Source organism: Pedobacter nyackensis, from assembly GCF_900176505.1.
GTDB classification, from domain to species: domain Bacteria; phylum Bacteroidota; class Bacteroidia; order Sphingobacteriales; family Sphingobacteriaceae; genus Pedobacter; species Pedobacter nyackensis.
This window is the reverse complement of record NZ_FWYB01000010.1, coordinates 57,672-115,342: the sequence shown is the minus strand read 5'-3', so window position 1 is coordinate 115,342 and position 57,671 is coordinate 57,672. Positions and strand designations below refer to the sequence as shown.

At 40.5% G+C, this 57,671-nt stretch carries 44 protein-coding genes (2 of these 44 cut by a window edge); 3 read left to right on the top strand and 41 right to left on the bottom strand.

Annotation, left to right across the window (positions count from 1 at the left end; translation table 11 throughout):
* The 22 genes from B9A18_RS17305 to B9A18_RS17195 form a co-directional block, all read right to left on the bottom strand.
* Window positions 1–1,281 carry the 5' portion of a complex I subunit 4 family protein gene (locus B9A18_RS17305; RefSeq protein ID WP_084290804.1) on the bottom strand. Its footprint begins 186 nt before the window's first position, so only the first 1,281 of its 1,467 coding nucleotides appear in the window; it begins with the start codon at window positions 1,279–1,281; its stop codon lies off the left edge, out of view.
* A 21-nt stretch (window positions 1,282–1,302) separates the two neighbouring features.
* A complete protein-coding gene (gene nuoL / locus B9A18_RS17300; protein WP_084290803.1) occupies window positions 1,303–3,195 on the bottom strand; it encodes an NADH-quinone oxidoreductase subunit L in 1,893 nt (630 codons plus the stop codon).
* A gap of 21 nt (window positions 3,196–3,216) precedes the next feature.
* Window positions 3,217–3,546, bottom strand: a complete 330-nt coding sequence (nuoK, locus tag B9A18_RS17295) for an NADH-quinone oxidoreductase subunit NuoK (protein WP_084290802.1) — start codon at window positions 3,544–3,546, stop codon at window positions 3,217–3,219.
* Complete coding sequence (locus B9A18_RS17290) at window positions 3,546–4,043, bottom strand: NADH-quinone oxidoreductase subunit J family protein (RefSeq protein WP_084290801.1); 498 nt, start codon at window positions 4,041–4,043, stop codon at window positions 3,546–3,548. Before B9A18_RS17290 ends, nuoK begins: the two co-directional genes overlap by 1 nt.
* Before the next feature lie 53 nt (window positions 4,044–4,096).
* Window positions 4,097–4,597, bottom strand: coding sequence for a NuoI/complex I 23 kDa subunit family protein (locus B9A18_RS17285; RefSeq protein ID WP_084290800.1), 501 nt, complete (start codon window positions 4,595–4,597; stop codon window positions 4,097–4,099).
* Window positions 4,598–4,630: 33 nt separating this feature from the next.
* A complete protein-coding gene (gene nuoH, locus B9A18_RS17280) occupies window positions 4,631–5,668 on the bottom strand; it encodes an NADH-quinone oxidoreductase subunit NuoH (RefSeq protein ID WP_084290799.1) in 1,038 nt (345 codons plus the stop codon).
* Window positions 5,668–6,672, bottom strand: coding sequence for an NADH-quinone oxidoreductase subunit G (locus B9A18_RS17275; protein WP_084290798.1), 1,005 nt, complete (start codon window positions 6,670–6,672; stop codon window positions 5,668–5,670). The genes nuoH and B9A18_RS17275 overlap by 1 nt, the downstream gene beginning before the upstream one ends.
* Before the next feature lie 26 nt (window positions 6,673–6,698).
* The gene (gene nuoF, locus B9A18_RS17270) at window positions 6,699–8,063 is read right to left on the bottom strand and encodes an NADH-quinone oxidoreductase subunit NuoF (RefSeq protein ID WP_084290797.1); all 1,365 of its coding nucleotides are present in this window, start codon (window positions 8,061–8,063) and stop codon (window positions 6,699–6,701) included.
* A gap of 29 nt (window positions 8,064–8,092) precedes the next feature.
* Complete coding sequence (locus B9A18_RS17265; protein WP_084290796.1) at window positions 8,093–8,608, bottom strand: NADH-quinone oxidoreductase subunit NuoE family protein; 516 nt, start codon at window positions 8,606–8,608, stop codon at window positions 8,093–8,095.
* The gene (locus tag B9A18_RS17260; RefSeq protein ID WP_084290795.1) at window positions 8,601–9,815 is read right to left on the bottom strand and encodes an NADH-quinone oxidoreductase subunit D; all 1,215 of its coding nucleotides are present in this window, start codon (window positions 9,813–9,815) and stop codon (window positions 8,601–8,603) included. Before B9A18_RS17260 ends, B9A18_RS17265 begins: the two co-directional genes overlap by 8 nt.
* A gap of 6 nt (window positions 9,816–9,821) precedes the next feature.
* Window positions 9,822–10,325: an NADH-quinone oxidoreductase subunit C gene (locus B9A18_RS17255; protein WP_084290794.1), complete on the bottom strand. Its 504-nt coding sequence runs from the start codon at window positions 10,323–10,325 to the stop codon at window positions 9,822–9,824.
* A complete protein-coding gene (locus tag B9A18_RS17250; protein WP_084290793.1) occupies window positions 10,325–10,867 on the bottom strand; it encodes an NADH-quinone oxidoreductase subunit B in 543 nt (180 codons plus the stop codon). The genes B9A18_RS17255 and B9A18_RS17250 overlap by 1 nt, the downstream gene beginning before the upstream one ends.
* Before the next feature lie 106 nt (window positions 10,868–10,973).
* Window positions 10,974–11,345: an NADH-quinone oxidoreductase subunit A gene (locus B9A18_RS17245; RefSeq protein WP_084290792.1), complete on the bottom strand. Its 372-nt coding sequence runs from the start codon at window positions 11,343–11,345 to the stop codon at window positions 10,974–10,976.
* Between the two features lie 76 nt (window positions 11,346–11,421).
* Complete coding sequence (locus tag B9A18_RS17240; protein WP_235005360.1) at window positions 11,422–13,140, bottom strand: tetratricopeptide repeat protein; 1,719 nt, start codon at window positions 13,138–13,140, stop codon at window positions 11,422–11,424.
* Between the two features lie 118 nt (window positions 13,141–13,258).
* A complete protein-coding gene (locus B9A18_RS17235; protein WP_084290790.1) occupies window positions 13,259–14,167 on the bottom strand; it encodes a substrate-binding domain-containing protein in 909 nt (302 codons plus the stop codon).
* A gap of 219 nt (window positions 14,168–14,386) precedes the next feature.
* Window positions 14,387–15,208: an energy transducer TonB gene (locus B9A18_RS17225; RefSeq protein WP_084290788.1), complete on the bottom strand. Its 822-nt coding sequence runs from the start codon at window positions 15,206–15,208 to the stop codon at window positions 14,387–14,389.
* Window positions 15,209–15,241: 33 nt separating this feature from the next.
* On the bottom strand, window positions 15,242–15,784 hold the full coding sequence (locus tag B9A18_RS17220) for an ExbD/TolR family protein (RefSeq protein WP_084290787.1): 543 nt from the start codon (window positions 15,782–15,784) through the stop codon (window positions 15,242–15,244).
* A 12-nt stretch (window positions 15,785–15,796) separates the two neighbouring features.
* Window positions 15,797–16,414, bottom strand: coding sequence for an ExbD/TolR family protein (locus B9A18_RS17215; RefSeq protein WP_084290786.1), 618 nt, complete (start codon window positions 16,412–16,414; stop codon window positions 15,797–15,799).
* Window positions 16,415–16,499: 85 nt separating this feature from the next.
* Window positions 16,500–17,339: a MotA/TolQ/ExbB proton channel family protein gene (locus tag B9A18_RS17210; RefSeq protein ID WP_084290785.1), complete on the bottom strand. Its 840-nt coding sequence runs from the start codon at window positions 17,337–17,339 to the stop codon at window positions 16,500–16,502.
* Between the two features lie 277 nt (window positions 17,340–17,616).
* Window positions 17,617–19,221, bottom strand: coding sequence for a phosphoenolpyruvate carboxykinase (ATP) (gene pckA / locus B9A18_RS17205; protein WP_084290784.1), 1,605 nt, complete (start codon window positions 19,219–19,221; stop codon window positions 17,617–17,619).
* Window positions 19,222–19,365: 144 nt separating this feature from the next.
* Entirely contained in the window at window positions 19,366–19,719 is a 354-nt protein-coding gene (locus B9A18_RS17200) for a translation initiation factor (protein ID WP_084290783.1), read from the bottom strand.
* Complete coding sequence (locus B9A18_RS17195) at window positions 19,709–20,599, bottom strand: diacylglycerol/lipid kinase family protein (protein WP_084290782.1); 891 nt, start codon at window positions 20,597–20,599, stop codon at window positions 19,709–19,711. Before B9A18_RS17195 ends, B9A18_RS17200 begins: the two co-directional genes overlap by 11 nt.
* Before the next feature lie 232 nt (window positions 20,600–20,831).
* Between B9A18_RS17195 and metK the strand changes: the two genes are divergently transcribed.
* Both metK and B9A18_RS17185 read left to right on the top strand, forming a co-directional pair.
* Entirely contained in the window at window positions 20,832–22,082 is a 1,251-nt protein-coding gene (gene metK / locus B9A18_RS17190) for a methionine adenosyltransferase (protein WP_084290781.1), read from the top strand.
* 444 nt (window positions 22,083–22,526) lie between these two features.
* Window positions 22,527–22,874, top strand: a complete 348-nt coding sequence (locus tag B9A18_RS17185; protein ID WP_084290780.1) for a hypothetical protein — start codon at window positions 22,527–22,529, stop codon at window positions 22,872–22,874.
* A gap of 78 nt (window positions 22,875–22,952) precedes the next feature.
* Here B9A18_RS17185 and B9A18_RS17180 read toward each other — a convergent pair whose 3' ends face one another.
* The 19 genes from B9A18_RS17180 to B9A18_RS17095 form a co-directional block, all read right to left on the bottom strand.
* Entirely contained in the window at window positions 22,953–24,212 is a 1,260-nt protein-coding gene (locus B9A18_RS17180; RefSeq protein WP_084290779.1) for a DUF2264 domain-containing protein, read from the bottom strand.
* A gap of 9 nt (window positions 24,213–24,221) precedes the next feature.
* A complete protein-coding gene (locus B9A18_RS17175) occupies window positions 24,222–25,418 on the bottom strand; it encodes a glycoside hydrolase family 88 protein (RefSeq protein ID WP_084290778.1) in 1,197 nt (398 codons plus the stop codon).
* 57 nt (window positions 25,419–25,475) lie between these two features.
* The gene (locus B9A18_RS17170; protein ID WP_084290777.1) at window positions 25,476–26,978 is read right to left on the bottom strand and encodes an alpha-L-fucosidase; all 1,503 of its coding nucleotides are present in this window, start codon (window positions 26,976–26,978) and stop codon (window positions 25,476–25,478) included.
* A gap of 56 nt (window positions 26,979–27,034) precedes the next feature.
* The gene (locus tag B9A18_RS17165; protein WP_200816383.1) at window positions 27,035–28,801 is read right to left on the bottom strand and encodes a RagB/SusD family nutrient uptake outer membrane protein; all 1,767 of its coding nucleotides are present in this window, start codon (window positions 28,799–28,801) and stop codon (window positions 27,035–27,037) included.
* Between the two features lie 85 nt (window positions 28,802–28,886).
* The gene (locus B9A18_RS17160) at window positions 28,887–32,093 is read right to left on the bottom strand and encodes a SusC/RagA family TonB-linked outer membrane protein (RefSeq protein ID WP_084290869.1); all 3,207 of its coding nucleotides are present in this window, start codon (window positions 32,091–32,093) and stop codon (window positions 28,887–28,889) included.
* Between the two features lie 248 nt (window positions 32,094–32,341).
* The gene (locus tag B9A18_RS25550) at window positions 32,342–33,301 is read right to left on the bottom strand and encodes a family 20 glycosylhydrolase (RefSeq protein ID WP_262497671.1); all 960 of its coding nucleotides are present in this window, start codon (window positions 33,299–33,301) and stop codon (window positions 32,342–32,344) included.
* A gap of 4 nt (window positions 33,302–33,305) precedes the next feature.
* Window positions 33,306–33,971: a family 20 glycosylhydrolase gene (locus tag B9A18_RS25545; protein ID WP_262497670.1), complete on the bottom strand. Its 666-nt coding sequence runs from the start codon at window positions 33,969–33,971 to the stop codon at window positions 33,306–33,308.
* 128 nt (window positions 33,972–34,099) lie between these two features.
* A complete protein-coding gene (locus tag B9A18_RS17150; protein ID WP_084290775.1) occupies window positions 34,100–36,376 on the bottom strand; it encodes an NHL repeat-containing protein in 2,277 nt (758 codons plus the stop codon).
* A 66-nt stretch (window positions 36,377–36,442) separates the two neighbouring features.
* Window positions 36,443–38,197: an alkaline phosphatase family protein gene (locus B9A18_RS17145; RefSeq protein ID WP_084290774.1), complete on the bottom strand. Its 1,755-nt coding sequence runs from the start codon at window positions 38,195–38,197 to the stop codon at window positions 36,443–36,445.
* Between the two features lie 22 nt (window positions 38,198–38,219).
* On the bottom strand, window positions 38,220–39,674 hold the full coding sequence (locus tag B9A18_RS17140) for a M60 family metallopeptidase (protein ID WP_084290773.1): 1,455 nt from the start codon (window positions 39,672–39,674) through the stop codon (window positions 38,220–38,222).
* A 13-nt stretch (window positions 39,675–39,687) separates the two neighbouring features.
* On the bottom strand, window positions 39,688–41,478 hold the full coding sequence (locus tag B9A18_RS17135) for a DUF4983 domain-containing protein (protein WP_084290772.1): 1,791 nt from the start codon (window positions 41,476–41,478) through the stop codon (window positions 39,688–39,690).
* A complete protein-coding gene (locus B9A18_RS17130; protein ID WP_159452678.1) occupies window positions 41,468–43,069 on the bottom strand; it encodes a DUF5008 domain-containing protein in 1,602 nt (533 codons plus the stop codon). The genes B9A18_RS17135 and B9A18_RS17130 overlap by 11 nt, the downstream gene beginning before the upstream one ends.
* Window positions 43,070–43,117: 48 nt before the next feature.
* On the bottom strand, window positions 43,118–43,858 hold the full coding sequence (locus B9A18_RS17125) for a fasciclin domain-containing protein (protein WP_084290770.1): 741 nt from the start codon (window positions 43,856–43,858) through the stop codon (window positions 43,118–43,120).
* Window positions 43,859–43,882: 24 nt separating this feature from the next.
* Window positions 43,883–45,436, bottom strand: a complete 1,554-nt coding sequence (locus tag B9A18_RS17120) for a RagB/SusD family nutrient uptake outer membrane protein (protein ID WP_144009531.1) — start codon at window positions 45,434–45,436, stop codon at window positions 43,883–43,885.
* Window positions 45,437–45,448: 12 nt separating this feature from the next.
* A complete protein-coding gene (locus B9A18_RS17115; RefSeq protein ID WP_235005359.1) occupies window positions 45,449–48,685 on the bottom strand; it encodes a SusC/RagA family TonB-linked outer membrane protein in 3,237 nt (1,078 codons plus the stop codon).
* A complete protein-coding gene (locus B9A18_RS17110; protein ID WP_084290769.1) occupies window positions 48,682–49,713 on the bottom strand; it encodes a DUF5007 domain-containing protein in 1,032 nt (343 codons plus the stop codon). The genes B9A18_RS17115 and B9A18_RS17110 overlap by 4 nt, the downstream gene beginning before the upstream one ends.
* 24 nt (window positions 49,714–49,737) lie before the next feature.
* Window positions 49,738–50,409, bottom strand: a complete 672-nt coding sequence (locus tag B9A18_RS17105) for a fasciclin domain-containing protein (protein WP_159452677.1) — start codon at window positions 50,407–50,409, stop codon at window positions 49,738–49,740.
* A 7-nt stretch (window positions 50,410–50,416) separates the two neighbouring features.
* On the bottom strand, window positions 50,417–51,946 hold the full coding sequence (locus tag B9A18_RS17100) for a RagB/SusD family nutrient uptake outer membrane protein (RefSeq protein WP_235005358.1): 1,530 nt from the start codon (window positions 51,944–51,946) through the stop codon (window positions 50,417–50,419).
* A gap of 8 nt (window positions 51,947–51,954) precedes the next feature.
* Entirely contained in the window at window positions 51,955–54,948 is a 2,994-nt protein-coding gene (locus B9A18_RS17095) for a SusC/RagA family TonB-linked outer membrane protein (protein WP_084290766.1), read from the bottom strand.
* Between the two features lie 265 nt (window positions 54,949–55,213).
* Between B9A18_RS17095 and B9A18_RS17090 the strand changes: the two genes are divergently transcribed.
* On the top strand, window positions 55,214–57,671 hold the 5' portion of the coding sequence (locus B9A18_RS17090) for a hybrid sensor histidine kinase/response regulator transcription factor (protein ID WP_084290765.1). 1,643 nt of this gene lie beyond the right edge of the window; the window shows 2,458 of its 4,101 coding nt (coding positions 1–2,458); it begins with the start codon at window positions 55,214–55,216; its stop codon lies off the right edge, out of view.

The following is a 57,671-nucleotide window of genomic DNA, read 5'->3' as shown; positions in this document are numbered from 1 at the left end:
CAACATCACATTCTGATACATCCTGAGCATATAAACTGCACTAAAAATGATAGTCAGACCGGCAAATATTGCCGCCCATAAGCTATATTGATAGATACCAATCAACAAAAGAAATTCGCCAATGAAGCCATTCGTTCCTGGGAGAGCAACCGCTCCCAAAAGAATGATCAGGAATACGATAGCCAGTTTAGGTGCCTGTTTTGCAATACCACCCAGCTCAGCAATTTTATAAGTATGCATGCGACTGGCAATGATGTCCAGCACAAAGAACAAACCTACCACGTTAATACCATGACTCAGCATCTGAATCATTGCACCTTGCATACCCTGTACGTTCAAAGCAAAAATACCTGCTGATATTAAGCCCACATGACCGATAGAAGAATAAGCTACCAAACGTTTCGCATCTTTCTGGGTGAATGCAATCACTGAAGCGTAAACCACCCCGATGATAGACAAAATAATAGCGATATGTCCCCAATCCTGAACGCCGGCTGGAACAATAGGCAATAACCACCTGATTACCCCGTAAATACCCATTTTAAGCATGATACCCGAAAGTAGCATGGTTCCAGGAGCCGGAGCTTCCCTATAGGTATCCGGTTGCCAGGTATGGAAAGGAAATATTGGCATCTTAATCGCAAAGGCAACAAAGAAAGCCCAGAATATCCAAGCCTGTTGAGTTGAATCCAGGTTCAGACTATAAAATGCCTGTATATCGAAATTGTTCGAAGGGTTCTGTAAATAAAGATAAATGATGCCCAACAGCATGAATAATGAACCTGCAATCGTATAAACAAAAAACTTCATGTTTATCCTGATGCGGTCTTTACCACCCCAAATCGCACAAATAAAGTAGATCGGGATCAACGCTGCTTCCCATCCAATATAGAACAAGAAAGCATCCATAGCCGTAAACACGATCAATAAGCCACTTTGCATGAATAAAATCAAAGCAAAAAAGGCATTCGCGCTTTTATACTGATGCTGGTAAGCCGAAAGAATGATCAATGGAACCAATACGTTTGTTAGCAGTACCGTGATCATACTGATGCCGTCAACACCCGCATGGAAACTGATGCCAAGATCCTTTATCCACGGACAGTTTACAACGAACTGCGTACTTGCATCCGGAATAAAATTACATACCATAACCAAAGCCAGGGCTAAAGAAACAATTGCCGATACCAATGCAACATGTTTTGCGGCATTTCCGGTAAATGCGGTAACCAAGGCGCCAACCAATGGTAGAAATATAAGAAGTAGTAAAAGTTGTTCCATTATCTTTTCTTGAACGATCTTTTATAGTGATAAATAAGTATACAATAACATGGAGATGATTCCTATCACCATCATAAAAATATAAAAGCCAACGTTTCCTGTTTGCAGCAAACGTAAACCTTTACTGCCCTCTGAAGCAGTCCAGCCAAAACCATTTACAATGCCATCAACAATTTTATTGTCGACAATCTTATAAAAGAATCCTGAAAGTACATCTAAAGGCTTTTTGAATAAGGCATCATATATTTCATCAAAATAAAACTTGTTGTACGATAACCTGGCCAATGCAGGACGACTAGCCTCATCAGGTACAGGAATATGATTCTGTTTAACGTATTTGCTATAAGCAACACCGATTGAAATCAATACACCTAATACAGAAACAGCCATCAACATATATTCAGTAGCATGGTCAGGCGCTTCACCTACATGCTTAATAACAGGAGCCATCCAATGCGATAACCAGTGACTTCCACCCAGGGCTTCAGGAATACCAATCAAACCGCCGATAGCAGATAAAACTGCCAGAACGATTAATGGCACAGTCATCGACTTAGGCGACTCATGAATTTTCTCTTCAGCATGGTGTGTACCGCGGTACTTTCCGAAGAAAGTAAGGAACAACATCCTGAACATGTAAAATGCTGTTAAGAAAGCTGTAAACACTGCGAGTCCCCACATTACTTTATCATGCATATAAACATGGGCCAGAATCTCATCTTTAGAGAAGAAACCTGAGAATGGAGGTAAACCTGCAATTGCGATTGTACCAATTAACATGGTTAAAAAAGTAACCGGTAATTTCTTACGCAAACCACCCATATGGCGCATATCCTGCTCATGGTGTAAAGCGTGGATTACTGAACCAGCACATAAGAACAACAAAGCTTTAAAGAAAGCATGTGTAATCACGTGGAAGAAGGCACCATTGTAAGCACCAACACCTAAGCCCAGGAACATATAACCCAATTGAGATACGGTTGAATAAGCCAGTACCTTTTTAATATCATTTTGCGTTAAAGCAATAATTGCCCCCACAATTGCAGTAGCCAAACCAACGATAGCAATTACATGCTGTATCATTGGTGCCAGGTCAAATAACAGGTTCGATCTTGCGATCATATAAATACCTGCCGTAACCATCGTCGCCGCATGAATCAAAGCAGAAACCGGAGTCGGACCCGCCATCGCATCCGGCAACCAGGTGAACAAAGGCAACTGAGCAGATTTACCGCAGGCACCAATAAATAGGAATAAAGCAATTAAAGCGATTGTACCATTGCCCGGCAACATATTTGCCGCCTGAGGAAATATCTTAGTAAACTCTACACTACCAAAAGTGGTGAAGATTAAAAACACCCCCAACAAGAAACCAAGGTCACCAATACGGTTCATTACAAAAGCCTTCTTAGCGGCCGATGCATAACTGCTGTTGGTATACCAGAAACCGATCAGTAAGTAAGAGCATAGCCCCACACCTTCCCAACCGATAAACATCACAATGTAGTTTGATCCCAATACCAATAGCAACATGAAGAAGATAAACAGGTTCAGGTAGCTAAAAAACTTACCAAAGCCCTCATCACTGTGCATGTAGCCGATAGAGTAAATATGAATCAGGAATCCTACCCCTGTAATGATCAGGAGCATTAATGAACTCAATGGATCAACCAAAAAGGACAATGGAATGTGCAGGGAACCTGCGCTGATCCAATCAAAAAGAAATATCTCATGAGACTTATTCGCATCAGCACCCAGTTCAAAAAAGATTCCCAAACTGATGGCGAACGAAATGAATATTACACTGCTTCCAATAAAACCGATCAGGTTTTTGGATAATGAATTTCTGCCAAGGCCATTAATTACAAAGCCTAACAGAGGAATCAAGGGAACCAGCCAAACTAAATTTATCATCTTATAATTTCTTCTTAATAATTACCACTTAAGGCGATTCAACACATTAACATCTGTAGACTGGGTATTTCTGTAAACCATTACAATAATACTCAACCCTATGGCAACCTCGGCAGCGGCCAGGGTCATAATAAAGAACACGAATATCTGACCGGAAGGGTCATTGCTATGTACCGAAAAAGCAGTCAGCAATAAATTCACGGCATTCAGCATCAGCTCCACAGACATGAAAATAACAATAGCATTTCTGCGTGTTAAAACGCCAATAACACCAATAGTGAAAATGATTGTACTTAACCAGATGTAATGGTTTAGCGGTACCCCTTGTAATTGTTGAGTAATGTCGCCCATTATACTTTTTCTTTTTTAGTTAATAATATCGCACCTACCATTGCCGAAAGCAATAAGATAGAGCACAGTTCAAATGGCAGCATGAATGGTCCAAACAATTCCTTACCCAGGTTTTTAACCAGACCAAGATTTGGATTCCTCAATATAACCGGATCAGAAATGGCTGTTGCTTTTAATGTACCTACCAAAGTAACTACCAGGCAACATCCGGCGATTACACCAACCACCTTAACCAAGGTAGATTTCAGCGGCTCATTGTCCTTATTCAGGTTCAGCAACATCAGCACGAAGAGGAATAACACCATGATCGCTCCCATGTACACAATGAAGTTTACTACCGCCAAAAACTGCGCATTCAGCAGAATGTAATGCACGGTAAACGTAAAGAATGTAACAATCAGGTAAAGGACACTATGCACCGGGTTTTTCGAAAAAATAACCATCAGTGAAAAGATGACGCTTAGTGTGGCAACAAAATAGAATACCGATGTACCCATTTATTTATATATTAAACTGTTTATGTGAATAGCCCTAAAGCTATGTATGTTTATTATTTTTTATTTAAAGGCTGTTCAACCAACTTATCCTTACCGTAAATGAAATCTTTACGCAGATAATCTGAAGGAACAATAGGGCCATCCAGGTAAATTGCCTCTTTCGGACAAGCCTCTTCACACAAGCCGCAGAAAATGCAACGTAGCATGTTGATCTCGTATACCGAAGCATATTTCTCTTCGCGGTACAAATCTATCTCCTCAGGTTTACGCTCAGCAGCAATCATCGTGATCGCCTCCGCAGGGCATGATAAAGCGCATAAGCCACAAGCTGTACAACGCTCTTTACCTTCTTCATCTCTTTTTAAAGAGTGCATTCCTCTAAAATTGGTAGAGAACTCCCGCTGTACCTCAGGGTATCTGATCGTCGCCTCTTTCTTAAAGAAGTGACTGATCGTAATAGCCATCCCTTTAAAGATTGCAGGCAAATACATGCGCTCTGCAAACGATAGGGGCTTTTGTTCTAATACTTTCTTCTTACTGGTTAATGGTTCCATTAAACCTCCTTATTATTTCCACAAATGTGGATGTTAAAATCCTTCAATTACTGCGATCACCACACCGGTAACCACTATGTTCGCTATAGCTAAAGGAATCAATACCTTCCAGCCTAAATGCATCAACTGATCGTAGCGGAAACGTGGAATCGTCCACCTTACCCACATAAAGAAAAATATAAATGCAAATATCTTAATAAAGAATACGCCTGTTCCAATCAGCGGACCAATTACAGGGCCGGTATTGGCCAGTACCCAGTCCATACCAGGATAGTTATAACCACCAAAATATAAAGTAGCCATTACTGCCGCAGAAACAAACATATTGATGTATTCAGCAAACAAATAGAAACCCAGTTTCATAGATGAATACTCTGTATGGTATCCACCGATCAACTCCGTTTCACACTCAGGTAAATCGAAAGGTGCTCTGTTGGTTTCCGCAAAAGAGCAGATCATAAACAAAAGAAAACCCAGTGGCTGGTACAATACGTTCCAACGCCAGCCGTGCTGTCCGTCTACAATCTCCTTCAAACTCATGGTACCGGTAACCAGCAACAATGCGATAATCGATAAACCCATCGCTATCTCATAACTGATATTCTGAGAAGCAGCCCTGATGGCACTTAACAACGAATACTTGTTATTTGATGCCCAGCCACCAATCATTACCCCATAAACCCCCAGTGAAACCACACCAAAAATGTAGAGCAAACCCACATTGATGTCGGCCACCTGTAAAGGAATGATCCTGTCACCAATAGCGATCGGACTACCCCATGGAATAACTGCAGTACCAATACAAGCCGTAAGCATAGCCAAACCCGGCCCTACCATAAACAACCATTTACTCGCATTTGAAGGAACAATTTCTTCCTTCATGAACATCTTTACACCATCTGCCAAAGGCTGCAGAATACCAAAAGGGCCAGCTCTATCTGGTCCTAACCTGTCCTGTAAAAAAGCAGCCACTTTTCTTTCTGCATAAGTAGAATACATGGCGATCACTAAGCTGATACCAAAAATGATAGCTACAAGTACAAATTTTTCTATTACAAAAGCTATATCCATTAGAATTTAGTGGTTTTTTCTAGTTCAATCTTATTCGCCTCCTGTAACTTAGGATTAGGTTGAATTACCGGTAATGGCTTTAAAGTCTCATAATGATTAGAAGAGATAACTGAAGTATCGCTGATTTGTGTAGGCTGTTCAATTACCCAATCCGCAGTCTTTTTCTTATCAAACCTGCAGGTATTGCATATAAACTCTTCTACCTCACCGTAAATATCTTTACGCGCTGTTACCCTGATCACATCTTCGCCTTTGTACCATAAAGTCACCTTACCACTGCAGGTAGGGCAATCTCTGTGTGCATCAATAGGCTTGGTAAACCAAACCCTGTTTTTAAAGCGGAATGATTTATCTGTTAAGGCGCCAACCGGACAAACGTCGATCACATTTCCTGAGAAATCATTATCAACTGCCGTTTGAATATAGGTAGAGATCTCAGAATGATCCCCCCTGTTCAGGATGCCGTGTACCCTTTTATTCGTAATCTGATCAGCGGTAAACACACAACGGTAGCATAAAATACACCTGTTCATGTGTAACTGGATCTTATCGCCGATATCTATGCGGTCAAAAGTTCTGCGTTCAAACTCATACCTTGTTTTTTGCAAGCCATGCTCGTAACTCAGATTTTGAAGATCACACTCACCTGCCTGGTCGCAAACCGGACAATCCAGCGGATGGTTGATCAATAACATCTCTACCACACCACTACGTGCTTCAATTACTTCCGGAGAAGTAATGTTCATCACTTCCATACCATCCATTACAGTAGTACGGCATGATGCTACAAGTTTAGGCATCGGGCGAGGGTCTTTTTCGGAGCCCTTGCTTACCTTAACAATGCAGGTACGGCATTTTCCACCGCTGCCTTCTAATTTGGAATAATAGCACATTGCAGGCGGCACAATATCCCCACCTATTTGCCTTGCAGCATTCAGGATAGAGGTGCCGGGCGCTACTTCTACTGTTATTCCGTCTATGGTTACCTTAACTTTATCACTCATTGTTAAAGAAATTCTTTTGTCTGATGTTAATTTTCTGTCGTAACGGCTTTGGCAATCGGCTCTGCATAATTGGCTAAACCGTAATTCGTATTTAAGCTCTTTACAGGCTCTTTTACATGCCATTCAAATTCATCCCTGAAATGTCTGATTGCACTGGCTACAGGCCATGCAGCAGCGTCACCAAGTGGACAAATGGTATTTCCTTCTATCTTCTTAGACACATCAACCAGCAAATCAATATCGCTCATTTTACCATGTCCATATTCCAATCTGTGTAACACCTTTTCCATCCATCCTGTTCCCTCTCTGCAAGGTGAACATTGTCCGCAACTCTCGTGGTGATAGAAACGAGAAAAGTTCCAGGTATTTCTAACGATACACTGATCTTCATCAAAAGCGATAAAACCACCTGAACCCAGCATCGTACCGGTAGCAAAACCACCTTCTGATAAAGATTCATAGCTCATCAACCTTGGCTCGCCATTCGCCAGCTTTAAAGTTAAATTAGCAGGTAATATCGGTACCGAAGATCCGCCGGCAACTGTAGCTTTCAGGCGTTTGCCATTGGCAATACCACCACAGTACTCGTCTGAATAAATAAATTCTTCAACCGGTAAGCCCAGGTCGATCTCGTAAACGCCCGGTCTAACTAAGTTACCCGAAGCAGAGATCAGTTTTGTTCCAGTACTGCGCCCAATACCAATCTTCGCATACTCGTCGCCGCCATCATTGATGATCGGAACAACAGCAGCAATAGATTCAACATTGTTCACTACAGTTGGACAACCGTATAATCCTGCAATTGCAGGGAAAGGAGGTTTAATCCTGGGGTTTCCTCTTTTACCTTCCAGTGATTCCAGCAAAGCTGTTTCCTCACCGCAGATATAAGCACCACCACCCGGCTGCACATACAGCTCAAGATCATAACCAGAACCTAAAATATTTTTACCCAAAAATCCGGCATTCTTTGCTTCAGCAATTGCTCTTTCCAGAATACGGATCTGCGGCATCATCTCACCACGTACGTAGATGTATGAGGTATTTGCACCCAATGCAAAACTGGAGACAATCATGCCTTCAATCAATGCATGCGGGATATGCGTCATCAGATACCGGTCTTTAAAAGTACCCGGTTCAGACTCATCCGCATTACAAACCAGATAACGCGCTACGCCTTCCGGTTTAGCCAGAAAGCTCCATTTCATCCCCGTAGGGAATCCTGCACCACCGCGACCACGCAATCCAGACTTCTTAACCTCTTCCACTACTTCATCAGGAGTTAAGGTCTTCAAAGCTTTCTCTACAGCACGGTACCCACCTTTTTGGCGATAAACATCAAGCGTATTGATGCCAGGTACGTTTATATGTTCTAATAATAGTTTACGGGCCATCTTCTATAGATATGAGATTAAGCTATTCGCTAAACCTTATTCTTTAAATTGTCAATCAATTCGTCTACCTTCTGCTCATTCAGGTTTTCGTAAAATGTGTATTCAGGACCAATCTGTAAAACCGGACCATAACCACAGGCTGCCAGGCATTCCACACCTCTCCAGCTAAACAAGCCATCTGCGGTCACTTCATTTTCCTTTACACCAAGCTTATTTTCAATATGCCCCATCAGTTTTTCAGCGCCAACCAGGCAGCAAGGGCCCGTTCTGCAAACCTCCAGCATATACTTACCCTGCGGCTTTAAAAAGTACATACTGTAAAATGTAGCCACTTCATAAACTTCAATGTCCTGAATGTTTAAATATGCAGCCACTTTACTCATTGCAGCCGGACTTAACCAGCCGAGCTCTGCCTGTACTTCATGCAGGACAGGTAATAAAGCCGACTTCTGTTTACCTTCAGGATATCTTTTTACGATCTCTCCCAGCTTTTCAATTAAAGCCGGCGAAAATTCTACAGGTTGTTGTTCTTCTACTTTAAGCATCTAATTCTCCTGCAATAATATTCATGCTACTCATGTTGATAATGGCATCTGACAACAGCATACCTTTACTCATGGGTGCAAACATTTGATAATTTATAAAACTAGGCCTTCTAAAATGCAAACGATAAGGAGTCCTGCCGCCGTCATTAATCAGGTAAAAACCAAGCTCTCCGTTACCACCTTCAACAGCATGGTAAACTTCAGCTTTAGGAGCGTCAATCTCTCCCATCACAATTTTAAAGTGATAGATCAATGCTTCCATATTGTTGTATACTTCCTCTTTTGCCGGCAAATAGAATTCAGGAACATCAGCATGGAATATTCCAGCAGGTTCTTTCTTCAATTTTTCCAGGGCCTGCTCAATCAGACGTACACTTTGCCACATCTCTTCGTTACGAACCAGGAAACGGTCATAAATATCACCACGGGTACCTACCGGAACTTCAAAGTCAAATTCATCGTATGAAGAATAAGGCTCACTTACACGAACGTCATAATCTACACCTGTTGCACGCAATAAAGGACCAGTCCAGCTATAATCTAAAGCTTGCTCCGGAGTTACACATGCCACACCTGCAGTACGGTCGATAAATATTCTGTTGCGGTTTAGCAAGTTTTCAAATTCTCTTAATGCAACAGGGAACTCCTTTAAGAACTTATTGATTTTTGCAAAAGCGATATCATTAAAATTCCGCTCAAATCCACCGATACGACCAACGTTAGTCGTTAAACGTGCACCGCAAATCTCCTCGTAAATCTCATAAATATGCTCTCTGAACTGAAAAAGGTACAGGAAGGTTGTAGTTGCTCCTGTATCCTGACCAATAATGGTATTGCAAATGATATGGTCAGAAATACGTGCCAGCTCCATGATGATTACCCTTAGATAATCTACACGCTTAGGCATCTGAATATTCAACAATTTCTCTACTGTCATGTGCCAGCCCATATTGTTGATGGGTGACGAGCAATAGTTCAACCGGTCTGTAAGCGGAGTGATCTGATAAAACGGCCTGTGTTCAGCTATTTTCTCAAATGCACGGTGGATATACCCAATGGTAGAAACACCACTCACAATGCGCTCTCCATCCAGTTGCAAAACGTTCTGGAACACACCATGCGTTGCCGGGTGCGTTGGGCCCAGATTAAGGGTCACCAATTCGCTCTGCGGATCGTTATCTGTATATATTGGTTGATTGTGACTCATATAAACTTACCTACCAAAGTATTCGTCTTTTTTATCTACCCGATTTGGATCTTCCAAAGGGTATTGCTTCAACATCGGATGAACACCAAGTTCGTCCATGTTCAATATTCTTCTTAAATCGGGATGTCCTTCAAATTTTACTCCGAAGAAGTCATATGTTTCGCGTTCCATCCAGTTTGCGCCATTCCATACCGTAGTTGCGGTAGGAACAATAGGATGCTGCGCATCTACATAAACTTTTATCCTTACTCTGATGCGTTGCACCATGCTATGCAGGTGGTAAACTACCGCAAGGCCGTGTTTTTTCTCAGGATAATGAACCGCTGTAATATCTGTAAGGAAATTAAAGTTAGCTACGCTGTTTTCTTTTAAAAACTGAAGCACATTAATCAGCACATCTGTAGTGGTCTCAAAAGTAAGCAAACCATAAGGCTCATCCACATTCATCACCTTATCCCCAAACTTTTCGCCCAGCAATGCTATTATTGCTTGATTAGTTACCTCTGCCATTATAGTATACCGTATGAAGCCAACATTTCTTTATATTGATCTGAGTCCCTTCTTCTGCCAGATTCATTCTTTACCAGCTCCTGAATTTTACCAAAACCGTCCAGAATTGCTTCTGGTCTCGGCGGGCAACCCGGAACATACACATCAACAGGGATAATCTCATCTATACCCTGTAAAACAGAGTAGGTATCGAAAATACCACCACTTGATGCACAGGCACCAACTGCAATTACCCAGCGAGGCTCGGCCATCTGTAAATAAACCTGCTTTAAAACAGGACTCATTTTCTTAGCTATCGTACCCATTACCATTAATAAATCGGCCTGACGTGGAGAAAAGCTTAAGCGTTCTGAACCGAAACGGCCAAAATCATAATGAGAACCCATTGTTGCCATAAATTCGATACCACAACAAGAAGTTGCGAATGGCAAGGGCCATAATGAATGGGAGCGAGCCAAACCAATAACTTTATCTAAAGAAGTGGCGAAAAAACCAGATCCTTCAATGCCTGGGGGCGCGTCTACTATGTTGATGTCACTCATGATATAAAACGAAAAAGGTTCATTCCTTTAAAGAATGAACCACAAATTTACAATTTTTTGAGGCAAAAGACCTAAGGTCTCTGCATTTAGAACCGATCTAAATAGATTAATTCCAGTCCAGTGCTTTCTTCTTCAAAACGTATATAAAGCCTAATAGTAACGTTCCCATAAATACGAACATTTCTATCATTCCTGTCATTCCCAGTTCACGGAAATTAACCGCCCAGGGATACATAAAAATCACCTCTATATCGAAAAGCACGAAAAGGATCGCTACCAGGAAATACTTGATAGAGAATGGCTGACGTGCATTACCAATCGTTTTAATACCCGCTTCAAAAGTCTCCAGCTTGTCTTTGGTTTTTCTCCTTGGCCCTAAAAAGTGTGTTGCAACTAAAGTAACCACAACAAATCCTAAAGCAACAATAACTTGAAATATAATGGGTAGAAAATCTACAGGTACACTTTGCGTTTCCATTTGAAAATAATTTGGGACAAAAATAAAACAAAAAGGCAGGATAACAACCCTGCCTTTTCATTTATTACTTAATTTATTACTTTTTTCTAACCGGTGCCTTAGGAGCAGGCGCAGTAAGCGATTTTAAACCTTCTAATGCAGTTGCATTCTGAGGGTCTAAAGCCAATACTTTATCCCAGTATAATTTAGCTTTTGCTTTATCATTTTTGTAAGAAGCAAAACCTGCAATCTGGTTATAAGCCTCTATCATGCTTTTTACCGGAGGAGCTGGTTGAATATTTTTAGCTATCCTAACTTCAGCAGAATCTAAATACTGTTGATAAAAAGGCAATTTTAATCCTTTAGGATCTGTATCACTATCCATTAAGTTATTTGCCCTTGCTCTCCAAAGAAGTACATCAATGGTAGTCGGAGCATCTTTTAACACTGTCGCAAAAGCCGCATCTGCTTTTACCAAAAGGTCTTTTGACGGATTGGTATTCGCGCTATAGCCTTGTCCATAAAGCAAATATCCAGCAAGTCCACGGTAGTAAAAATTATATAGTGAACCTTTTCCATGTGGATTATACTTGTTCACAATATCATAAGTTTCAATAGCTTTAGGATAGTTTTTCGCGTCGTAAAATCTTTTAGCCACGTCCGCAAGCGCTTCTACATTGGTAGAATCCATTTCTACAGCCTTTATCAGGTTCATCAAAGCCAAACTATCTTGCTTGTTTTCTGCCAGAGCTTTTCCAAGGTATAAATAATCTGAAGCGATGATACGTTTTGGATCTTTTGCCTTCGCAAAGAAATCGTTCATGTATTCCAAGCTCTTAGGATAATTTTTGTTCTCAAAAGCTGAGTAACCACGCATTCTTGAAACAACAAGACTTTTTTCGTTGTTAGGATCTGATGTAGCCAATGCAGAAGTTACCTCTTCTAAAGTTTTAAAATCTTTAGCATAATACAAAAACTGAGCATAACGCAATTTCGATTCAAAAGAATTATCCGTTAAATCAATATATTTCTTATAATTCTCTAAAGCCTGAGCAGCTCTCGCTTTAAATTCAGCAGGGATTTGATTTGCCCATTGCATGTATAATTCAGCAATTTCGCGATAAGCAGGACCATAGTTCGGATCCTTAGCAATCACCTCTTTTAAAACCTCCTCTGATTCAGCAAACGCTCTTGATTCTGTGTACATACGTCCAATCTGAACCTTACCTCTTAAAAGAGATTCGTTGATATTTCCTGCACGCATATAATTTTGCAAAGCTTCAGAGTTTTTCTTTTGCAAAGCATAATAGTCACCCAATGCTAGAAAAGTTTCAGCATCCTTATCATTTACATCAAGCTCTTCGGCTTTCTGCAGGTAAGGTAAAGCTGATTCAAAATCAGGCTTATCAGTTGCTATATAAGCTTTTCCGATGTACAATTGTGGAATCCAATCTTTCTTAGAAGATACCTCTACCGCTTTAGCAAAGTTTGTCTTTGCTGATGCCGCATTATTAGAGATCAAATCCGCTTCTCCTAAACCGATATAATTCAACGAATTTTTAGGCTCAGCAGCAACGCCCTGAGTAAACACGGCACGTGCAGAATCTACGTAATCCATACGTAAATATACTTCACCTAAATTATAGTAATTTTCACCTTTACTAGCTTGTGTTTTTACAAGCGTTTTCAGCATTGAACTCGCCTTTTGATACTGTTCGGCATCTATGGCCTTTTTTGCATCACTTATGCTTTGAGCAAAAGAGGCGGAACCCATCACTACTAAACCTAAACTTAAGGTTATTCCTTTCTTTGTCATTTTCATGGTTCGGTTATCGTTTTAAATTGTTATGAAGCCCTTTCACAGGCCTCATGGTTTAAATTGTTTCTGATTTTTCGGAGCCCCTATAAAAAGCTTCAATCCTCAAATATAAAATTTAGTTTGTATTCTTAAAATTAAAATCGCGCGAAGTCAGCTTGTGCGGCCCCAGTCCGGATCTCAGTACGATCAATTGTCCCCTTTGACTTACTAACCAAGTCGCAAAACCCGTGCCTAAACCGTTTTTACCACCCGCATCGATGATATATATATTTCTTAAAAAAGGATATTTACCATTAATCAAGTTAGCCTGAACCGGCTGATAAAACTGATCATCACCTTTTTTCCCTTTTATGTTTTTCACCCCCAGCATCTTCACTTTGGCAAGATAACCTTCCATTTCTTTCTTGTTATCCACCAACCAATTCACTCCAACAACCCCAATAAAACCTTTATTTTCGGCGATGTATTTAATCACATCGTTATTGGTCTGCAAAGTATAAATTCCTTTTGCCGGCAAAGTCTTAATCCCTGCCAGATCTTTAAAATAGCGCAACGTACTCGAATACGCATTATCAAACACCAACTGTTTACCAGTTGTTGATGTTCCTTTCAGGATATCCACTACTTCATTAACGTTAATCGTGGTATCCAAATTATCACTATTGGTGATTAATGCAATCCCATCAATCCCAAACCGGGAAGTTTTTGGGACAATATCCCTATTCCTATACATTTTATCCTCTGCTGCGGTCAGCATTCTCGACAAAATGATCACCCGCACACTGTCATTCAGAAAAACAGGCATTATCTTCTGCTCATTGCCCTCAATAATTGTAAATTTAGTATCCGGATAATCTGTCCTGAATACTTCAATCTGATCAGCGAGTACCTCCGAAAAGGATTCATCAACCAGCATACTAACCGTACCTGAAGTACGCGTTTCTTCTACAACACCTGCCGGTTTTTCTTTCTGCTTACAAGCCGCAAAAACCATTAGGAAAAGGATAAAGCTAAGATTCTTCATGCTTCTGATTAATTAAACGTATAAACCGTATCACACCGTATACGATAAGCAAACATCCCAACATAATCCTGTACTTTTGCTGAATCTCAGCAAGCACGGTAGTTCCAAGGATTAACATACCTCCAAGAACCACATAAAAGAGGAACATGACCAGGCCTAAAATGAACAGAAATCGCTGTTGAGGCGATTTCTGTTTAAATGTTTCGAGATTAAACATTCTTAATTTGATAAGGTAAAGCTAATTGGAATATTGTATTTAACACGTACTGGCTTACCGTTTTGAATACCTGGTGTCCATTTCGGACTGTTCTTCAAAACTCTGATGGCTTCCTCATCGGTACCACCCCCCAGTTTTCTTTCCACTTTAATATCCGTCAGATCTCCGTTTTTCTCAACTACGAAAGATAAGAACACTTTACCCTGAATGTTGTTTTCTTGTGCCATTGCAGGATATCTTACAGCTTTCTTAAGATAAGCATAGAATTTATCCATACCACCTGGGAAACCTGGCTGAGTTTCGATACTTACGAAGTCATAAACTTTAGTATCTTCCACTACTGCTGCCTGTTTCGGACCATCTCCAACCGGACCAGCGATAACGATATCAGCTGTTGGGTCCCCTTCAATAGTTTTCTGACCAGGGTCAGCTTTTTTCAAATCCTCAATTTGAACAGGTTCTTTATCGATTACCTCAGCATCCGGTTTTACAATCGGAGGAGGGAATTTAATTTGATCCTGTTTCGGTGGCGGAGGCTCAACCGGTGGCGGCGGAGGTGTCTCCGGGTTTACCGGTGGAGGTGGTGCAACCACAACCTCAACCTGTTTTACTTCATTATCTTCCGGCAACTTCCCTTTGATTACGCTAAGGATTTTTGGTGTTATAAACAACAAAACAAATGCTGCAGAAGCTATTAATAAGGCTCTTGCTGTAATCGCCGAACTCGCTCTACGCAGCTCGTAAGCCCCGTATTTCTTATTCTTATTCGCGAAAACCACGTCAAGCCATTCTGTTTTTAATAAATCTATCTTAGAACCAAACATAGCTTACTATTTTTAATATCGTTAATTATTTTATTATAAAATTCCAGCCTGTTTCATGAAATCCTTTTCGGAGTCAAGAATGTTCTCGTCATCAATTGCCGGAGCGGTTTTGATCTTAGTGATCGCCAGCTCGTCCATAATATCAACAAAATTCTTATAAGTAGCCCCTGAAGTTGGTTTGATCACCATAATGATCTGCCTTCCGCCAGTAGCATCTGCTACTTTCTTTTTATTATTCAATATCGACTTTCTGATATCAGCAAAGCTCTCTACAGTGGGAGCGTTCGATGCACTGGGAATGCCCATATACCAGGCTACTTTATTGTTTTTACCCAATAAAATGGTCATGGTCTCTGACTCCCGTACTGCAAGTCTCTCTACAGAGTTGTCATCTTTATCAGGCTTTGCAATATCCATTGCAATTGGTTTAGACAGGGAGGTGGTTAGCATAAAGAATGTAATCAGCAAGAAAGCTAAATCCACCATCGCGGTTAAATCCACTTTGGTATTCGCTTTTTTACTTCTTACCTTTTTGCCTTTTTTGCCCCCCCCGCCGGAGGTATCTAATTCTGCCATAATATATAATTATTATTCCGCACCGCCTTCGGCAGATGTGATTAAACTGAATTTGTTAATTTTCTGCTTCTGAAGGATATCAACGATCTTTTTAACGGCCGGATATTCTTCGTTTGCGTCTCCTTTAATACTTACACGCATTTGTGTAGAATGAAGTTCGGCAACAGACGTACGAGATTGCAGTATCCACTCAGCAAGCTGATTGTTGGTTGAATCTGCAGGAATTCCTCCGGCTGTTTCCTGGAACTTAGTTCTTTTCTCACCATCCATCATGATAAACTGCTTCAAACTTCCAATCGGAACTCCGAAAGCTCCAATAACACCAAAACGTTCTCTCTCTTCCGGAGTAAACTTAATGCTGTATTTCTCGCCCATCTTGTCCAGCGTCGACATCTTAATGTCTTTTCCAACAATTTCATAGAACACCTGTCCTTTACCGATAGATAAAATACCCATGTCCAAATCAGGAACCTTAAGTTTATAGGTTGATGAAGGAATGGTAACATCCAAAGGGTCTGGCTGGCGTGCTGTTGCTGTTAATATAAAGAAAGTAAGTAACAGGAAGGATACATCGCACATGGCGGTCATATCGATCGAAGTACTCTTTCTTTGAACCTTTGCTCTTGGCATAATTTTAAAAATTACTAATGTTTTAACTAATGATGTTTATTCTCCAGGTTTTCCATAAAACCAGGTAAAAAAAAATCATTATTTATTATTTATGCGTACTAGCGTAAGTTTGGATGATGCTGAAACCTGCTTCATCAATTGCATAAGTTAACTTATCAATTTTAGAAGTAAGGATGTTGTACATGATAATTGCGAAAGTTGAAGTACCAATACCTGTAGCTGTGTTAATCAAAGCCTCAGAAATACCAGTTGCCAACGCAGCCTGATCCGGAGCACCAGAGTTAGCCAAACCACCGAAGGCCTTGATCATACCTGTTACTGTACCTAATAGACCTGTTAATGTACCTACAGAAACCAAAGTAGCAATTACAGTTAAGTTTTGCTCTAACATTGGCATCTCTAAAGTTGTAGCTTCTTCAATATCTTTCTGGATAGCTAAACATTTCTGATCTGTGTCCATGTTTGGCTCTACTTCCATTTCACGGTATTTTTTCAAACCAGATTTAATTACGTTAGCAACAGAACCTTGTTGTTTGTCACACTCAGCCATAGCAGCTTCGATGTTGTTTGAATTTAAAAGCGATTGAATTTTTTTCACGAATGAATCTAATCCAGCTTTACCAGTTGCTTTGCTGATTACGATAAAACGCTCAATTGAGAATACGATTACCATAAGAAACATACCCAACAGTACAGGCACGATAAATCCACCTTTATAAGCCATACCCATATAGTTACCTACTTTTGGCATAGTTTCGTGCAAATCCGGATCTCCTCCGTCCACGAAGTTACCTCTATCACCAAAGATAAATTTAAAAATACATATCCCGATAATGATACAAATAGGAATAGTTAAAGTTGCGAATAAATTTGAAGCTGTCGAGCTCTCTTTTTTTACTGTTGTTGGTTTTGGTGCGTTTGCCATTTTTTTTTAGTTTTTTAGTTTTTAGTACTTTGTTTTGTTTTTTAAAATTAGATAAATATTCTGTATTACACACAACGACCATTATAAACTATTGTTGTAACAACAAATTTATAATTTTCATTTTAATTCCAAATTAAATTATCGTTAGTCTTTCCCCGAGTATTTCCCTTCACCTAGTTAGTATAATTAAAAAAGATTGTCCCCTTGGATGAGACAATCTTTCGCAATTAAAACTAAAAAAAAATTGAAATGCAAATTTTTCGAGAAAAAAATGCTTTTAATGTGCGTTTTCGGCAACTTTAGGGAAGGCAGCAAGCATTTCTTCACTTGCATAGGCTTCAAATTGCTTAAAGTTGTTTACAAATGCGATCGCCAATTCGTTCGCTTTTTTATCATATTCCCTGGCATCTGCCCATGTATTTCTTGGATTCAAAATTTCAGCAGGAACATTCGGACAGCCTACCGGGATGTTTAATCCGAACACAGGATCTGTCTCAAATGAGATATTTTCAAAATCACCATGCAATGCAGCGGTAATCATGGCCCTGGTATAAGCCAGCTTCATGCGTTTTCCTACGCCATAAGCTCCCCCACTCCATCCTGTATTGATCAACCATACATTTACCTTATGCTTTTGCATTTTTTCACCCAGCAAGCTGGCATAACGTGTTGGATGCAATGGCAGGAAAGCCTTACCAAAACAGGCAGAGAAAGTTAACTGAGGCTCTATAACCCCTGCTTCCGTACCGGCAACCTTAGCAGTATAGCCCGATATAAAGTGGAACATAGCCTGTCCCGGAGTTAATTTAGAGATTGGTGGCAATACCCCAAACGCATCTGCCGTTAAAAAGAAGATGTTTTTAGGCATTCCCGCTATCGAAGGAATGATTGCATGATCAATATACTCGATTGGGTAAGCTACCCTGGTATTTTCTGTCTTATCTATATTAGAGAAATCGACTGTTCGCGTTTGCGGGAAGTAATTGGTATTTTCCAGCAATGACCCAAATTTGATGGCGTTAAAGATCTGTGGCTCTTTTTCTGCCGTCAGGTCTACGCATTTTGCATAACAGCCGCCTTCAAAGTTAAACACGGTGTCTTCACTCCAGCCATGCTCATCGTCACCGATTAAGCCCCTTTCAGGATCTGCCGAAAGTGTTGTTTTTCCCGTACCCGACAAACCAAAAAAGATTGCCGTATCACCATCCTTACCAACATTGGCCGAGCAATGCATCGACAAAGTCTCTCTTTGATGCGGTAAAATAAAATTAAGTACCGAGAATATTCCTTTTTTTATTTCGCCGGTATAACCTGATCCGCCTACTAAAATCATTTTTTTAGTAAAGTTCAGGATCGAAAAATTTGGCTGCCTTGTACCATCTACAGCCGGATCGGCTAAGCATGTTGGCGCTGCGATAATCGTCCATTCCGGCTGATCTATCATTTCATCTTCAGCAACCCTTAAAAACAGGTTGTTTGCAAAAAGATTCTGGTAAGCCGTTTCTGTAACCACCCTGATGGTAGTTTTGTACCGCTCATCTGCACAGGCATAAGCATCCCTTACATAAAAGTCTTTTTGATTCAGGTGCGCTGTGATTTTCTCAAATAGCGAATCAAAATAATGCGGCTCCAGCTTAAAATTGATGTCACCCCACCAAACAGTGTCGCGCGTGATATCATCACAAACTATAAATCTGTCTTTAGGAGAACGACCGGTAAATTTCCCGGTGTCAATTGCCAATGCCCCGCTGTCCGCCAATGTTCCTTCTCCATTCTTCAAGGCTTCTTCAACCAATTCTGCTACATTAAGCTGAAATAAAGCGTTATCCGAATCTAAATTCAGATACTTTAAATCAGGCTTAAGCATAAACGCTTTGCTCATAAATAATAAGTTAGTCCCACAAAGTTATGCAGATAAAAAGGGAAAAAACATGATTTGACCCGAAAATATTTACTTATTGTTGCGGGTACACTAACACATAACTATCTTATTATCAATAATTTAAAACGATTTCATACAGCCATTTTAACCACCCGATTTTTTGACTTTGTAACCTTCTTTTTGCAATAAAAGCAATACTTTATCTCTAAAATCCCCCTGTATCAGGATTTCGCCGTCTTTAGCAGCCCCTCCTACCCCACATTTGGTTTTCAGCATCTTAGACAATTTGTCTAATTCTTCTTCATTTCCAACAAAACCTGTAATCAATGTTACAGCCTTTCCGCCGCGATTCTTTTTATCCAGCATCACCCTTAAATTTTGCTGGTTATTGGCTAAAGCTTCAGCAGGCTCTTCATTTTCTACTTCATAAGAAAAGGAAGGATCTGTGGAGTACATGATCCCACCCAAATCACTCAATGTTTTCTTTTTAGGCTTCATAATCAGGCGTAATGATATTTAAAGATAACGGGTTAACGGACACAGATATTTCAGTTCCCATAAAATATGGCTCACCATCAATGTGGATCGCATCCTCTTTAACCCTGCTGATTTGTATATTTTTCCCTTTGATGATCTCCACCAGGTTAGAATGATCTGTTTTTGAACACAACATTTCATAAGCCAGTAAGGGCAGCTTATACATGGGGAATTCTTTCACTACACATACGTCGAGCAATCCATCCGTAACCGATGCCGTAGGTGCGATATGTGCATTGTTGCCATATTGCGATGAATTGGCGATGCTGATCACAAATGCGGTCCGCACATATTCCTTCCCATCGATCACAATGCGGTATTTCTGCGACTTATAACTCAGTACCTCCTTTAAGCCCAATTTGATATAACCGCTTAAGCCTCTTCCTTTATTACCGGCAAATACGGAGCTGATGTGTGCATCAAATCCCATTCCGGCCATGTTAAAAAAACATTTATCGTTAAATATAGCCGTATCAATAACCGATACTTTACAAGTATTAATCACCTTAATCGCCTTCACGGTATTCATCGGTATTTTTAAAAACCTTGCCAAACCATTTCCAGATCCAAATGGTATCACCCCCAGTATTTTCTGCTGTTGCATTACTTTAGCTGCAACTTCATTGATCGTACCATCACCACCAACGGCAACGATCACGTCAAAGTTTTTGTTCGCGGCTTCTTCAGCGATTTCGGAAGCATGGCCAACATATTCTGTAAAAGCAAAATTTGCATTAAACTTCGAACGGTCGAGGTGAGTATCTATCAACGCAGGAAGCTTTTGTTTGTTCTTCCCCCCTGATATTGGGTTTATGATAAATAGAATATTTAATTTTGACAAGATCTTGTGGCTTTATTTCCCACAAAATAATCGATATTTTTTGACTATTTAAATATATAGTGTAATTTTGCAGCATTAAAGTGGACTGATTTGCGATGCTATGTTAAAATAGCGGGATTGCAACCACGTAAAAAAAAGTGCTAACCTATTATACACTTCATTTTACCGCCTGTTTTTACAGGGTCATCTTCCATTTTACATAATTGTTTACTGTTTAAATTAATTATTTAAAATGTCGTATTTATTTACATCAGAATCTGTATCCGAAGGCCATCCTGATAAAATCGCAGATCAAATCTCAGACGCCCTAATTGATAACTTTTTAGCATTTGATCCTGATTCAAAGGTAGCCTGTGAGACATTGGTTACTACCGGTCAGGTTATGTTAGCCGGTGAGGTAAAATCAACAACTTACCTTGATGTGCAACAAATCGCCCGCGAAGTGATCAGAAAAATTGGTTACACCAAAAGCGAATATATGTTCGAGGCCAACTCTTGTGGTATCCTTTCTGCCATTCATGAGCAGTCGCAGGACATCAACCAGGGTGTTGACCGTTCCAGCAAAGAAGAGCAAGGTGCCGGTGATCAGGGCATGATGTTTGGTTATGCTACCAACGAAACTGAAGACTATATGCCTTTAGCGCTTGATCTTTCTCATAAATTATTGCAGGAGCTTGCCGCTTTAAGACGCGAAAACACAGCCATTACTTACTTACGTCCTGATGCAAAATCGCAGGTAACATTAGAATATGACGACAACAACAAGCCTGTACGTATTGATGCTATCGTAATCTCTACTCAACATGATGATTTTGATGAAGAGACCACGATGCTTGCAAAAATCAAAACTGATCTTGTTTCCATCTTGATTCCAAGGATCATTGCTAAATATCCTCAGTACGCACATTTGTTCAACGATAAAATTGAATACCACATCAACCCAACCGGTAAGTTTGTAATCGGTGGTCCACATGGTGATACCGGCTTAACCGGTCGTAAGATCATTGTAGATACTTATGGCGGTAAAGGTGCACATGGTGGTGGTGCTTTCTCTGGAAAAGATCCAAGCAAGGTAGATAGAAGTGCAGCTTATGCTACACGTCACATCGCTAAAAACCTTGTTGCAGCCGGTCTTGCTGATGAAATCCTGGTACAGGTAAGTTATGCTATTGGTGTAGCTAAACCAATGGGTATCTATATCAACACTTACGGAACAAGCAAAGTGAGTAAAACTGATGGTGAGGTTGCTAAGATTGTAGAAGGCTTATTTGATATGCGACCTTACTTTATCGAGCAACGCTTAAAATTAAGAAACCCTATTTACAGCGAAACTGCTGCTTACGGACACATGGGCCGCAAGCCGGAAACTGTAACCAAAACTTTCAGAACACCTAACGGTGAAGAGAAAGTAGTTACTGTTGAACTGTTCACCTGGGAGAAACTAGATTTCGTAGATCAGGTTAAAGCTGCTTTTGCTTTGTAAAACAGCAGAGCAATTATATTTAAAAGGGCTGTATCATTTCGCATGATACAGCCCTTTTGTTTGTTCTCCACGCCTAAACACCTGCTCCTATTGTCGAGGGTACAGTGTTACCTGGGCTTTGGTAGCGTCCGCAATAACTAAAGGAAATCTAGCGGTAAAAGAGCGGATAAGTAGCGGGTTGCTTTACCCTTGGCTTACCCTTCCTTTAGGGTTCCGTTACCCCTTAGGGGTAAACCAATGGTAAAGCAAGGGTAAAGCAGGGGTAAAGGAAGGGTAAAGCAACCCGCTCTTTTACTGCTAGTCTACCGCTAGTCACCCTCAATTTATTATACAGGCTGCTAAAGCGCGAGCAAGACGATAGCCAAACGGTTTTCAGTCTATTCAAACCATTTCTATCAGATGATGTTGTATAAGCAGTATTAGTATTCAATAAAATTTATAATTATGGAACATCCCGCAGATATGACGACCCTAAGTCAAATTCTAGAGAAATTAAGGCTTAAGGGCATGGACAACGAAATTACCATGACAGACCACGGAAAAATGCAAGGAAAAGAACCGAATAATATTTACAACCCGGAGGATTTGACAATTATTAAAACCTACCGTTTTGAAGGAGATTCTGATCCTGCGGACAATACAGTACTTTATATACTGGAGGACAAAGACGGGCAGATCGGCTATATTCTGGATGCTTATGGAATGTATAGCACACATGAAGGTGTAAATTTTTCTGACTTCCTGAAAAAGATACCGACTGCTGACAGAGATTTACAGGAACTGTTCAGTTAGTACTTGTCATACCACGATACCGATATCATAAAAACAAGCGAGGGTGCTTCTTAGACACCCTCACTTGCTTTTATGATTTTAGTAATCCACGTGGTAATCTTTGGCAAAGTCTGCACCACTCCAGGCAAGCTTGCTGGTCCAGGCGACAGGAGCTGCAGCCCAGAATTCGTGGCTCGCAGGGAGTCCCAATGGCAGGAATGATAAAGTTGCCATGTATAAACTTCCTGTAGAGGTATAATAATCTGCAACTTTTGGCTGATGTCCGCAGAAGCCTAACTGTAGCCAGTCATTTTTATCAAATGTACCTGGTGTACCATACATATTCTGTTTCACTTTAGTTAGCGCACAGCGCACTTGTGCTGGTTTAATCGATGTCGGCAGTTTCTCCATCAATGCAATCTGAGTTAATGCCTGAAATGCGCCTGTTCTGTAGGTAATCGAGCGACCTATCGGAGGGAAAGTCCCTTCAGGAGAAATCATACGCTCCTGCCCTACAGCAAAGCGCTGCATGCGCTTTAAAGCCTGGTCATATAGTTTCTGCTCCACTATCTTTTTATCGGCCATTACAGCCAGCGTATCCACCATCATCGGATGTATAACAAAGGAATTGTAGTAATCAAAAGCCAGATTAGGACCATCACCATACCAACCATCTCCCTTGTACCATTCTCTAAGTTGTCTTGGTCCCTCATTTAAGCGGTCGTTATCATATTGCTCATTTATATTCAGCAAAAATGCTTCGGTAATTGATCCGAACAGCAACCAGTTGCTTTTGAAAGGCTTTCTGTTTCTTAGCGATTTAAAGGCCGCAATGATCCTTTGTTTGGTTCCCTCTTCAAGTGGTTCCCATAAGGCCTTTGGTGCTCTTAAAAACGTTTGTGCCAGGTAAGCAGCATCCACGATAGGCTGATGGTCAGTAGCAAAGTTCAAGGCATCCGGACTGCCGGGTGTAAAACATTTATTTAAACCTTCTATAGCAGCTAGTCTCATTTTTTTTCTTGCCACTCCTTCTGCGGTCTTGTCATCTGGCAAGGCCAGCCATGGTGCAATACCAGCATAGGTACGGCCAACGGCCTCAAGGTAAGTTACGTGTAGGGAACGCGAATCAAAGGTCGGCGATTTTTCCAATGGCATATTTTTAACCAAAGTACCATTGGCCAGGTTGAACACTACAGGATTAGCAATTTTGTATAGCAGTTTCCACCAGTAGTCGCGGTCGTTGCCGGCTAAACCGGCTGTTACTTTTGCCTGATCAGTAGCGGCAAATATATTTTTCGGGCTCATTGTGCCAATAATTCCGGCCAATGAGAAAGCCCCTATAAATTTCCTTCTTTCCATATTATTGTTCTATAAATACCAGTTCTTGTAACGCATCAATGCCTCTAAATAATAATAATCTGCATAAGTTAAGGGTACATCAATTTCCGATCTTAGAGGCAATGCACCAGTGCTGTGCATCAGTAAAAAACCACCATTCTGACCCGGCTTAGCAAGATAAGCATCAGAAGCCAATGATCTGATCATTTTCTCGGCCGCTGCAACGTAAACCTTAGTATTTTTCTTTGAGGTGTATTGTCCAAGTTCCAATAAAGCGGATGCAATCACAGAAGCTGCTGAGGCATCCCTGTAGGTATTTGGAATACCCGGGGCATCAAAATCCCAGTAAGGAACCATATCAGCAGGCATATTGGGATGATTCAGTATAAAACCGGCAATATGGTTAGCCTGTTCTAAATAGCGTTCATCTTTTGTAAACCTGTACATCATAGTATAGCCATACAAAGCCCAACCCTGTCCACGGCTCCATGCCGAGGCATCAGAGGCCCCCTGTTGGGTTCCACGTTTCACAACTCCACCATTATTCATGTCATAATCTACTACATGGTATGAGCTGTAATCAGGTCTGAAATGATTTTTAAGCGAAGTGTCGGCATGATTGATAGCTATTTCTTTGTATTTAGGATTGCCCCCATTATCACTTACCCAGGCCAGCAACTCAAGATTCATCAGGTTATCAATGATCACAGGTCCTCTCCATTTCTTAGTAGCATTCCAGGATTGGATCACTTTTGCGTTAGGGCGGTAACGTGTCGTTAATGAAGCCGCAGCCGTATCTATTGTAGGCCTATATTTAGGATCCTTAGTAATCCTGTAAGCATTTCCGAAGCTGCAGTACATCATAAAGCCCAGATCGTGGTTTCCTGTATAATGCTTTTCCTTTTCCAATATGGCCAGGCGTTTCTCCGCTTCCCTAAGCGTCGCAGTATCCCGGGTATACTCGTAAATATACAAGAGCGATCCCGGATAAAAACCACTGCACCACCATTTGGTATCGCTTGTTTCTACTTTATTTGATTTAGCGTAATACGTTTTGGGCATTACCTGCGCAGGAACGTTTTTAGCCAGCACCTTATATTGCTGTGTGGCAAATTCAAATTGCTCATCAATCAGCTCTTTCATCTGCACCCTTTTCCAGTTCGCCTGCTGCGCGCTGGCCAAGCTTGTTGTAGCCAGAAAGCAGACAGTAAACAATAGTTTCTTCATAGATTTATTTGTGTGTGTGTATATTAGGCTGTTTTTTTGGATAAATGCTTTTTACAATTACATTTTAGCATCCATCAATTTTGTCGTTTTAGATTTAGGAGTGACCAGTTTCATCTTTATCACAAAAGCGCTTTCAGACTGGAATTTTGTTGGAAGTACCACATCATAGTAGGTATTCTTATCAAGGTCTAATCCGATCTCAGCATGTTTTAATTGCAATTGCTGATGGTTTACCAAAAGCACTGCTGTACCGGGAACCTCTTTAGCATTTTTCGGCACTGCTATGCGCACAATACCATTTACGGGTTTATTGAAAACCGTTAGATAAAGATTGGTGTCCTTTTGTGTGAAATATCCTAATTTGGAAGGTACTAATGAGGCGTGACGAACCCCATAAACCGCTTCGCCATTTACTTTTAACCATTCACCGATCTCCTTAGCTATTTTATCCTCTTCAGGATGCATTTTTCCGTTGCCATCGGGTCCAAAATTTAGTACAAAATTGCCGTTCATCGATACTGCTTGCATCAACAGATCCAACAAATCATCAGTAGTTTTGGTATAAATCCCTGACCAGTCTTTCATGTAACCCCAGCCGTTTGGCGGAATAGTCATTACCGCATCCCAGTCGTTGCCCTTAACCCATTCAAATTCCGCAGGTAGTTTACGTTCCCAACCCTGTTCATAATCTCCCAAAATATTTCCGTTCGAATCAAAATGCCGGGAGCCGTGCTCGTCGTTACGAAAACGAGAACCAATAATTAACCCGGGATGTTTCTCACGAAGTTCTTTCTCCAGCTTATAGGTAAACTCGTAAGCGCTTTTCCATGAAGCATCCCAGGTTCCGTCAAACCAAAAACCTTTCATTTTCGGGTAGTTTGCTAGCAGTTCCAACAACTGGTTTCTGGTGTATTGCAAAAACTTATCGAAATTTTTCTTTTCTTCATCTGTTTTTGGAGCCTTACCCATATAATTTGGGTTGTTCCATTCCAAGACAGAAAAATATAAGTAAACATCTATTCCTTCAGCGGTGTAAGCGTCTACTATTTCCTTTACGATATCCTTTTTATAAGGTGCATTAGAGATGTTATAATCTGAATATTTTGTCGGCCAAAGTGCGAATCCATCATGGTGCTTTGTGGTAAATATCATGTACTTTGCCCCCATATCCTTAGCTTGTTTAGCCCAGCGTTTAGCATCAAAGTCTTTTGGATTAAACTGCTTATACAAGTTGTCATAAGTGTTTTTCCAATCTTTAGGTGCAGTCGGTCCGCCCCATGAACGAATCCATTCAGATGCAGCAGCCCCACCTCTTGCACTTACTCCATTCCATTCGTTTCCGACGATGGAATAAATCCCCCAATGGATAAATTGCCCTAAGCCATATTTACGAAAAGACGCCATATCAGCATCCGTTCGATTAGGAGGAGTTAAAGATCCATATTTGACTTCAACTTGTTTGGACGGTTTGACTTTTGGTCCCGTCCATTGACCATTCGCATTATTAGTAGCAACTATAATTGAAATTGCAATAATCACGCATTTTAATTTTTGTCTCATAATTAAATTTTATGCCTGCTTTGTCTTTTAAGTAAAACAAGAATGTTATATTAAAATTAATTCGTTTTCCAGTTTGGATTTTGTTTAAGGTTTGTATTTAGCAATAAATCCTGTATTGGAATAGGAAATAAATAAGCCTTACTTTCATCAAACTTGCGTCCATTAGGTAATGTTTTAAAATAAGGTATAATATAGCCGTCAGCGCTTAGATATACATCTTTATTGATTACAACTTTAGGGAATCGAGATTGAACAAATTTGATCCCTTCGATAGGTACATCGATTAACTTTCCTGCCTTCCATCTCATTAAATCATCCCAACGCGTGTTTTCGAAGGCCATCTCAATGCGTCTTTCTCTACGAATTTCTCTTAACAAAGGATTAATTGTACCTCCAACATAAGTCCGATAGATTGCATCAAGACGTGGATCTGCAGGTTCACTTCCAACAATTAAGTGAGCCATCCCTACACGGTCACGTAACTTGTTGATTGTTTTATCGATTACAGATTGATCAGCTTGTCCCAGTTCATATTTGGCTTCAGCATAATTTAACAGTATTTCGGCAAAGCGGAATACCGGAGCAGCTTGTTGCCCGTTGGTAACACGATTCCAATCGGCCGGGTTATTATAAAACCATTTTGCTACACGATATCCTGTAGGGCATTTATTCCCATTCATTCCGGGAAGATTTGGTGTAGGTGCGTTCTCAGATCCCATTATGGTTGAACTGGACAATTGGTATGTTCCAAAATTGGCAATGGTTTGTGTTAAACGTGGGTCGCGGTTTTGCATTTCAGATTGAATTGATCCTTTGCCCTGAAATAAAGGACTTGTTGAAATGCTTAATCCATCTGAGCATAAATAGTCATCCACCAAACTACGGGTAGCGCCAAATTGATGTCTCTGATTTTGAGTGAAATACCGACTAAATGCGGCGCCATAATTCAGACTTCCATCATACTGTCTCCACAAAATAATCTCAGTATTCGCATTATACGTTTCCGTAGCAAAAAGGCTGTTATAAACGGTATTACGATCACCTTGTACAAGCTGATACTTACTCAACAAAGCTTCCGAAGCCTGAACCGCATAGTTTAAGAATTTGCTACCGTCTAATCCTAACGCTGTGTGATACTTTCTGTAAGTTCCTTCATACAATCCAATTCTGGATTTCAAGAACAAGGCCATATCCTTATTTAGACGATTATTTGCTTCAGTTCCTTTTGCGGGTAAATATTCGATAGCCCGGTCAAGAATCATGATTACAGAATCCAGTACCTGCGCCCTGGGCGTTCTAGGCGCATACAGTTCAGGCGAGTTGGTTTGCAGACTATGTTCTAACCAGGGTACATCTCCAAATAATTTCACTTTATCGAAGTAATCCCATGCTTTGAAGAAGTACACTTCGCCGAGATAAGGTTTTACGATATCATTTGAAAGGTTTCCTCTTTTATAATTATCTAAAAAATAATTCAGACTTCTTATTCCTTCAAATTTCCATCCTCCTAAGTCATTTGCGCCAGAAAGATAAGCGATGTACTCATCGGTACCAACTTTAGAATAGCCGTTTGGTGCAGCATTGTCTGTGATCAGATCACCATAAACCAGTGTACTCACATTTACGCCATAAGGTTGCATAGTTCCATCGGCATTTCCGCTGCCGAAACCAACAACATAAGTAGGATAAAAACTATTGACATATAGTTTTAAGTCATTTTCTGTTTTCCAGAAATTTAAATCGGTAATCTTATCCAGCGGGAAGCGATCCAGTCCATCCTTTTTACAACCAAAGAAGGCTAAACAAGATGTTACTGCTAGCATAAAAAATTTTATATTCCTTTTCATCTTTATATAATTTGATTTTAATTGCTGCAATAGCGATTAAAAGATTTATCAATAATTTGCCTTAAAATGTAGCCTGTATACCGAATGCAAATGATCTGATAATAGGGTAATTCATACCCACCAATTCAGGGTCAAATGTTTTCGGTACACTTTTAACCTCAAATAGATTATAAGCCGAGGCCGAAATTCTTATTTTCTGAAGCTTAACCTTATCGGTTAGTGTTTTGGGTAGACTATAACCAATAGCCAGGTTCTTCATACGTAAATAAGCCCCATTTGCCAGATATCTGCTTTGTGTTACCCTATTTCTGGCCGCATTTTTATAGGCCGGATAAAAGGCATCCCTACGCTCTGGTGTCCATGAGTTGTTATAGGTTTCCCAGGTACCCGTTGAACCGGCTCCCCAATACAAGTTATTGTTTATCCATAAATCGCGTTTCCCAACACCCTGCATAAAAATATTCAGATCGAAGTTCTTAAAGCTGAAGTTTGAATTTAAACCAAATTGATATCTAGGCGTATTGTTTCCAATGATTTTTCTATCGCCTGAATTCCCCACAGTACTGTTACCGGGAGTAATCTCATTGTTGCCATCAAGGTCTTTATACCTAACATCTCCCGGAAACCAAAGACCAGACGATATCAGCTTTTGAGTTGGTGCGCTGTTGATTTCATCCTGTGACTGGAAAATACCAAAAGTTTCATATCCCCATATCTCCCCCATCTTTTGACCTTCATACAATAGTGCATCACTAATTATTTTAGTCGGATTATTGGCAAATTTCACAACTTCAGATTGGGCATCACTAAGTGTAGCTGCAAAATCGTAATTCAATCCATAGCTTGTGTTGTTTTTATATTTCACACCCAATTCCCAGCCTTTAGTATCCATAGTCCCGGAATTAACCTGAGGAGAAGCTGCCCCAAGTACAGAAGGATATTTCAATCCATCAATTAATATATCACTGGTTCTTCTTCTATACCAGTCAAAATTAATTTCAAAGTGATTAAAAGCAGTTAAATCAAATCCAAAATCAATCGTTGTTGCCGTTTCCCAGGTGAAGTTAGGATCTACCAATCCTGGAGGAGTAATCCCTACAGGTCGTATTCCGCTCATCAAATAACTAATTTGAGCACTTGTACCATATTGTAAGATATATGGATAATATCCGCTTACATTCTGATTACCCAAACTTCCATAAGATGCTCTTAATTTGAAATCGTTGATATAAGGTTTTATACTTTTTGCAAAAGACTCTTCCGTTACGCGCCATCCCGCTGACACAGATGGGAAGAACTTAAATCTCCGGTCGGCCTGGAATCTGGAAGTACCATCCGATCGGCCATTGGATTCAAGTAAATACTTACCCTCATAATTGTAGGTAAAACGATAAAACAGCCCCTGAACTGCCCAATGATTTTCATTATCACCCACTGTCATAACTCCTTGAGCTTGCCCCAATGTAGGCACATTCGGATTCATAGCAGTACGTGTAGCTGTTGCATCCTGTTCGGTATACCACTCTTTATTGAAACCAACCAAACCGTGGAAGTTGTGCTTTCCGGCAACTGTTTTGGCATAATCGGTGTACACATTTATGGTGTATTTATTGGAGTTGAAGTTATACCTTTCGACATACCCCGGATCAGTTTGTGTTGAAGTAGCAGAACCAACAACCGTCTCCATCCGCTGCATGTAGGGTAAAATCGTTTTTTTAATACTACCATTTGACAAGTACGAGATATCTCCTTTTAAAGCCCATTCTTTTGTGAAATTAACGGTGGGCGACGCCGCTAACAAAATATTTGAATTGTTTTCATCAACAGACGACCCGTAATCCATAAAAGAAAGGATGTTATCTGTATATTTTTGTGGAACATGTAAAGATGCAGGAACCAGCATGGGCATATTCACATTCCGTCCGGGTTCCTGAGACATGGCTACCCACCAACCTCCTTTACCCGCAGGACTAACTGGCTCGATATAAGTAGAATTGTTATAAGCCGTTTTAAAATCCATTTTAAACCAATCATTAACTTTGGACGATACATTTAACAATGCATTATATCGCTTCAGATTATCGGTATTGATTTTATACAATCCATCCTGATCCTGGTAACCAAATGAACCATAAAAGGATGTATTTTCACTTCCACCGGATAAGGATAGGTTATGTTTTTGCATTGGTGAAGATTGGAGTAAAGCCTCTTTATATGGATTTACATTTCCTCTCCAAATGATATTTTTTTGAGTGGCATCGGTAAAATAATAAGGTTCATTATTTATCGGATCATCCATGTATTCCTTGATCTTTTCAAGCTTCGCTATCTCGTTTGATACAGAACCATTCTCCATTTGTAAGCCTTTAACAATTGCATCCTGAATGGTATAAGCGTCCAATATATCCGGAATAGCCGTTGGCGAACTCAACTGAAAAGAATTGGAATAGGTAACTTTTGTCCTTCCGCCTTTGCCTGACTTAGTTTTAATCAAAACTACCCCAAAGGCTCCCCGCGCACCATAGATAGCAGCAGAAGCAGCATCCTTCAATACAGTTACGGATTCAATGTCATCAGGATTAAGCATATTAGGGTCCATTTCAACTCCATCTACCAATAAAAAAGGAGATCCATTTGAAAATTTGATTTTATTCCCATCATTTGCATCCTTACTAAAAGAAGTTGCACCCCTTAAGTTATAAGTAGCACCAGTTTTTGGATTTCCATTGGCAATATTTACATTGAAATTGGGTATTAGTCCCTGCAAAGCTTGTCCAAGATTTGTAGTTGGCCTATTTTCCAGCATTTTTGAATCAATCTGACTAACGGCACCGGTTAAATTTGCTTTCTTTTGTGTACCATATCCCACAACGACCACCTCTTCCAGCGCTTTTTTATCACTCTCTAATATAATAATCAGGTTATTTCCTTTTAATGCTACCTCTTTCTGTAGATAGCCTATGCTACTTACAACTAGTATAGCGTCAGGACTTTTAACGGTAATAGAAAATTGTCCCATAGCGTTGGTGCTGGTTCCATTTTTAGTACCTTTTTCTAGAATGCTAACTCCGGGAAGCGGGAGTCCGTCAGCATCTCTAACAATGCCTTTTACAGTTTCCTGTAATACTGAATTTAATTCTCCGGTTGTTTTTAATAAAACAGCGTTCGCTAAAACCTTACCCGGTAAAAGGCCAAGCAACGGAATCAAAATCAACAATTTGAGAGGCGATTTTAAACGACACAGCTTTTCAGGCACTTTTTGTTTCATATAATTCAGGTTTAGTTTTAAATTTTGGGTTACAGCAGATGCTGTACTGTTTTTGCAATAATAAAATTGGCGGTTACCCCTATTGCTCAAACTTCTCAAATGCGTGTCACTAAAAATGACATGCATTTGTTTTTCAAAACTGAATCATTATTTGATTAAAAAAGATGAAAATTCTAAAGAAAAGGGTAGAAAAATCATAAAAAAGCCCCATTTAAGGAGCTAAAAAAGCATATCAATGAAAGCTGAGTTTATAGCCCGGTATCAAAACGTTTAATTCCGGCACCTATTTTTACTGGCTCGGGGCTTCTGGCAGGGTAAAATGGATTGTAATAATACAATCCCGCTTCCTGAAATAGCTTTAAATGCCCCTTTAGTCGCTCCATATAGCCTTGGTAATCCCGGTCTTCTTTCGCTGTCCAGCCCACTTCGGCAAGTGCAGTGATTCTTGGGAACAATAAAAAATCCAGTCGCTGTTCATTTTGTACGGTTTCTGTCCACAAATCAGCTTGCACTCCCAAGATCAAATCCTTTTGAGCAGACACGTTCATATACTGATCCACAGAAAAATTATATACATTTTGCAGGGAGTTGTACAATTTATTCCATTTACGGCCATTGGTATGTGTGCTGTCCTGAACAAAGTCAAAGTAAAACGGAAGACGCGGACATAAAACCGTTTTAAACCCTTTTTTTAAGGCCAGCTCTAACACGTCCGGCCTATCCTGCCGCCACCAATAAATAATGGTCTTATCAACCGGCAAATCGACCTCTGCCATTTCATCCCACAACAGCAACTTCGCGTTCCTCATATAGACAGAATCGGCCATGCGCTTCATAAAATACCTTTCAACGGTCTTCACATCTTTCAGACCATGGCTTGCCATCAGGCGTTGTATGTCAGGATTAGTAGGCCATTTTTGATTGCCATAGCTCACTTCATCTCCACCAAGGTGAATCATTTGGGCTGGGAATAGGGCATTTGTTTCGCGAAGAATATTAGAAAGATAGGTATAGGTTTCTTCCTTTCCGGGATTAAAGGTAAACTCGGGATGTCCCGGCGCACCACCACCTGAAAACTCAGGATAGGCTTTGTTCGCGGCAGTTGCATGTCCCGGCATATCTATTTCCGGAATTACGGTAATAAATCTTTGTGCTGCGTAACTTACAATTTCTTTGATCTGTTCCTGCGTATAATATTGGGCTGGCAATGTTTCATTGAGGTAATCTCCAATCCCACCTACTAATGCTAGTTTGGGGTATTTTTTTAATCTCTATACGCCATGCAGGTTCATCGGTAAGGTGCCAGTGAAAGCGGTTTAACTTATAAAAAGCCATCCAGTCTAACACCGACTTTACCTTTTCTACACAAAAAAAATGTCGGGACTCATCCAACATGATACCCCGCCATTCATATAAAGGTTTATCTGCTACGTTCCAGCCTGGAAGTTTAAGAATACCCAGGACGCTCTTGCTTTGTCTTACAATTTGCAATAAAGATACTGCTCCATAAAATGCCCCGGCTTCGTCACCTGCTGTAATGACCACTCCTTTAGCACTGATATCTAAAACATATCCAGATGGCATTTTCTTTGAAGAAAGCTTCAACTCAATACCGGGTATTTTGGTCGTCGTTTGTTGCAAACTCAAGGGAAGTCCCCTAGTCTTTAGTACTTCCTGTATTAAATAATGAGCTATTGGCTTCAGTACTTCTGCTCTGGGAATTACCGGAGTATTTGCATTTAGATTAAACTGTTCATTTAATTTTTTTACTTGTGCCGGCCTCGGAATTATCGGGCAGACTTCCTGTGCAAATGCGTACTGAAATCCACCGATTAACAAAAAGCATGCTGCGCTTAGGACGTATTTTATTCTATTCATGTAGTTCTTTAATGGACTATAGTTTCTTTTTCACCCTCTGCAACTTATCCAACATCATTAGTCCAAGTATTAGCAGTCCATCGAGGACTGCTAATACGAGGATATACCATTGATAAGGTTCCATAGGTTTATTGTATATCTGAAGATTTCATGGTTCTAATCTTGTTATTAGCGGACGCCCCACCATCACCATCAGCGATGTAGAAAATGCCGCTATATGAATCGTATGCGATACCAACAATACCAGAAAATCTTGCTGTGCTGGCTGCACCATCAATGTACCCCCGAGTTGTACTGGTGGTAAGTTTGGTAAAACTTGAAGCATTTCCGGGAAGCTCAGTTTGCATCTTTGATATGTAAAAACCTGCGGTATTAGAGATAAAAATTTGATTGGCAGGGCTCACATACAAACCTCTCGGCTGTGACGTGTTGGCTTTTGCACTTCCTAAAACAACTACAGAATTGTCAGACAACTGAACTTTACTGATCCCTGTCCCTGTCCAACTTGAAACATATACGGAATTCCCATCAGCACTTAACTTTACTCCCCAGGGGAAATTAAACCTTGCAGCATCCCCAACGCCTGCAGTAATACCCGCTACAGGAGTTGTTGCTGTAGAACCAGCAATTAGTGTGACTTCATTGTTTACTAAATTTATTTTTCTTACACGATGTCCAGCCCATTCTGCTACGTACAAACAGTTGCGAGCCTCATCATAACACAGTCCTGACGGTCGACTAAATTGAGCCTGCGTCCCAATGGCATCTTTATAACCAGCAGTTCCACTACCTGCAATAGTGCTCACAGTGGCTTTATATAATGCATCAATCGTGATCTTACGAACTTTGTGTGACCCTGTTGCAGCAGTATTATCAACAGTATAAAGGTTTCCTTCTTTATCAATGGTAAGCCCCCATGGGCCATAAAACTGTGCAACAGCTCCATCACCATTTGTAGAACCAGCAGTTCCTGTTCCGGCAAGTACAGTTGTATTTCCGAATCTATCTACACGAAGAATCCTGTTACCGCTTCCTTCACTGATGTAACGATTCCCTAATTTATCAATTACAACATCCTGTGGCGCATTTACATTTAAATTATTATTTAAAGCCAATGTACCTACCTGAAGATTGGTTAGCACCGGTTCCGGATACTTAGCAGGGCGCAAGTCAAGGGCAAAATCTATCGCTTTCAGTGTAAACCCAACGTTGGCAAATGTGATCGTTTTATCCATAAACCGATCATCTCCTGTTACAACAAACTTAAACTCATCTCCTAACGGGATACTCATCGTTAATTTACCATTCGCGGCTATAGCGCTTGTTAGAAAATCAGTAAATGTAGTCTGACCTTTTTTCCTGAAACTTACTTTAACATTGGTGCCAAAAGCAGCTCTTTTATTGTTTATACCATAAACGTCATTAAATACACTCAATTCAACCGGAACAAGCGGATTTAGAAGTTTAGACGATAAAGTTATTTTCCTGTTTTTCTCATAAGCCAAACGGGTAATGTAAGAATCCGGCAGATAATACAAATCATCATTTGTTTTCACCATCACCTCACCAGAATAAGGAGCATTCAGGACAACCTTGCCATCGTTATCGGTAGATCCTACCAGGTTAATATCTTTAAAATCAGCCTCGCCAGTCAACTTTAATAGTACTACGATCTCCGCATTTGCCAATGGATTCTGATTATCTTTATCTAATAATGTTACCTCCAGTGGAACAGTTAATGGTTTCAGTTCAGTTTTTAAGGCAACGGCCTCTCCCCTTACATTTTTCAGATTAGTTACTACGGTGTCCGGGAAATACCTGATCGTATCGGCAACTGCTACCCTCACCTCGTTTGGATAAGGTAATGAAACCATCAGCTTGCCTGCTGCGTCTGCATTTTCCGGTCCTGTAGAAAGCCATTCTGTCGTTTTCGGTGCGCGACTACTGATTGAAAGTTCTAAACCAGGAATTGACAAATCTGTCGTGCTATTATTCACAGAAATACTTAAAGGAGCCATCCCATACTTTGGCGTAGTGTGCAGCATAACATTACCACCATTTTCAGTCGCAAACTCAAGCATTTGCTCTCCTTTATGATAGTACGTAGTATCTACTTCTATTTTTAGATAATTTGGATAAGGAAGCATATATCCGTTGATCTGTCCTTTTTCATTAGTACGGATGGTATCAACTTGTACATAATCATCCTTTGGAGAGGTTTTCCGACTAATGATCACCTTCACTCCTACAACAGGCAACTGATCATCGTCATTAACCACAGTTATGTTTAGAGGTGCTTTTAGCACCGGCTGTTCCTGAAAGGCATCCGTAGTTAGCTTTTTGCAGGCCATAAATGCGACCAACAAAATGACCACCTGAACCCCATAGTAAATATATCTTTTCATACTGGTTTGTTTTGGTTTATAATGGCTGCAAACGTTTTGCATTTGCAGCCAGCGGTTATTTTTTTGCTATTTGATGAATTCAGATTCGAAGCTGGAAAGGAAAACCTTACCATCAAGCTTCCAGCGATCTTCAATAGTCACACCATACCAATAATACAGCTGTGCGGCTATATCGGTATTTCTTAATGCGAATTGTCCGGGAAGAATAGGCACAGCTGTACCACAAGTTGGTTTTTCAAGAAAATCCCAAATGTAATTACCGGTTAATTCCATGTCTTTACCTTCGGCCAGGGGACTATAATTTTTAAAATGAGATAACCCATCATTACATGGCCAGTAACCAATTAAATTTGTATAGTAGGGATCAGAAGGATTTACCCCGTCAGCACATGCATCTTCCAGAATTTTGCTTTCCGGCAAAGCGGTATTCCAGATACGGATGTTTGAAACGGTTTGGTTGCTGTTATTACCAAAGCCACTTTTCCAGCCTGCAAATAGATCAGCAGGAGTAGTAATATCCTCACCTGTAATCTCCAATGGGGCAGAAGCTTTTACACCGTCCTGAAATATCACCATGAAACGTTTGCTTCCTTCCATGTAAACCCTTGCCGCTAATGTATACCATTTGTTCACCACCATTGCAGGAACAGCTCTGAGGTCGGCCGAGTTTACCGTCTTTGCTGAGCCTCCTGTAGCTCTTCTAATTGCAAATCTCCAGGTACCATTAGAACCATTGTGTATAAACCACCATCCCGGGTTAGTGTTGGCAGGGCTATTGGATTTAAAGAAAATAGTAGAATTTTGGGTTCCAAAAGCCTGAATTCTCAACCTAAATTCCAAAGTATATCCTCCGGTCAATCCGAGATCATAAATAGATGCATTCGATCCCGCAAGTTTAGCTGTTATTGCGCCCTCAGTAAACTTCACACCATCCAAAGCTACCGGGGGGATGATTTCGTTCGTCTTAAAGCTTGGATTATAATACAAAGTCAATACATTTCTTTCCCGTTCACGGTTAGCGATTTCGCCAAAGCTTTTACCCGTTCCACCATGTGTAGAAGTTACTATAACAAGCCATTCTTCGTCGTTATATGTTTTTCTGCCCTTGATGACATCAAGTAATTCGCCAATGTATCCGTCTGTTTTTAATATAGCATCTTTATATTCAGGAACATTTGCCGAAAAGCCGAAGCTTTGGCCGACTTTGTTTACTTCATTGAAGTTAACAATTACAAGGTCGTCGCTTATCGACTTCAGCTTAACGATTGCAGTATCTTTTGCGGCAAGATCATTTGTTACAGCAATAGACTGGTCTGCATAGATCAACAGTTTGTCATCCAACTGGGGCCACGGTGTAATGGCGGAAGTACGACGGATTTTCCCTGAAGCCTGTAACCTTTCAATGAGGGTTGGCCAGGCCGTGGCGGCATCGTGTTCATGACCATCATCACCAGGCGGCACATCAAATGAATCGTCAACGATTCCATGCTTACCTACGCCAACTCCTGTCATGATGTTTTTCCAGTTTCCGGCATCACTAGGAATAAAATCGGCAAGGGCATTCCAGCTGTACTTGCTGTTGGCTAACATCGCTGTCAGTTTTGGCGGAGCAACTGTTTTAACCTCAACACCTGTAGCACCATCAATTACTACTAGCAAGACTTTTCTCCTCTTTTTCGAAGCGTCCTGCTGTTCTTCATTTACGTAAGGTGGGTCGAAATACCTTTTACAACCTTGCAGACAGAACAAGACTACTACCATAGCAATGGTAGCCGCAGCTAATGTGTTAAATCTATTGGTAGAATTCTTTATATGTTTCATCACTATGAATTTATATATACGTTTATTTACTTGGATCGAACAACCATACCTGCTCAGTTAATAATGGGAATTGTGCAGCAATCTTATTCTTTGAAACACTACTTACATACAAGCCCCACTGCTTCATAAAAGGTTCCATGTCCTTTTTAGTCCATTCGGAAAGTCGCTCGTAGAAGAAATCCTTTTTGTCCTGATCGTTACCTGCCCCAAATCTTGCCATACGAGCTTCGGTACAGAGATAAGTCATAAAATCGTATCCGTATTTTTCAAAAACCTGGATAAACAATCCCATACGGGCGTCATTACTCGCACTACTGAACAACTTTGTATTTCCGGTATTCGCTGTTGAGGCAAAAGCGATTGCTGCAGGCATAGCACGATAAAGGTTACTGTGCTTATATCCATGTCGGTTCGTAATCTTTAAAGAGAATAAGTTATTCGAAACTTCTCCTAAATCCGACCAACTCCAGGTTGAGCCCATTTGCATATTATGCCCGATTTCGTGATAAGTACCCCAGTTAGAGCCAACCACAAGGCTCTGTGTAACGGCTTGGTTAAAGTAATTTTCGTTCGCTGTGGCGACTACAGGATAGCCGGAATGCTGTGCTCCAACACTTGGTTGAATATCATGAACAATCCTCCAGGGAAGTGTAGGATTTCTGTTTCGTACATCCGTAGTTGTTTCAGACAGTCCATACCATTCCCAGTAACTGTGTAGAATTTCTTCATCCCAGGCCGTCATTAAAGCTGTTGGACTTTCTATTGGGTATTTAGCCAATTTACTTGTAGGAAGGGTAAAGATCATTCGTTTGCTTCGCAGTTCAAACCAGGGAACTTTTGTTTTCGCAATCATCTCCTTCCATTCTGCATCAGTCGTTTCACCCAATACAAAATCAGGTGATTTAACTGCGCCACTAAAAAACAAATCAACCTTACGCCCAAGAGATCTGTCGGGAATAATAAAAATTGTGCCTCCAAACAAGTTCCGGACATAATTTGTGCCGGGGAACAACTGAACTCTTGTAAAGATTATAGGTGCACGCTGTAAAGGTGACATGCCTGTAAGATTATCATCCTGCGCGCCTACCTGTACAGAAAGGCCATAAGTATCTGCTGGTACTTTTATGGTGATCAGTTCTCCGGGAGCCGCATACAGTCCAGTGCTAAACCAACCTCCTGGTGCAACACTGATTCTGAGGTTACTGGATCTTACCTGTACATAATCAAGATCTAATGTTACTTTATAATCCTTAAGTCTGGGTTCTTCAATGCCCACCATGCCGGGAAAAACCCTGGCTGCATTAAACTGTGACTTATCAACTTTAGACAAAGAGGTGTCTAGTACCAGATCAAAGGTATCTTTAGGATGGTTTCCGTCGGTGGTTCCATCGGGATACATTACACCGTAATTTTTTGTGCAGCCCATTACCAGGGCAATCATGGCTAAAGCAATTGTGCTGTTAACTATCTTTTTCATTGTTGCTCAGGTTTTAAGGATTAATATTTCTATAGGTTGGCACCCAGGTTTTACCGTCAAGGTTCAAGCCCAGAGATTGTATACCCATCCATCCAAATATGAAATTGGGAATGTCAACTCCATTTGGCATCCGCGTATAAATATCATCCGGAAGATCTGAGCAAAGGTTTTCACTCAGTTCATTAAAGGCTGTCCATGAGTAAGCTCCGTTAAGTATAAAATTTCTTTTACTCGGACTACGGTCCATCAACTGGTTCCCTATCCCATCCATAGATGGCCAATAGCCAATCAGATTTTTATAATAAATATCATCTGGTTTTACATCTGTTTTACAATAGTTGCTAGCGATATAACTATCAGCCAGCGCCGTATTATAAATCCTGATATCAGTAATGGTAGTTTGTGCCGTTCCACCCCCGAAAGAGGATTTAGAAGTCCCCACATTCAATGCCGCCGTTGCGGAAGTGCCATTGGCAGTCATTGCATTTTGGTTGTTTAAAACACCATTCGTAAATACCTTCATTCTCCTGGAGCCGCCCTCCATATAAAGCTTACCAGTTAAAGTATACCAGGTATCCAGGTCGAGAGCGGTACCCGTAACACTTGAACCGGCCAACTGGAAACGCCAGGAACTATTTGCCGCAGTTAACAAAAAGGACCATCCTGCTGAAGAATTACCCGTATCATCTGCCTTTGCAATGATTGGCGGGTTATTTGTTCCCCTGCTTTTAATTTTAACTTTTACCTGTACCGTATATTCACCGGTAGTACCGAAGTTATAAATGCTGGAGTTTGCAGCATCGATACTACCAAAAATGGTATTGGCATCATAGCTCACTGCCTTCCCTTCATAAGGAACCGCAGCAGCATTTGGCCGGGAGAAAAACTGATAATTAAACCTGGAATTGTATAAAATGGTAAAACTGTTTAGTAAGGGATTGCTAAATAAAGAACCATCATTTTGCGTTGGTGGAATAACAAAATCTCCCCCTTGATTGGAAGCAACTACGATCAGCCAGTTCTCAGCCTCGTAGTTCTTTCTTTGTTTCAACGCTGTTACCATTTCATTGATATAATCAAAAGTCAGATAAATGGCATCACTGTATCCTTTGATCCCCGCGTCGTAACCATACTGCTTACCTGCACGGTCTACGCCGTTAAACTCAGCAAGTACCACACTTGCTTTCTCCTCCTTCAGTTCACTAACAACCGCATTTTTGACTGCTGCATCATCGTTATTAAAACTTAGGTTTACATCCGCATGGCTTACTAGGTTTGTGCTAAATGCAGGAGTTGATGCAAAAGCCGCTGTACGCAGGCTGGCATTTTTCGCTTTAATATATTTAAAGAACATTGGATAATTGGCCAGGTTATTTCCGGAGAAATCGGCCTTGGTTACCTTATGTTTAGCTTTTTTCACACCGGTTAACATATCGGCCCATGTGGTTGCAGGTAATCCGCTTTCATCACTTACCGAACTATAACTCTGAAGCGAATTATCAGTCAGGTCAGGCACTCTGGCAGCACGGGTAGTATTTACACTCGCACCCCTGGCGCCATCTACGATGATATACAGCACTTTTGGCACCCGATATCCGGTCAGACTATCTGGCTTAGCAGAGAGGTCAATTTTATTTTCAAAATCTTTATTGCAAGACACGAAGGTTGTCAGCAGGCATAGTACCAATAAGGGCAAACCCGATACCTGAGTTCTTTTCTTATAAAGCCAATATTTTGTCATTTCGTTATAGGTTAATGTTAACAGATCTTTTGCTACGTTTTGCGATTGGAGTTTAAGGCGCATACACGACTTTTATGATGTTTGGCACCGCACGGTTATCGAACTTAAGGATAAAACCAGCCATGATGAAAGCCGGGAAGCCCTGTGGTGATGTGGTTTCATAGATATCATTTACTATCCCCTGAAAGACACCTGTGGTATTGTAACCGTCGGCAAGCGTTCCGTTAGGATTAAGTACCATAAAGCCCTGTCTGATGACCCCATTGTATTTATTAAAAGAACCCGTAACGATAACCAGTCCGTTAGAAAGCTGTGCAGAGAAACTTATACTCCCGCCTTCCATTGTTCCCATATTAAATGATTCATCAACTGATCCGTCCTTTTTCAACATGACCATGCCGTTCGCAGCCTTACCGTTGAAAGTTTTGAAAGCTCCAGACACCATGTATTTCTGGGTAGTCACATTGAAACGAATAGTTCCAATTGGCCCATCTGCCCCTGACCCCACCTGGAAGGTAGGATCAATCATCCCATTGTTATCTACTCGGGTTATCCGGTTAACGCCAGTTCCCTGAAAACGGGTAAAGCTCCCTACCAGAATTACCTTCCCATCAGGCTCCATAAAAGCATCGTTGATGCTGCCGTTTGGTTTCTCATAGCTGGTTTTGGTTGCAGCGTTGAAGTTATAACTTTCGTCCAGTTTACCATTCGATTCAAGTCGCATCAGCATATCCATTGGGGTATAACCAATAACTTTTCTGTCACGTGTAGAACGCTCGTAGAAGTACTCGCCATAATTGGTAAAGTTGCCGATAAGGATACTTTTGTTATTGTAAACAAATAATTTTCGTACAGACCCTATAACCCTTCCGTTAAATGCAGCTACAGTATCAAAGCTGTTTTTAGGCAGCAATGGGGTAAGATTAACGACTTCTACGATGGTAGTATCTAAAGATCCATTCGAATTTAAGCGAGTGAGCCCTCCGATACTTTTCCTGTTGTTGTAACTCGATAATGACCCTCCGATCATGTACTGACCATTAGTTAAACGGGCAATGGTATTCAAAGAACCATCAGATCCCAGTCCCGAAGCAAATGAAGGCAAATAATCTCCATCAGAGTTGATCAGTACAATGTTATTAATTGGCCTTTTTAAGGAAGCTTTCTTTTCGTAATCATTGAAACTACCCACAAGTATCATATTTCCATTTGCTAAAGGCATAATCTGGCTTATATTCCCATTAGGTCCGATTGCGGGTTTAAACGTTCCATCGTAACCGATTTTGCCGGAAACGGTAAACTGAGGGCCGAAGAAAATCTGTCCATCGACAACAATTGTAAATCCACCTGAGCTTGATCCCTCTGGCAATTTGATTTTGATGGTTTTCCCTGTTACCTCTACCACTTCCGCTTCGGTTTCATTCATATAGCATTTCAGCTTGTCTTTGTAAGGAAGTAACCCCGAGACAGCAAATGTCATTTCTGAGCCTATTGATCCACTTGTAGGTTTAGGTAATTCGTTTAAGAATCTGATGCCAAGTGCCTCTTTTCCTCCAGCATAAGGATCTTCAGCCAGTTGCTCGGACTTTTTGCAGGATGAATAAGCCATGATAAACAGGAGCAATCCTATGAAATACGCTATGTTACTTTTCATCGTTTGATTGTTTTGAGTTTTATTGAACATATTATGATCTCCTGTTAGTTATTTTCCAATACCATTTTCTATAGCCACCGTAATAAAATTATAAGGGTAAAAGCCAAAGAAATGATTGCTGAATCTAATGGAGTGAACAATTCCGTTATTTGGGTTAATATCTGATGAAGATACCTTCGCATTAATCCAGAAAGCCTTTGGAAATGCCAGATCAGGAATATAAGATAACATCAGCTGACGATACCCTCCATACTTAATGGTAGTTCTATTATCAACAGGTCCGTTGACAGCATCATTAAATACTACGCCTATGTTCATTGATTTGCCATTATAAGCCAGATAACCTTGTCCGGAATAGGTATCAAGCGCAGCCGTATCTACCTGATGGTAGTCCTTAAGCCGATTGGTGCCTTTAAAAACATACATAGACAGCATTTCACGCCAGGCTTTAGGCTTAATGTCAGATAAGGTCCTTACTGAATCTCTTCCGGTAAGGTTTAGATAAGTATTTAAGCGATTGATTACCGCTCCAATAGAAGGATCCTGTGGTGCAAAAAAAGTAATCTCTTCCTTGCTGAACACATCTTCCATTCCTGCAAGCCTGATCACCTGGCTTAACGTATCGAATTGAAAGGGTTTTGAATCGAGGTATTGCATTACGGTACCATCAAATTTTGCATTGGTGATACCCGTATCCTCATAATGTTCAAATTTTTTACATCCTATAAGAATGAAGGCAATACATGCGATTAATGTCAGCCCTTTTATAATCATTTTATATTTATACATCTTCTGTGTTTTAAAGGATGAGATCTACTGCCAGTAACTATTTAATGTCATGTAAGGGTTGTTAGTAAGTGCAGAACTACTAATCGGCCAGGTCCATGCTTTGGAAATAAATGCAGAGAATGAAAGTGGACTATAACAATACGTTGGGTTCATAATCTTACGCGTACGGACCAAATCGTAGAAATAGTGTCCTTCGCCCAATAATTCTTTACAACGTTCGTAATAGATAGCATCTTTGATTTTACCTTCCCCTGGGTTTGCAGGGAATGGATCTGCACCTGCACGGTTCCTGATGCGGTTCAATAAAATTTCCGCAGGGCCGTCTTCTCCCAATTCCGCTAAGGCTTCAGCGTGAAGAAGTAATACATCTGCGTAACGAAAGATAATCGGGTTGTCATCATCACCTTGTGTTGGCGCAGCGCGGTTAAAGAACTTATAAATTATTGCTTTTCCCGTCTCATCATAGATATCCGCTACATCAAACCAAACGGTCTTTCTTTTGTCTGCTACGGTTTCCGGAAAAATCCTTTTCATGTAGTCAGATTTGAAAGTAAACTCACTTTGTAAACGATCTGTGGAAGTCAGGAATGGCAAATGCGCAACCCCATTAGAAAATTTGTAGCGGCGATCACCACTTACCTCCCCTGAGTTGTTGTTCAGCTGAATTTCAAAAAGCCCCTCCTGTGAGCGTCCGAACATTACCAGATAGGTTTGTTCGATTGGCAATAAAGTATAAGCACCTTGTTCTGCTTCACCGATATTCTCTATTTCTTTACCCAGGTCATCAACTGCACGGTAATAACTGTTGGTATTTGCCTGATCAAAGCCTGCACACCACATGTTCATATGCATCATCAATGCGATGGCACTACCACGCATTGCTCTTACCGCACGATTTGCAGGATCTTTGTAGGTCCATGGTAAATCATTTTTTACTTTATCCAGATCGGCAATACAATTTTTTAAGACAATAACCATATCAGTTCTTGGAAGTGGATCCTGATTGTAGGCATTGGTAAAATAAGGCACATCGCTGAATAACCTTACCAGGAAAAAATAGGATAGGCAGCGCATAAATACAGCTTCACCTTTATACTGTTTGCGGTTCGCTTCTGAAAACGCAGGATCCTGGATGCGATCTACTTCTTTATACAGAATATTAGCGGCTTGTATCGTTTTATAAAATGGCTTCCAATCAGGAATCAGATCATAACGTGCTCTTGCCTGGTACCATTCCAGACTGGCATTATAATCTGGCCGCGTACGCGTGGCATCTGCAGCAAGCAGCTTTTTCATGTTATTTACAGCCAGATAATCCAAATCATGACGTTTTGGATTTACTGAAGTTGCCTTTCCCGGGCCATTGCGATAATCCCCCATTGCCAGCATAATACTGGACATGGTTGATGCTCTGAATAAGCGGTACACATCTTTTGTGAAATCCTCTGCATCTTTTGATGTTTTCCAGAAGTTATTGCCTGATAAGCTGGTAACCGGCTCCACATTAAGGAACTTTTTACAGCCAGGGTTAGCGGTCAGGATTATTAATAAGGGTAAAATGTATAAGATCTTTCTCATAATATTTTCATTTTAAAACTGAACATTAAGACCAATAGAATAACTGCGTCGGCTTGGATATCCTGCAGAATTGTCCCTGCCCAGATCGGTTACGTTTTCAGGATCCGGGCCAGAATAATTGGTAAAAGTGTAAAGGTTATTTCCAGTGCAGTACACACGCATAGAGGTTACACCAAGACGCGATGCTAGTTTTTTATCAAAAGTATAGGCCAGGGTAAGGGTATTGATCTTTAAGTAAGATCCATCTTCCTGAAACATGGTCTGGTCGTATCTGTATGGTAAAAACAGGGATCCTCCATTAACAAATTCCGAATAGGCCCCATAGCGGAGAAAGCTGTATGGATAAGGATAAGTAGCAACATCACCTGGTTGCTTCCAGTAATTGTACTGCTCTATTGGCACCAGATTATTCTGTGCCGCAGGATTCGCAAAATTCTGGAACCGCTGTGCCAGGGCATTATTTAAAATATCTCTTTTTAAGGTATAGGAAAGATTGATGTTTGCTGAATATGGTCCCCAGGAGAAGAATGAAGAAATACCCCCTGTAATTTGCGGAAATGAGTTACCAGCAATAACAAGATCTCTTTCATCCAGTTTATAATCACCATTTATATCGGCCCAGTAAGGATCACCTCCCTGAAAGAAAACAGTAGTATTACCATTCTTTGTGCTATATCTTTTTCCTGTCGCAGGATCTACAGCCACATCATCTGTGGTGCTGTATACACCCTTTGTATTGTAAAGGACATTGGATAAACTATTACGTCCCAAACGATAAAGAATGGACTGGCCTGTTTCCTTGTCTTTCTGCAAAATCTGACGGACACCATCTGGCAACCCTGTCAGCACGTCTTTATTAATAGCACCATTAAATGAAACCGTCCAGTTATAATTGCTGTTTTTTGCCAATGGTCTTACGGTTAAGCTGAACTCGTAACCATAGTTTACCAGACTCACTTCGTTTGTTTTTATCTTATCAAAACCATTGTGATCGGCCAGTGCTTTTTGTCTGAGCTGATTATCGACCATTTTATAATAGGTATCGAAAGTGATCTGGTATTTACCTTCAAACAAGCCGATATCTAGTCCTGTATTAAATTGAGTTGTTACGGTTGGCGTAAGCGATGTATTCGGAAGATTTTCGAAATTTACACCTATCGCTTGCGAACCATTATAGACTCCGCTAAAGTTATAAGAGCCGAATGCATCAAATACAGTTCCGTTCGGTACGATATTCTTTCCCCAGCTAGTGCGTATGGACCCATAATCCAGCCACTTTGAAGTTACCAGCAGATTTTCCTTATTAAAGTTCCATCTTAAGCCGACAGAGGGATTTTTAGACCATGGTACATCGGGGCCGCTATTAGACACGCCATCCCAACGATAAGAAAAGTCAATTACATATTTTTTATCATAGTTATAAGATACCGAGGTTGCCAATGCGGCAGAACGTGATGCAGAATAATTATCGAGAATACCGCCCCTTGACAGGCTTGGATTAAAACCTAAAGGTCCCTGATACTGATCATTAGGCGTCTGAAGCTGATTGATTGCCCCTGCCTGATAATTACGGATGTACATCTCGTTGAAGGCGAAAACACTCAGGTTATGCTTCTCTTTAAATGTTTCCGTAAAATTGATCATATTACGGTTGTACAATACGCTTCTACGTTCATTAAAATTATAAACAATTGCGGTATTGTTATTCAGAACAGCTGGTTTATAAATATCTGCAGTACCATTGTTATAGTCATAATTAACCACACTAGTCATAGAGAGCGATTTTAGAAACTGGTAGCGTCCCTCAAGATTGGTTTTGATATTTCCTGTTTTGTTATTGTTATCTGTAAGAAATACACCAGTTGCGTCACCCGAACTACTGAATAATGATGGCGGCGGTAATAGCGATGAAGCCGAACTTCCTGAGGCTACCCCCGTTTGCTGCACACCATTCCCACTACCTTTTTTACTGATACCCATGGCACTGGAGACGTTTGCGAACAAACGAAACTTCTCGCTGGGCTGATACAATACGTTCATACCAAGTGAGTATCTTTTTAGTCCCGTATTTTCAATAATCCCCTTTTCATCATAATAACCAACGTTCACTTTGTAGTTAAAATTCTGATCACCTCCGGAAGCGTTGATATTGTGTGTCTGATTTATCGTTGTACGGAAAAACACACGCTGCCAATCGGTTGAGTTATTAAAGAAAGCATTTAAACTGTCTGAAAGGAATGGGTTGTCATCAATTCGCTCTCTTCCCGTAAAAATGGTAGAGTCATTATTCATGATTTGCCATAACCTGCTATCACGCTCTCCTTTTCCCCCGATCACAGACCTCAGTTTAGGAGGAGTATTCACAAAAAGATTGGTTACATACTGAATAATCGGCGTTTTAGATTTCCCTCTTTTTGTGGTGATCAGGATTACACCATATGCCCCTTGCGAGCCATATAGTGACGTTGCCTGCGCATCTTTCAAAAGGGTAACTTCCTCAATATCTTCTGGCGGGATTAATGACAGGGGGCTGATACCCGGACCACCTTGTGAGAAACCGTATTCATAGTTTGAGTTGGCATCAAGTGGTACCCCATCAATTACAAACAATGGAGAAGTTGGGGTAAGGAAAGCGTCGTTACCAGAACCCTGAATATCGATACTAGATAACCCTCTTACAAAGATGGATCCACGAGCACCCGGACTACCACTGTTGTTCTGGATATTTAAACCCGCAATCTTACCTTGCAGAAGCTCCATCACATTGGCAACAGGAACATCCTGCAAGGCTTTACCACTAATTGTTGTAGCAGCTCCTGTTAAAACCTCCTTAGTTTTTGTACTATAACCTACGGTAATCTTCACCACATCAAGATTATTACTTGACTCCTGCATCATTACCCTGAAATCAGATTTTGCGACAGCCTTAATGGTCTGATTAGCAAAACCGATATATCTGAATACCAGTGAAGCGTTTTCAGGCACACTAACCGAAAAGCTACCTCCGTTACCACTGCTAGATATTACCTTTAAGGGCGTGCCCGTTGAAATGGTCACTCCAGGAAGGCCGAGGTTAGTAGATTTTTCTATGACAGTTCCTTTTACGACCACCATCTTTTGGGCGTATGCCGGCATCGTTGTCATACTGCCTACAAGAATGATCATTAATATTTTAAACAAGTGCTTCATAGCCATATTTTGTTTTAGCGTGTTTAGCTTAATTCCTTTTTTATCTCTATGTTTCATCATTCGTTCGCGAATTTTGGGTTATCCCTGGTAAACGAAAAGATGATTTCCCATTCCCCTTTTTCATAGATGTTAAAATTGAAGCTCATATCGGCGGTTTCCTTTATCCCCCCAAAACCAAGGCGGTCATAAGAAAATTTAAGTGTGGCTTCCTTGCCATCAACTGTAGTATAAGCTGTCGGGATCTCAACCAATGGTATTGGATAAGCAACATTGTATTTTACATAAGTACTTGTTTTTTCCATATTGAAACCGTGTACCAATTTATTCCAGGCAGTTAAACTGAACTTTGCGGGATCAATGGTCTGTCCGATACTATCCAGGAAACGGAAGGTTAATGAGCTGCCGGTACCTCCCTGTTTTTTGTTAAAATCTACCTTTACATCAGCAATAGTAAGCGGGTCGCCAGTACGTTGTGCCTTAAAATTATTGATTGAATTTAACCGGATTGGAGCGTTGCTGCTAGCTCCGCTAATGGCATCGATTCTGTTAGGTTCATAAGCGCGTTCTCTATATGCCTGAAGCTTCAGGTTATTAAAATACCTGCGTCCACCGTTGTTGGTCACCTCTACATCGAAAGTATAACCCGAATCAGGAAGTGCTTTAAGTACCCTTGAATTTGAGGCTGACCAGAGGATAAACTCTCCGGAATGTTCCCGGATCTCGAAAAGTGGATGCTGCTCTATCGCTCTTTTACTTTCAATTTCTTCCAGGGAGGTTTCTTTTCCTGTGTATGACTTTTTCCAAACCAGGACATCAAATGGTTTGATGAGCTCAGGTGCAATAACACCATCGCTATTCCTCGGATTAACGATTTTAAATGTTAATGGTTGTGACGAGCTTTGCGCGTCGAAATTATCGCTCATTAATGTTGTACGCCCCATTGTTGGTTTATACAACGTTTGTGTAAAGCGGGCTTCAGTATTGAAGTAATCGCGATCGGTAGGCAACAGTTTTTTACAAGCACCTAGCAATGCGAGTGCAAACAGTATTGGCACTGTTCCTAAAATAATATGTTTTTTGTTGATCATAACTTTGCTAAAAAAACTCTCTGATTATTTATTAAGCCTTCTTGTAAATTCACTAAACCCAAATTCGTGTGATGGGGAAAGCACATGAACAACAGCGTTGTTAGTGAAAATATTTACTGCCTGGGTATTTGTACGCTGCCACTCTACGATATACTGTGATCCTTTTACATCACTGTAAATGATACTTTTTGGGCCACCGTTTACAAAACCATAAGCATTTGCACTTTTGTCCTGTCCGTGCATTTCATAGTGGTATTTTATGGTGTTTAACAATACACCCTCGGTCAGCACCAGACTGTCTGTGGTAAACTTGCCCGAAATAAAATAACGGTTAGCCATTGAGTCCAGCTCTTTTATATTTGCTGTGGCCAGGCCAAGAACCGGTTTGTTTTGCGACTTCCTGACATTATTAAGATTTTGTAATGCCAGCACAAAACTGCGGTTGGTAGGTGCAAAAAGAGTGAATGTAGCAGGTGTACTCAAGGTATCTTTTAACCAGGTAATTCGGTCAACAACTTTAAGCAGGGAATCATAAACTCCGGGCTGCGACTTTAAATAGGCATAAATATCTCCTTCGTAAACATTTACCTCGTTCTCGAAATTATAAGCGCCTTCTTCTTTTTTACAGGCTGAAACGAACAGTACCGCAACAAACAATACTGTAAGGCCTTTAAACAGGTTTAATTTTCTTTTCATAATTTGATTACCTCCAGAATTCATTTTGAACCAATAAAGAATTGCGACTTAATACATCCTCAGCAATTGGCCAGAAAATACCGTTGGAGCTGATGAGTTTATTGAACTCGATATTATTTTTCATAATCCGGTTGTAACGGACCTGATCGTACCAATTCCATCCTTCGCCGATAAGTTCTCGTTTACGTTCCTTGAAAATGGCATCAATTAATCCGCTATTCGGTCCGCTATAACTGGAAAGTCCACGGGCAAGCCTCACATTATCCAGCGCATCAATAGCTGGCCCCACGTTTCCTATTACGGCCATAGACTCCGCATAAAGCAGACTGATTTCTTCCAGGCGGGTGAAAACAATTGCTGAACTAAACAGCCCCAGAGAGCCATCAGTTGAGGCATTACGAATGCATTTGATTTTACTGAATACCGTGCTGGAACTACCAAAATTTGCAAAGAAATCAGTTACGGCACGACCTGTAAGTGGATTGATGGAAAAGCGCTGGTCTTTATCTTCATTGTAGATGGACAAAATCGTTGCATCAGGAACATAAATTTGCGGAACAGGTTTGGTTACCAGCGGGGCGGCAAGAGTTAGATCCTCAATGTGACCAACAATACTAGCTTCACGATCAGTCCATGCAAAAGGAACTCCAAATATCTGTGCTGGATTCTTATCATAAAAAACACCATCAATCTTCGAAATTCCAGCCGTTAGGGTATAACTAGCTCCGGAATTTTGATAATAGGTTAATACAAAATTTGCATAGCCTGATGCGTCAATGTACTTTTCATTCCATGCAGCGATATGCGCCAGAATAGCGTATGCGGATATTTTGGTCAACAATACTCCGCTCCAGTAAGTAGTAACCTGTCCGTAATATAATCCCGGAAAAACAGGATCCAATACAGATCCATATCTAAAAGGGAGATCATTTACCGCTTTTAATAATTCGCTTTCCGCGTAGCCAAGAACTGCTTCTTTTGAACTGCGTGCTTTCTTTTCAAAATTTCCATCTTTGGAAGAAGTAATCAATGGTACATCCCCCCAGATACGGGTCATATAAAAATAGGCGAAAGCACGTAAGGCACGCATTTGTGCAATATCTACCTGATAATTTCTCTCAGTGTATTGTCTGTCATTTTCCAACACCTCATGTGCACGTTCGATGAATATACTTGCACTATTGATAACGGCATAAAACCTACGCCAGTTGCTGAGCGACTGCACTGCCGGGTATGGTGCATTTAAGTTGCCACCGATTATGGCCTTCAGATCAAGTCTTGAAGTAGCTTTAAAATCACCATTTCTAAGTTCTCCATATAACCAATGACCATTATTATCGGCCATAGCTGCGCGAAGCAAGCCATAAGTACCCAGCAATGCCGAACGGGTATCGGTAATTGATTTCCAATGATTTTCCTCATTAACCAGGTGCGACGAAGGAGCATCCAACTGTTTATTACATCCAGACCCTAGTAATCCTATGATCATTACTATTGTAAGGATGCGAAAGGGAATAGTTATTTTAGTAAACATCATATCTTTTTCTATAAATCAATTTTGAAACCTAGTGTATATGTTCTTGGAATAGATAGTCCATAACCTGAATCGATACCGGTATAACCAACCAGCTCAGGATCGCCACCTGTATAAGGAGAGATTGTAAACAGGTTTGTTCCGGTTACATATACCAAAAACCTGCGCTGTGCCTTCTTATCTTTGTTAAGAAAATGCAATCCAGCGAAATCATAACCAAGGGACAGTGATCTTAATTTTAGGAAAGAGCCATTCTCGATGAAGATATCCTGATCAGCACGATAGGCTTGTACCGCACTCCATGGATTGTAAACCGGATAGCTATCAGCATTAAGATCCTTTTTCCAGAAAGTGATTTCATCTATGGATGATATATCATTCTGGCCTCCCCTGTTTATAAAATCAAAACGGTTGGCCGCTGCCTGGTTTAGGATATTTCGGCCCAGTGCGAAATATAAATTAAAGTCAAGACTGAATTTCCGGTAAGCAAGGCTGTTGGCGAAGTTTCCGGTTAATTTTGGCATATAGTTGCCCAAGGCGATTTTATCCTTTTCGTTTATGGTATAATCGCCATTAAGATCCTTCCAGCGGGGATCTCCTCCTTTAAAAGGCAATCCTTTGTAATTCAAAATCTGATAGGTTTGAGGATTTACAGGTACATCAGCATCAGTATGGAAGGCTTCACCCTGAGTTTTTAATACCCAGAACTTATCAATAGCCTCACCTACTACCAGCTTCTGTGTGCCAATTAATATTTCTGAAACACCTCCCGGAAGGGCTTTCAACTTATTTTGATTATAGCTGGCATTTAAATTGGCGGTCCAGTTAAACTGATCTTTTTTACCTTTAAATATATTGGCCTGTAGCATCAATTCTGCTCCGCTATTGTTTACATCCATGCCGCTGTGATAAGCTGAAGCATAACCCGATTCGGCAACAACTGGCATCGCCAATAGCATACGGTTGTTATTTTTACTGTAAAGCTCAACTCGTGCCTGGATTCTATCATTCAAAAACCCGGCATTAACACCAATATTGGTTTCCTGTACATAAGACCATGGAATATCGTAGCCCACCCAGCCAGCAGTATATGGTCTCGATAAAGTACCAAAGCCTGCATAAGAATAAAAAGCCGGATTGGCTGACCAACCCAAATCCACTGTATACTGCGGTCCTGCAGCGAATCTATCGTTTAGCAATAAGTTACCTATACGACTCCAGGATGCGGTTAACGACAGTGATGAAATGGCCGATTTATCCTGAGGCAACAATTTGCTGAAGTTATATTCTGTGTTTACAATGGGTGAAAAAAACCATCTTGCACCAGGTTGCATATTAGATGACCCATCGGTTCTTGCTACTGCGGTTAAAGATAATTCATCATTATAAGTGTACTCTGCTTTCGCAAACAGTGAACTTAAATTAGCTTTTTGTCTGTCTGTAAAACGAAAAACAATAAAATCCTTAGGTAATAAATAATCTCCCTCTTTTGAATTTCCGTTTACCACATTAATTCTGATGTAATCACTTGATCCTTTATAACCGTAGGCATAGTTGTAACGGTTTAGGTCTGATTGAAATGATTGTCCCGCTTCCAGGTTCAATACATGTTTTTTAATGAAAGTATGTTTATAGCTAACCGTATTTTCAATAATCACGCGCTGGTTGTAGCCGTAGTAATTAGAAACATAGTTGTTCCCGTCGAGCATCGTGGAGGGGAAGAATACATCACGTGTGCTTTCATTATAGTCAAACCCTACGCGAGAAACAAAGTCCAGTTTCTTTAATTTTGCAGATAAGGAGAAATAACCCTGAATAGCGCTGTTTTTATTGTCATCGAATGACTTGGCTTTATATTCATTTAACAAATTGCCATAGATGATCTTGTTAGGTGCAATTGGACTGGTTAAGTCAGGGATATACTGCATTTCAGAGAAACGGTCGCGGAATGATCTGTTCCGATCCCGTTCCAGTCTTGTCGCATTAATCATACTGGACACTGTTAACCAGCGCAACGGCAACATATTAATGAAGAAAGACGCATTGTATTTATCCAGCTTGGTATCATCCGCATTGCCGGATGTACTTGTATTTCCTCCGAAAAACCGGAAGTTTGAACGGTTTGTACCTCCTGTGATACTTGCGTTTACAGATCTTACCGGGCTGGTTTTATAATACAGATCTGTCCAGTTGGAAGGCCCGTAATAATTTTCATTGGTCGCATCCCTTAAATAGGCAGGGTAATTGTCCATATCGGCAGGACTGGCAAATTTCTGGTAGAAAGGCATTCTGAATGCACTTTCATCCTGTGCATTGGTAGTCGTTACGTTGTCTTTCTGAGCCATGCCAAAATAGCTGTTCACACTTACCTGTTTCATACCAGCCTGGGCATTTTTAGTGGTAATCAGAATAGCTCCATTAGCAGCTCTGGGGCCATAAATGGCCGCTGCCGCTCCCCCTTTAACAATATTGATAGACTCAATATTATCCATATCAATAGTTGCCAAAAGATTTGTTGCAGTCCCGATTGGCGCATAATCAAACTTTTGGATATCGAACATAAAAGGGTTATCCTGTATCAGGGGAATGCCATTAACATATACTTGTGGCTGTACCTGATAAATATCCTTCCTGGAAAGCAGAGGCATTGATAGTCCCCTGATCAATATGCTTTGCTCTGTAGTACCAGGTTCTCCATTTGTCTCTTGCACATATACGCCGGCGGCATTTCCTTTAACGACCTGCTGCAGGGAAACAAACGGATATTTAGCAATCCTTTTAACATTTAGTGAGTCAACATTTCTGAGGGACACGAATCGTCTTAATTCTACAATCCCTGAATCTTTTGCTGCGGTGTCCTGTAAGGAATTGTCTGCTTTGGTATCTTTTTCGGCATGGACCGCTTTAGTATCTTGAAAGCCATATCCACTTAGCGGAAACCCAAGACCAATAAGAAAAAAAGACACAAGGATACATTGACAGGGAAATAGTCGATGTTTATTCATACGTGTTTGGTTAGGTATTTAGTTATAGTTTATTCGTCCCAATAGTGTCGTTCTTATTGCAAGCTGGTTAGGCTTACTGACGGTTTTTCCCTAAATCTGATTTAGTATTCCGCCTTCATAATATTACACTAGTCAGACACTCAAAACTCTAATTATATTTCTTTAAAAAAGATGACTATTCTAAAAAAAAGGGTAGAAAAATCATTAACAAACCAAGATATTTATATCTTTAGCCTTGATAATCACACAATAATCAGGGATTCATATGAAATTGGCTAAATGGAAATTGATTGCTTTATGCATTTCCATGCTTACAATATCTTCTTCTGTTCAGGCGCAGCGCCAGGTCTCTTTCAACAATTTTACAATTGAAAATGGCCTGTCGCAGAATTCGGTAATCTCCATTGTCCAGGATAAATCCGACTTCCTTTGGTTTGGTACCCGACAGGGATTAAACCGTTATGATGGCAATCAATTTAAAACTTACAGAAACAATCCAGCAGATCCGCGAAGTCTTTCCAATGATGAAGCCCAATCCTTAATTACAGATTCGGATGGAACCTTATGGGTAGGAACTGCAAACGGGTTAAACAAATATGATTCGAATCAGGACGCTTTTACACAGATCAATACCCATTCAAAAAATGGGTTGAGGCAGAACAGTATTGAATCCATTTATGAAGACCTGAACAAGAAGTTATGGATCGGCACTTTAGGCGGTCTCCATCTGTTAATTGATAAGAGCAAAAACACTTTTACATCTTTCAAGTTCAAAGGTGCAAAAGATGACGGTATAAATGGGATTTACGCAATTCTTCAAGATACACGCGGAAACATTTGGATAGGGACAGGTGCCGGGTTAATACGCATGTGTATCAAAAATGGTCGTTATCAATATGAACGGTTCAAAAATGATCCAGCAAACTCCAGGAGCATTAGCTCAAACTATATAACCAGCCTGATTACCGACAATCAACAAAATTTGTGGATAGGATCAGGAAATGGGATGTGTCTGTATGATTATGCAACCAAATCCTTTACAGTTTATGGTCATGACAATAAAAACCAGCATTCCCTTGCTCACAATGACATCAGGACAATAACCAAAGATAAAAAGGGCATGCTCTGGGTGGGTACACAGGAAGGCCTGAGCATTTTAGATCCGTTAAGTAAAAAATTCAGCAACTACCAGCACGACTCAGAATTAAAAAACAGCATCAGCCACAATTCCGTACACAGTATTTACGAAGACATAAACAAAACCATGTGGGTAGGCACCTATTATGGCGGTGTTAACTATAGCCATCCCATCGCTACCAGATTCAGAACCTATCAAAACAGCAGGTTACGATCCAGTGTCAGCAGCAATATCATCAGTTCAGTTGTAGAAGATGATCTCCATAACCTATGGATTGGAACTGAAGGGGCTGGCTTGAACCACCTAGACAGAAAGACCAATACCTATACAGTTTACAAAACAAATCCTAACGATCCCAATAGCATTACCTCTAACCTGGTCAAAATCATTCTTAAAGACAATTCGGGAAATGGAGAACTGATTATCGGGACACACTTTGGAGGAATCAACATCTTTAATCCAAAAACCGGTCGTTTCAGACGCATCACCAATGTAAGGAACAATAAAAATGGTATTGGAACTGCCGAGATCCTGGCATTAAGACAAGATAGCTACGGCACGCTATGGGTTGGTTCAAGAAACGGGTTAAGCATTTTAAAAAAACAGAACGGTACATTTCCTGATCGCACAACAAAAAGTGTACTGGACAAATATTTCAAAAAAGACAAACAAGGTGTCCAGGTACTTTTTGAGGATCAGCAGAAAAGCCTTTGGATGGGTACATCAGCCGGTCTTTACCGATATAACTTCAGTTCGAAAACTTTAAGACTTTTCAGGAAAAGGGAAAAAGATAATACTAAGCTTCAATCTGATTATATCAATTGCGTAATGCAGACTTCGAAAGGTTTGATCTGTGTAGGTACTTATTTTGGTGGTATCAGCATCTATAATGACCAAACCAACCACTTCAAAACATATACTGAAGCAGATGGCCTGGCCAATAATAATGTGCTGGGTATTGTTGAGGATGGTTCGGGGAACTTATGGATCAGTACAGCCAATGGCTTATCAGAATTGAATTTAAATACAGGAAAGTTCAGAAACTACACAAAAAGTGATGGTCTGGCGGGTAATGAATTTAATGCCAGATCTTACTTTAAGGACAGTAATGGGGAGATTTTTTTAGGCGGAATGAATGGCCTGACTTCCTTTTACCCCAAGGAAATAGAAACGAATAATTACGCAGCTCCACTAGTTTTTACAGGATTAAAACTGTTTAATCAGCCTGTAGCTGTTGCAGGTCCTGACCAGCTTTTAAATGAACAGATTCTGAACACCAAAGAAATTACCTTTAAGCATGATCAGAATCATTTTACACTGGGGTTTTCTTTATTGAATTATATCAAATCGGATAAAAACAAATATGCCTACAAATTAGATGGCTATGATGAGCAATGGAATTATCCGGATAACCCAAGTGCAACCTATACCAACTTGCCATCGGGCAGTTACCGCTTTATTGTTAAAGGCATCAATAATGATGGTATACCAGGAAACAATCAGGCAAGCATAAAGGTAAAGATCCTTCCCCCTATTTGGGCCAGCTGGTGGGCTTATGCATTTTATGTACTCGTATTCGCAGTGA

Coding starts and splice junctions, on each gene's coding strand:
- B9A18_RS17260 (WP_084290795.1), bottom strand. CDS start 9,815: ATGAGTCACAATCAACCAATATATACAGATAACGATCCGCAGAGCGAA.
- B9A18_RS17100 (WP_235005358.1), bottom strand. CDS start 51,946: ATGATGTTTACTAAAATAACTATTCCCTTTCGCATCCTTACAATAGTA.
- B9A18_RS17135 (WP_084290772.1), bottom strand. CDS start 41,478: ATGCGCCTTAAACTCCAATCGCAAAACGTAGCAAAAGATCTGTTAACA.
- B9A18_RS17275 (WP_084290798.1), bottom strand. CDS start 6,672: ATGAGTGATAAAGTTAAGGTAACCATAGACGGAATAACAGTAGAAGTA.
- B9A18_RS17285 (WP_084290800.1), bottom strand. CDS start 4,597: ATGGAACCATTAACCAGTAAGAAGAAAGTATTAGAACAAAAGCCCCTA.
- B9A18_RS17110 (WP_084290769.1), bottom strand. CDS start 49,713: ATGATCAACAAAAAACATATTATTTTAGGAACAGTGCCAATACTGTTT.
- B9A18_RS17145 (WP_084290774.1), bottom strand. CDS start 38,197: ATGAAACATATAAAGAATTCTACCAATAGATTTAACACATTAGCTGCG.
- B9A18_RS17200 (WP_084290783.1), bottom strand. CDS start 19,719: ATGAAGCCTAAAAAGAAAACATTGAGTGATTTGGGTGGGATCATGTAC.
- B9A18_RS17130 (WP_159452678.1), bottom strand. CDS start 43,069: ATGAAAAGTAACATAGCGTATTTCATAGGATTGCTCCTGTTTATCATG.
- B9A18_RS17235 (WP_084290790.1), bottom strand. CDS start 14,167: ATGAAGAATCTTAGCTTTATCCTTTTCCTAATGGTTTTTGCGGCTTGT.
- B9A18_RS17165 (WP_200816383.1), bottom strand. CDS start 28,801: ATGCTAGCAGTAACATCTTGTTTAGCCTTCTTTGGTTGTAAAAAGGAT.
- B9A18_RS17245 (WP_084290792.1), bottom strand. CDS start 11,345: ATGGAAACGCAAAGTGTACCTGTAGATTTTCTACCCATTATATTTCAA.
- B9A18_RS17225 (WP_084290788.1), bottom strand. CDS start 15,208: ATGTTTGGTTCTAAGATAGATTTATTAAAAACAGAATGGCTTGACGTG.
- B9A18_RS17170 (WP_084290777.1), bottom strand. CDS start 26,978: ATGAGACAAAAATTAAAATGCGTGATTATTGCAATTTCAATTATAGTT.
- B9A18_RS17125 (WP_084290770.1), bottom strand. CDS start 43,858: ATGTATAAATATAAAATGATTATAAAAGGGCTGACATTAATCGCATGT.
- B9A18_RS17175 (WP_084290778.1), bottom strand. CDS start 25,418: ATGAAGAAACTATTGTTTACTGTCTGCTTTCTGGCTACAACAAGCTTG.
- B9A18_RS17240 (WP_235005360.1), bottom strand. CDS start 13,140: ATGACAAAGAAAGGAATAACCTTAAGTTTAGGTTTAGTAGTGATGGGT.
- B9A18_RS17105 (WP_159452677.1), bottom strand. CDS start 50,409: ATGAAAAGAAAATTAAACCTGTTTAAAGGCCTTACAGTATTGTTTGTT.
- B9A18_RS17265 (WP_084290796.1), bottom strand. CDS start 8,608: ATGCTTAAAGTAGAAGAACAACAACCTGTAGAATTTTCGCCGGCTTTA.
- B9A18_RS17220 (WP_084290787.1), bottom strand. CDS start 15,784: ATGGCAGAATTAGATACCTCCGGCGGGGGGGGCAAAAAAGGCAAAAAG.
- B9A18_RS25545 (WP_262497670.1), bottom strand. CDS start 33,971: ATGAATAGAATAAAATACGTCCTAAGCGCAGCATGCTTTTTGTTAATC.
- B9A18_RS17290 (WP_084290801.1), bottom strand. CDS start 4,043: ATGGGTACATCGGTATTCTATTTTGTTGCCACACTAAGCGTCATCTTT.
- B9A18_RS17185 (WP_084290780.1), top strand. CDS start 22,527: ATGGAACATCCCGCAGATATGACGACCCTAAGTCAAATTCTAGAGAAA.
- B9A18_RS17215 (WP_084290786.1), bottom strand. CDS start 16,414: ATGCCAAGAGCAAAGGTTCAAAGAAAGAGTACTTCGATCGATATGACC.
- B9A18_RS17140 (WP_084290773.1), bottom strand. CDS start 39,674: ATGAAAAAGATAGTTAACAGCACAATTGCTTTAGCCATGATTGCCCTG.
- nuoK (WP_084290802.1), bottom strand. CDS start 3,546: ATGGGCGACATTACTCAACAATTACAAGGGGTACCGCTAAACCATTAC.
- nuoF (WP_084290797.1), bottom strand. CDS start 8,063: ATGGCCCGTAAACTATTATTAGAACATATAAACGTACCTGGCATCAAT.
- metK (WP_084290781.1), top strand. CDS start 20,832: ATGTCGTATTTATTTACATCAGAATCTGTATCCGAAGGCCATCCTGAT.
- nuoL (WP_084290803.1), bottom strand. CDS start 3,195: ATGATAAATTTAGTTTGGCTGGTTCCCTTGATTCCTCTGTTAGGCTTT.
- B9A18_RS17210 (WP_084290785.1), bottom strand. CDS start 17,339: ATGGCAAACGCACCAAAACCAACAACAGTAAAAAAAGAGAGCTCGACA.
- B9A18_RS17160 (WP_084290869.1), bottom strand. CDS start 32,093: ATGAAACAAAAAGTGCCTGAAAAGCTGTGTCGTTTAAAATCGCCTCTC.
- B9A18_RS17250 (WP_084290793.1), bottom strand. CDS start 10,867: ATGAGTGACATCAACATAGTAGACGCGCCCCCAGGCATTGAAGGATCT.
- nuoH (WP_084290799.1), bottom strand. CDS start 5,668: ATGGATATAGCTTTTGTAATAGAAAAATTTGTACTTGTAGCTATCATT.
- B9A18_RS17180 (WP_084290779.1), bottom strand. CDS start 24,212: ATGGAAAGAAGGAAATTTATAGGGGCTTTCTCATTGGCCGGAATTATT.
- pckA (WP_084290784.1), bottom strand. CDS start 19,221: ATGAGCAAAGCGTTTATGCTTAAGCCTGATTTAAAGTATCTGAATTTA.
- B9A18_RS17255 (WP_084290794.1), bottom strand. CDS start 10,325: ATGGCAGAGGTAACTAATCAAGCAATAATAGCATTGCTGGGCGAAAAG.
- B9A18_RS17115 (WP_235005359.1), bottom strand. CDS start 48,685: ATGATGAAACATAGAGATAAAAAAGGAATTAAGCTAAACACGCTAAAA.
- B9A18_RS17120 (WP_144009531.1), bottom strand. CDS start 45,436: ATGAGAAAGATCTTATACATTTTACCCTTATTAATAATCCTGACCGCT.
- B9A18_RS17150 (WP_084290775.1), bottom strand. CDS start 36,376: ATGAAAAGATATATTTACTATGGGGTTCAGGTGGTCATTTTGTTGGTC.
- B9A18_RS17095 (WP_084290766.1), bottom strand. CDS start 54,948: ATGAATAAACATCGACTATTTCCCTGTCAATGTATCCTTGTGTCTTTT.